Source organism: Williamsia sp. DF01-3 (genome assembly GCF_023051145.1).
In the GTDB taxonomy this organism is placed as follows: Bacteria; Actinomycetota; Actinomycetes; order Mycobacteriales; family Mycobacteriaceae; genus Williamsia.
Genome location: NZ_JALKFS010000005.1, coordinates 2,350,758 through 2,408,428, shown reverse-complemented (window position 1 = coordinate 2,408,428; position 57,671 = coordinate 2,350,758). Strand labels below are relative to the sequence as shown.

At 65.2% G+C, this 57,671-nt stretch carries 47 protein-coding genes, 2 pseudogenes and 1 riboswitch (2 of these 50 cut by a window edge); of the genes and pseudogenes, 24 read left to right on the top strand and 25 right to left on the bottom strand.

The window, feature by feature from the left end:
• The 3 genes from MVA47_RS13565 to MVA47_RS13555 all read left to right on the top strand — a co-directional run.
• A protein-coding gene (locus tag MVA47_RS13565; protein WP_247208325.1) for a type VII secretion target crosses the window boundary here: on the top strand, positions 1 to 6 show its end. It extends 297 nt beyond the left edge of the window; 6 of the gene's 303 nt are visible here — the last part of the coding sequence; the start codon falls outside the window, past its left edge; it ends in the stop codon at positions 4 to 6.
• Positions 6 to 1,073 (top strand): C40 family peptidase, encoded by a 1,068-nt coding sequence (locus MVA47_RS13560; RefSeq protein WP_247208324.1) that lies wholly within the window; start codon positions 6 to 8, stop codon positions 1,071 to 1,073. The genes MVA47_RS13565 and MVA47_RS13560 overlap by 1 nt, the downstream gene beginning before the upstream one ends.
• A gap of 92 nt (positions 1,074 to 1,165) precedes the next feature.
• Positions 1,166 to 2,449 carry a primosomal protein gene (locus MVA47_RS13555; protein WP_247208323.1) on the top strand — a complete coding sequence of 428 codons (1,284 nt, stop codon included), beginning with the start codon at positions 1,166 to 1,168 and terminating at the stop codon, positions 2,447 to 2,449.
• 39 nt (positions 2,450 to 2,488) lie between these two features.
• Here MVA47_RS13555 and MVA47_RS13550 read toward each other — a convergent pair whose 3' ends face one another.
• Genes MVA47_RS13550 through MVA47_RS13540 form a run of 3 tightly spaced genes read right to left on the bottom strand, consistent with a single transcriptional unit; the run spans position 2,489 to position 5,359 of the window.
• Positions 2,489 to 3,604, bottom strand: coding sequence for an adenosine deaminase (locus tag MVA47_RS13550; RefSeq protein ID WP_247208322.1), 1,116 nt, complete (start codon positions 3,602 to 3,604; stop codon positions 2,489 to 2,491).
• The gene (locus MVA47_RS13545) at positions 3,601 to 4,938 is read right to left on the bottom strand and encodes a thymidine phosphorylase (RefSeq protein ID WP_281504731.1); all 1,338 of its coding nucleotides are present in this window, start codon (positions 4,936 to 4,938) and stop codon (positions 3,601 to 3,603) included. The genes MVA47_RS13550 and MVA47_RS13545 overlap by 4 nt, the downstream gene beginning before the upstream one ends.
• The gene (locus MVA47_RS13540; protein WP_247208320.1) at positions 4,901 to 5,359 is read right to left on the bottom strand and encodes a cytidine deaminase; all 459 of its coding nucleotides are present in this window, start codon (positions 5,357 to 5,359) and stop codon (positions 4,901 to 4,903) included. The genes MVA47_RS13545 and MVA47_RS13540 overlap by 38 nt, the downstream gene beginning before the upstream one ends.
• A gap of 223 nt (positions 5,360 to 5,582) precedes the next feature.
• Between MVA47_RS13540 and sdhC the strand changes: the two genes are divergently transcribed.
• The 4 genes from sdhC to MVA47_RS13520 all read left to right on the top strand — a co-directional run bounded on the left by sdhC (position 5,583) and on the right by MVA47_RS13520 (position 9,088).
• Positions 5,583 to 5,987 (top strand): succinate dehydrogenase, cytochrome b556 subunit, encoded by a 405-nt coding sequence (gene sdhC, locus MVA47_RS13535; RefSeq protein ID WP_038254497.1) that lies wholly within the window; start codon positions 5,583 to 5,585, stop codon positions 5,985 to 5,987.
• 12 nt (positions 5,988 to 5,999) lie between these two features.
• Positions 6,000 to 6,455 carry a succinate dehydrogenase hydrophobic membrane anchor subunit gene (locus MVA47_RS13530; protein ID WP_247208319.1) on the top strand — a complete coding sequence of 152 codons (456 nt, stop codon included), beginning with the start codon at positions 6,000 to 6,002 and terminating at the stop codon, positions 6,453 to 6,455.
• An 88-nt stretch (positions 6,456 to 6,543) separates the two neighbouring features.
• On the top strand, positions 6,544 to 8,298 hold the full coding sequence (gene sdhA / locus MVA47_RS13525) for a succinate dehydrogenase flavoprotein subunit (protein ID WP_247208318.1): 1,755 nt from the start codon (positions 6,544 to 6,546) through the stop codon (positions 8,296 to 8,298).
• Positions 8,299 to 8,356: 58 nt separating this feature from the next.
• Positions 8,357 to 9,088 carry a succinate dehydrogenase iron-sulfur subunit gene (locus MVA47_RS13520; RefSeq protein WP_247208317.1) on the top strand — a complete coding sequence of 244 codons (732 nt, stop codon included), beginning with the start codon at positions 8,357 to 8,359 and terminating at the stop codon, positions 9,086 to 9,088.
• A 72-nt stretch (positions 9,089 to 9,160) separates the two neighbouring features.
• On the opposite strand, the gene MVA47_RS13515 is transcribed toward MVA47_RS13520, so the two are convergent.
• Positions 9,161 to 10,078: a CoA ester lyase gene (locus MVA47_RS13515; protein ID WP_062800291.1), complete on the bottom strand. Its 918-nt coding sequence runs from the start codon at positions 10,076 to 10,078 to the stop codon at positions 9,161 to 9,163.
• Positions 10,079 to 10,312: 234 nt separating this feature from the next.
• Here MVA47_RS13515 and MVA47_RS13510 point away from each other — a divergent pair, with 234 nt between their 5' ends.
• Entirely contained in the window at positions 10,313 to 11,821 is a 1,509-nt protein-coding gene (locus MVA47_RS13510; RefSeq protein ID WP_247208316.1) for an APC family permease, read from the top strand.
• 78 nt (positions 11,822 to 11,899) lie between these two features.
• Complete coding sequence (locus tag MVA47_RS13505) at positions 11,900 to 12,766, top strand: universal stress protein (RefSeq protein WP_247208315.1); 867 nt, start codon at positions 11,900 to 11,902, stop codon at positions 12,764 to 12,766.
• Between the two features lie 73 nt (positions 12,767 to 12,839).
• Here MVA47_RS13505 and MVA47_RS13500 read toward each other — a convergent pair whose 3' ends face one another.
• Both MVA47_RS13500 and MVA47_RS13495 read right to left on the bottom strand, forming a co-directional pair.
• A complete protein-coding gene (locus MVA47_RS13500) occupies positions 12,840 to 14,297 on the bottom strand; it encodes an FAD-binding oxidoreductase (RefSeq protein ID WP_247208314.1) in 1,458 nt (485 codons plus the stop codon).
• The gene (locus MVA47_RS13495) at positions 14,264 to 15,754 is read right to left on the bottom strand and encodes a gamma-aminobutyraldehyde dehydrogenase (RefSeq protein ID WP_247208313.1); all 1,491 of its coding nucleotides are present in this window, start codon (positions 15,752 to 15,754) and stop codon (positions 14,264 to 14,266) included. The genes MVA47_RS13500 and MVA47_RS13495 overlap by 34 nt, the downstream gene beginning before the upstream one ends.
• A gap of 189 nt (positions 15,755 to 15,943) precedes the next feature.
• Between MVA47_RS13495 and MVA47_RS13490 the strand changes: the two genes are divergently transcribed.
• The 6 genes from MVA47_RS13490 to MVA47_RS13465 all read left to right on the top strand — a co-directional run bounded on the left by MVA47_RS13490 (position 15,944) and on the right by MVA47_RS13465 (position 25,738).
• Positions 15,944 to 16,408: an Lrp/AsnC family transcriptional regulator gene (locus MVA47_RS13490; protein WP_023962114.1), complete on the top strand. Its 465-nt coding sequence runs from the start codon at positions 15,944 to 15,946 to the stop codon at positions 16,406 to 16,408.
• Positions 16,405 to 17,778 carry an aspartate aminotransferase family protein gene (locus MVA47_RS13485; protein WP_247208312.1) on the top strand — a complete coding sequence of 458 codons (1,374 nt, stop codon included), beginning with the start codon at positions 16,405 to 16,407 and terminating at the stop codon, positions 17,776 to 17,778. The genes MVA47_RS13490 and MVA47_RS13485 overlap by 4 nt, the downstream gene beginning before the upstream one ends.
• Positions 17,779 to 17,906: 128 nt before the next feature.
• Positions 17,907 to 18,914: a TauD/TfdA family dioxygenase gene (locus MVA47_RS13480; protein ID WP_247208311.1), complete on the top strand. Its 1,008-nt coding sequence runs from the start codon at positions 17,907 to 17,909 to the stop codon at positions 18,912 to 18,914.
• Positions 18,915 to 19,031: 117 nt separating this feature from the next.
• On the top strand, positions 19,032 to 21,002 hold the full coding sequence (locus tag MVA47_RS13475) for a cellulose biosynthesis cyclic di-GMP-binding regulatory protein BcsB (RefSeq protein WP_247208310.1): 1,971 nt from the start codon (positions 19,032 to 19,034) through the stop codon (positions 21,000 to 21,002).
• Positions 21,003 to 21,005: 3 nt separating this feature from the next.
• Complete coding sequence (locus tag MVA47_RS13470; RefSeq protein WP_247208309.1) at positions 21,006 to 22,499, top strand: hypothetical protein; 1,494 nt, start codon at positions 21,006 to 21,008, stop codon at positions 22,497 to 22,499.
• Positions 22,496 to 25,738, top strand: coding sequence for a glycosyltransferase (locus MVA47_RS13465; protein ID WP_247208308.1), 3,243 nt, complete (start codon positions 22,496 to 22,498; stop codon positions 25,736 to 25,738). The genes MVA47_RS13470 and MVA47_RS13465 overlap by 4 nt, the downstream gene beginning before the upstream one ends.
• Here MVA47_RS13465 and MVA47_RS13460 read toward each other — a convergent pair.
• A complete protein-coding gene (locus MVA47_RS13460; protein ID WP_247208307.1) occupies positions 25,735 to 26,886 on the bottom strand; it encodes a beta-mannosidase in 1,152 nt (383 codons plus the stop codon). The genes MVA47_RS13465 and MVA47_RS13460 overlap by 4 nt on opposite strands.
• A gap of 127 nt (positions 26,887 to 27,013) precedes the next feature.
• Between MVA47_RS13460 and MVA47_RS13455 the strand changes: the two genes are divergently transcribed.
• Positions 27,014 to 28,351 carry a D-alanyl-D-alanine carboxypeptidase family protein gene (locus tag MVA47_RS13455; RefSeq protein ID WP_247208306.1) on the top strand — a complete coding sequence of 446 codons (1,338 nt, stop codon included), beginning with the start codon at positions 27,014 to 27,016 and terminating at the stop codon, positions 28,349 to 28,351.
• Between the two features lie 46 nt (positions 28,352 to 28,397).
• Positions 28,398 to 29,465 carry an NAD-dependent epimerase/dehydratase family protein gene (locus MVA47_RS13450; protein WP_247208305.1) on the top strand — a complete coding sequence of 356 codons (1,068 nt, stop codon included), beginning with the start codon at positions 28,398 to 28,400 and terminating at the stop codon, positions 29,463 to 29,465.
• A 23-nt stretch (positions 29,466 to 29,488) separates the two neighbouring features.
• On the opposite strand, the gene MVA47_RS13445 is transcribed toward MVA47_RS13450, so the two are convergent.
• The 5 genes from MVA47_RS13445 to MVA47_RS13425 form a co-directional block, all read right to left on the bottom strand.
• Entirely contained in the window at positions 29,489 to 30,298 is an 810-nt protein-coding gene (locus tag MVA47_RS13445; RefSeq protein WP_247208304.1) for an SDR family oxidoreductase, read from the bottom strand.
• A gap of 48 nt (positions 30,299 to 30,346) precedes the next feature.
• Positions 30,347 to 31,390 carry an inner membrane protein YhjD gene (gene yhjD / locus MVA47_RS13440; RefSeq protein ID WP_247208303.1) on the bottom strand — a complete coding sequence of 348 codons (1,044 nt, stop codon included), beginning with the start codon at positions 31,388 to 31,390 and terminating at the stop codon, positions 30,347 to 30,349.
• Positions 31,391 to 31,443: 53 nt separating this feature from the next.
• On the bottom strand, positions 31,444 to 32,493 hold the full coding sequence (gene trpS, locus MVA47_RS13435) for a tryptophan--tRNA ligase (RefSeq protein WP_247208302.1): 1,050 nt from the start codon (positions 32,491 to 32,493) through the stop codon (positions 31,444 to 31,446).
• A gap of 33 nt (positions 32,494 to 32,526) precedes the next feature.
• Positions 32,527 to 33,333, bottom strand: coding sequence for an exodeoxyribonuclease III (locus tag MVA47_RS13430; protein ID WP_247208301.1), 807 nt, complete (start codon positions 33,331 to 33,333; stop codon positions 32,527 to 32,529).
• 64 nt (positions 33,334 to 33,397) lie between these two features.
• Positions 33,398 to 34,666 (bottom strand): MFS transporter, encoded by a 1,269-nt coding sequence (locus tag MVA47_RS13425; protein ID WP_247208300.1) that lies wholly within the window; start codon positions 34,664 to 34,666, stop codon positions 33,398 to 33,400.
• Between the two features lie 289 nt (positions 34,667 to 34,955).
• Positions 34,956 to 35,069, top strand: a riboswitch (SAM riboswitch).
• A gap of 56 nt (positions 35,070 to 35,125) precedes the next feature.
• Between MVA47_RS13425 and MVA47_RS13420 the strand changes: the two genes are divergently transcribed.
• A complete protein-coding gene (locus MVA47_RS13420) occupies positions 35,126 to 36,442 on the top strand; it encodes a bifunctional o-acetylhomoserine/o-acetylserine sulfhydrylase (protein ID WP_247208299.1) in 1,317 nt (438 codons plus the stop codon).
• Positions 36,443 to 36,462: 20 nt separating this feature from the next.
• A complete protein-coding gene (locus MVA47_RS13415) occupies positions 36,463 to 37,605 on the top strand; it encodes a homoserine O-acetyltransferase (protein ID WP_247210758.1) in 1,143 nt (380 codons plus the stop codon).
• A gap of 39 nt (positions 37,606 to 37,644) precedes the next feature.
• Here MVA47_RS13415 and MVA47_RS13410 read toward each other — a convergent pair whose 3' ends face one another.
• From MVA47_RS13410 to MVA47_RS13390, 5 genes are all read right to left on the bottom strand, one after another.
• On the bottom strand, positions 37,645 to 39,114 hold the full coding sequence (locus MVA47_RS13410; protein ID WP_247208298.1) for an Hsp70 family protein: 1,470 nt from the start codon (positions 39,112 to 39,114) through the stop codon (positions 37,645 to 37,647).
• A 179-nt stretch (positions 39,115 to 39,293) separates the two neighbouring features.
• Positions 39,294 to 39,650: a DUF3017 domain-containing protein gene (locus MVA47_RS13405; protein WP_247208297.1), complete on the bottom strand. Its 357-nt coding sequence runs from the start codon at positions 39,648 to 39,650 to the stop codon at positions 39,294 to 39,296.
• A 13-nt stretch (positions 39,651 to 39,663) separates the two neighbouring features.
• Entirely contained in the window at positions 39,664 to 40,536 is an 873-nt protein-coding gene (locus MVA47_RS13400) for a bifunctional methylenetetrahydrofolate dehydrogenase/methenyltetrahydrofolate cyclohydrolase (protein WP_247208296.1), read from the bottom strand.
• A 64-nt stretch (positions 40,537 to 40,600) separates the two neighbouring features.
• Positions 40,601 to 41,704 (bottom strand): SMP-30/gluconolactonase/LRE family protein, encoded by a 1,104-nt coding sequence (locus MVA47_RS13395; protein ID WP_247208295.1) that lies wholly within the window; start codon positions 41,702 to 41,704, stop codon positions 40,601 to 40,603.
• A complete protein-coding gene (locus tag MVA47_RS13390) occupies positions 41,701 to 42,309 on the bottom strand; it encodes a pentapeptide repeat-containing protein (protein WP_247208294.1) in 609 nt (202 codons plus the stop codon). The genes MVA47_RS13395 and MVA47_RS13390 overlap by 4 nt, the downstream gene beginning before the upstream one ends.
• Positions 42,310 to 42,379: 70 nt before the next feature.
• Between MVA47_RS13390 and MVA47_RS13385 the strand changes: the two genes are divergently transcribed.
• Positions 42,380 to 42,844: a tRNA (cytidine(34)-2'-O)-methyltransferase gene (locus tag MVA47_RS13385; protein ID WP_023962068.1), complete on the top strand. Its 465-nt coding sequence runs from the start codon at positions 42,380 to 42,382 to the stop codon at positions 42,842 to 42,844.
• 28 nt (positions 42,845 to 42,872) lie between these two features.
• Here the strand turns inward: MVA47_RS13385 and MVA47_RS13380 are convergent, their stop codons facing one another.
• The 3 genes and pseudogenes from MVA47_RS13380 to MVA47_RS13370 all read right to left on the bottom strand — a co-directional run bounded on the left by MVA47_RS13380 (position 42,873) and on the right by MVA47_RS13370 (position 48,212).
• Positions 42,873 to 43,292, bottom strand: coding sequence for a hypothetical protein (locus tag MVA47_RS13380; RefSeq protein WP_247208293.1), 420 nt, complete (start codon positions 43,290 to 43,292; stop codon positions 42,873 to 42,875).
• 70 nt (positions 43,293 to 43,362) lie between these two features.
• Positions 43,363 to 44,676, bottom strand: a complete 1,314-nt coding sequence (locus tag MVA47_RS13375) for a reverse transcriptase family protein (protein WP_247208292.1) — start codon at positions 44,674 to 44,676, stop codon at positions 43,363 to 43,365.
• Between the two features lie 249 nt (positions 44,677 to 44,925).
• Positions 44,926 to 48,212: pseudogene (locus MVA47_RS13370) on the bottom strand (error-prone DNA polymerase).
• Between the two features lie 276 nt (positions 48,213 to 48,488).
• On the opposite strand from MVA47_RS13370, the gene MVA47_RS13365 reads away from it, so the two are divergent.
• The 3 genes from MVA47_RS13365 to MVA47_RS13355 are packed head-to-tail and all read left to right on the top strand — an operon-like array spanning position 48,489 to position 51,372.
• Entirely contained in the window at positions 48,489 to 49,559 is a 1,071-nt protein-coding gene (locus MVA47_RS13365) for an alanine racemase (RefSeq protein ID WP_308280627.1), read from the top strand.
• Complete coding sequence (locus MVA47_RS13360; protein ID WP_247208291.1) at positions 49,526 to 50,827, top strand: serpin family protein; 1,302 nt, start codon at positions 49,526 to 49,528, stop codon at positions 50,825 to 50,827. Before MVA47_RS13365 ends, MVA47_RS13360 begins: the two co-directional genes overlap by 34 nt.
• On the top strand, positions 50,827 to 51,372 hold the full coding sequence (locus tag MVA47_RS13355) for a DUF1697 domain-containing protein (protein ID WP_247208290.1): 546 nt from the start codon (positions 50,827 to 50,829) through the stop codon (positions 51,370 to 51,372). The genes MVA47_RS13360 and MVA47_RS13355 overlap by 1 nt, the downstream gene beginning before the upstream one ends.
• A gap of 21 nt (positions 51,373 to 51,393) precedes the next feature.
• Here the strand turns inward: MVA47_RS13355 and MVA47_RS13350 are convergent, their stop codons facing one another.
• The 3 genes from MVA47_RS13350 to MVA47_RS13340 form a co-directional block, all read right to left on the bottom strand.
• The gene (locus MVA47_RS13350; RefSeq protein WP_247208289.1) at positions 51,394 to 52,767 is read right to left on the bottom strand and encodes an LLM class flavin-dependent oxidoreductase; all 1,374 of its coding nucleotides are present in this window, start codon (positions 52,765 to 52,767) and stop codon (positions 51,394 to 51,396) included.
• 139 nt (positions 52,768 to 52,906) lie between these two features.
• Positions 52,907 to 54,505, bottom strand: a complete 1,599-nt coding sequence (locus tag MVA47_RS13345; protein WP_247208288.1) for a DNA polymerase Y family protein — start codon at positions 54,503 to 54,505, stop codon at positions 52,907 to 52,909.
• Positions 54,505 to 55,320 (bottom strand): hypothetical protein, encoded by an 816-nt coding sequence (locus MVA47_RS13340; RefSeq protein WP_243404372.1) that lies wholly within the window; start codon positions 55,318 to 55,320, stop codon positions 54,505 to 54,507. The genes MVA47_RS13345 and MVA47_RS13340 overlap by 1 nt, the downstream gene beginning before the upstream one ends.
• A 192-nt stretch (positions 55,321 to 55,512) precedes the next feature.
• Between MVA47_RS13340 and MVA47_RS13335 the strand changes: the two are divergent.
• Positions 55,513 to 56,283, top strand: a pseudogene (locus MVA47_RS13335) (serine/threonine-protein kinase); the annotation flags it as partial.
• 480 nt (positions 56,284 to 56,763) lie between these two features.
• Here MVA47_RS13335 and MVA47_RS13330 read toward each other — a convergent pair.
• Together MVA47_RS13330 and MVA47_RS13325 are read right to left on the bottom strand one after the other, a co-directional pair.
• Positions 56,764 to 57,435 carry a response regulator transcription factor gene (locus MVA47_RS13330; RefSeq protein WP_023962046.1) on the bottom strand — a complete coding sequence of 224 codons (672 nt, stop codon included), beginning with the start codon at positions 57,433 to 57,435 and terminating at the stop codon, positions 56,764 to 56,766.
• Between the two features lie 13 nt (positions 57,436 to 57,448).
• Positions 57,449 to 57,671, bottom strand: the end of a protein-coding gene (locus MVA47_RS13325; protein ID WP_245969066.1) for an ATP-binding protein. 1,016 nt of this gene lie beyond the right edge of the window; the window shows 223 of its 1,239 coding nt (coding positions 1,017-1,239); the start codon falls outside the window, past its right edge; the stop codon is at positions 57,449 to 57,451.

The window sequence follows — 57,671 nt, the reverse complement described above, 5'->3', positions numbered from 1 at the left end:
ATCTGATGATCCCCATCGAGCTCCTGCTCGCCCCGCTGAACGCCCTGATCACGGCGATGGGAACCGGCGTCCTGCCCGCGGGCGCTCCTGCGGCGCAACTTCGTTCCACCGCAGCGGTTCTCGACGACGCCAGGGCCACGCAGCATCGATTGAACAGCGAGCTGGCACCACAGTGGTCCGGTGCCGGCGGCTCCCAGGCTCTCGCCACACTCGACCAGGCGGTCCGGGACACCGCTCACCATTGCGACAACAGCGCCGACATCGCCGAGGTGATCGAGTCGGCAGCCGACAAGGTGCGCCTGGCCTCCGTCGAACTCCAGTCGATCCTCGATTCGTTTGTCACCATCGCCTCGGCCATGGGACCGTCGCTCTTCACCCCCGCCGGTGTGGCTGCGGTCATTCCGGTCGCGATGACACACGTCCAACGCGGCATCGCCGTGCTCGAGAAGACCCAAGCCGCATTGGCCGACGACACTCACCGTCTGATGGCCATCGGCCGTACCCCAGCAGGCTCAGCGATGGTCGGCACCCAATTGGCGCGAGTCGGCGACGAACTCGGAAATCTCACCGACGCAGCGTTCGGGCCGGTGCAGGCTGCTGCCCCAGTCACATCTCCAGACGCGGCCGGAGGAGCTCAGACGCTGCCGGCCGGATTGTCGGCGACCGACCCCGGTGGCACCGGCGTCGCCATCACCTTGCCCGACGGGTCGGTGGCCTACGCACCGAACGAACGAGCCGCAACAGCGGTACGGGCAGCACTGAGCCAGCAGGGCGTGCCCTATGTCTGGGGCGGCACCACGCCCGGGCAGGGTCTGGACTGCAGCGGTTTGACCCAATGGGCCTACCGGGAGGCCGGAGTCGAATTGCCCAGGCTTGCCCAGGAACAGGACACAGCCGGGGTCGCGATCGCACAGTCCGATCTCCAGCCGGGTGATCTCGCCGTGTGGTCGGGACACGTCGCCATGTACGTGGGCAATGGCCAGCTGGTGGAAGCCGGTGACCCGGTCAGCGTGTCCCCGCTGCGTACGACCAACATGGGTCAGACCTTCGAAGGGTTCTATCGACCGCGATGACTCGAGCGACACCACCGGCGATCCGGCACCGTCACGATCCGGCCATGCCCGATGTAGCCGACGTTCAGGATCGGTGACTAGGCTCTGTGGCCATGGCCGGAGACATCGTCCCAATCGAACTCGGAATCACCGAGGGCAACGCGTTCACCCTGTGGGCCCCACGCTGGCGTGAGGGTGACGATGAGTGGGAGGCATTCCTCGGTCTCGACGAGGATCTGTACGGCTTCGCGTCCGTGGCAGAACTGGTGGCCTTCATCCGTTCGGGCGACGACAACGATCTGGTGGAACACCCTGCGTGGAACACCGTTGTCGGACTCAAGGCCGACGAACTCGAACCGGCCGGGGACAAGTCCTTTGACCTGATCGCCGTTCCCGAGCTCGCCTCTGAAGACCCCACACCCGAGGTCATCGCCAAACTCGAGGACGTACTCGAGATCGTTCGGATCATCGGCGAGGTCTGCGAACTGACCCCGATCACCAAGTTCTTCAACGGCAACCCCATCCTCGGTGCCGTCACCACCGGCACCCGCAACTTCCAGGGCCGTGACGGTGAAGAACTGTGGGGGCGCATCGGAACACTCATCGACAAACGCTGGGACGACGTGGTCGATGCCATCGACGAGGTGATCACCAGCCCCGAGGTCGACGCTGACCTGGTGTCGGTGGCCGAGGCAGAGCTCCTCGCCGCCGCCAGTGCCGAAGACGAAGACGAGCCCGACGAAGACATCGAGTTGGTCGACGGAGAACCGGACGACACGGATTCCGATGACGACGACGATGACCTCGACGATGACGATGATGACGACGACGAGATCGACGAGGACGATTTCTGGGCGTCGGTCGGCATCGACCCCATCCAGATCATCACCGCCGACGGCGAGTTCTTCACGCTGCGTTGTTATCTCGACGACGACCCCGTCTTCTTGGGGGCACGCGGCAAGATCTTCGCCTTCCCCTCGCACCGGGCACTGGAGCGGTTCCTCGCCGACGACAACGAACACGACCTCTCCGTGGTCAGCACCTTCGAGGAGATCCAGGTCGCCGCAACCGACGGTTCGCTGGAGATCGAGGTGTACGAGGACAACGTCTACGTGCTGCCGGGCCTCACCGAGGACATCGCGGACGGTCCCCGCCGCATCGACCGTCGCCAGCTGGAGTTGGCAGTCGAGCTGTTCACCGACGCAGCCGATTTCGCCGACGACGATTCCGTCGCAGAAGCGCTGGGTTCGACGACGCCGCTGGGCTGGTTCGTCAACTACGCGCTCAACCCCGACCCGAAGCGCTTGGCCCCGAGCCCGCCCTTCGACAACGAGTCAGAGGCGTGGCGGGCGCTGGAGCACGAGTTCGAGACCCGGCTCGACAAGAAGCGCGGATAAAGCCACCGTCGACGCCGGTAGGAGCGCGGCTGACGGCGTTCAGCCGATGAGGACGGCGTACCCCGGCTTGATGACGTCGTCGATGATGGCAAGTCGTTCGTCGAAGTGGATGAACGCCGACTTCATCGCGTTCACCGTGAACCGTTCGAGGTCGGCCCAGCCGTAGTCGAACTGGTCGACGAGGACTTTGCACTCCCGGCTCATGGTGGTGTCACTCATCAGCCGGTTGTCGGTGTTCACCGTCACGCGGAACCGCAGTCGGGCCAGCACGTTGAACGGATGGGTCACCAGACTCTCGACGGCACCGGTCTGGACGTTGCTGCTCGGACACAACTCAAGCGGAATCCGCTTGTCGCGCACGTAATTCGCCACATCGCCCAGTTGGGCGTCGGGGAATGCACCTGCCGCAAGATCGGTGCCGGGCGGCAGAACGATGTCCTCGATCACCCGGACCCCATGTCCGAGGCGGTCGGCACCGCAGAAGCTGATCGCCTCGTGGATCGACGGTAGTCCGAATGCTTCGCCCGCATGAATGGTGAAGGGCGCGTTGTTCGCCCGCATGTACTCGAACGCATCGAGATGCCTGCTCGGCGGATAGCCGGCCTCGGCGCCCGCAATGTCGAAGCCCGCGACGCCGCGGTGGCGGAATCGCACTGCCAATTCGGCGATCTCCCTCGACCGGGCGGCGTGCCGCATCGCGGTCACCAGTGTGCGCACCTGGATCTTCCGGCCCCGGTCTGCCGCGTGTGCGGTGCCGTCGGCGAATCCTCGCAGCACGGCCTCGACAACCTCGTCGAGGGTCAGGCCGGCTTCCAGATGCTGTTCGGGGGCGAAGCGAACCTCCGCGTACACCACCCCATCGTCGGCGAGGTCTTCGGCGCATTCACGGGCCACCCGCTCGAGAGCCGCGACCGTCTGCATCACCGCGACGGTGTGTGTGAACGTCTCGAGGTACCGCACCAAGGATCCGCTGTCGGCGGCGTCGCGGAACCACGAGGCCAGGCCGGGGACGTCCTCGGCAGGCAGGTCCTTGTACCCCACATCGTGGGCCAACTCCAGCACGGTTCCCGGGCGCAGTCCGCCGTCGAGATGGTCGTGCAGGAGCACCTTCGGCGCGAGGGAGATCGTCGGCAAGTCCAGCGGCGCGGGAGTCATGTGTCGACGGTAACCCGATCGATCACCCGCGACCGGGCTTGCGGCGCTGTCGAACCGATCACGGCGGCCCCTGCCAGTGCCGCCGACCCGGCAGCAAAACGTTGCGGCGTTCCGGTGTACATGGTGAACAGCGGGTCGCCCACGGCCACCCGGTCGCCGGCACTCACATGGAGCTTCACCCCGGCCTCCGCCTGGACTGCTTCGCCCTGCCGTTCCCGGCCCGCACCCAGTCGCCATGCGGCCACGCCGACAGCCATGGCATCGATTGTTTCGACCACCCCGGCGGTCTGCGCGCGGATGACCTCGGACTCGGCGGCCACGGGCAGCGGCGCGCGGGGGTCGCCACCCTGGGCCCGGATCATCGCGTCCCAGACGTCCATCGCCTTGCCGTTCGACAGGTTGTCCGCCGGGTCCACCCCGGTGATCCCCGCGGCGTCGAGCATGGCGGCCGCCAACGCCACGGTGAGTTCGACGACGTCGGGCGGTCCACCACCGGCAAGTACGTCAACGGATTCGGTGACCTCCAGCGCGTTCCCTGCCGTCAGCCCCAAAGGCTCCGACATCGAGGTCAACAGAGCCGAGGTGCGCACACCTGCTTGGTTACCCAGCTCCACCATGATCTCGGCCAGCTCGCGCGCATCGGCCTCGGACTTCATGAAGGCACCGGAGCCGACCTTGACGTCCAGTACCAGCGCGCCGGTTCCCTCCGCGATCTTCTTGCTCATGATCGAACTCGCGATCAGCGGAATCGATTCGACCGTCCCCGTGACGTCGCGCAGCGCATAGAGCTTCTTGTCGGCGGGAGCCAGACTTGCACCCGCGGCGCAGATCACGGCGCCGACGGACTCGAGCTGCGCGACGATCTCGTCGTTCGTCAGGTCCGCCCGCCAGCCGGCGATGGCCTCGAGCTTGTCCAACGTGCCACCGGTGTGCCCCAGTCCGCGGCCGGACAGTTGTGGCACCGCGACGCCGAAGGACGCGACGAGCGGCGCCAGCGGCAACGTGATCTTGTCCCCCACCCCACCTGTCGAGTGCTTGTCGACGGTCCTCAGCTGCTTGCCGTTGCGCCGGAGATGGGTGAAGTCCATCCGTTCTCCGGAGTTCATCATCGCCGCCGTCCACCGGGCGATCTCACGGCGGTTCATGCCGCGCAACAGGATCGCCATCGCGAGCGCCGACATCTGTTCCGCGTGCACCGTGCCGTGGGTGAACGCATCGATGACCCAGTCGATCTGTCCGTCGCTCAACGCGTGACCGTCTCGTTTGGTGGCGATCACCGTGACCGCGTCGTGGATCTCAGACACCACCGATCTCCTTGTTCCCGTCAGCCCCATCGGCCACTCGCCCCTCGACCACTCGGCCGGCCTCGAGATCGGCGGGCCCGAACGAGTCCGGCAGCAGAACGCCCAGCGGCTTGGGCCCATCGCGGTGATCGATCAGCATCGTGGCCCCGCCGTGCTCGAGCAACACTTGGCGGCAGCGTCCACAGGGCATCAGGATCTTGCCCCGGCTGTCGGTGCAACTGAGCGCCACGAGGCGCCCACCACCGGAAACGTGGAGGTTTCCGGCCAGCGTGCACTCGGCGCAGAGCCCTAAACCATATGAGACATTTTCCACATTGCAACCGGTAACAATTCGCCCGTCGTCGACTAGGGCGGCAGCGCCCACCGGGTACCGCGAGTAGGGGGCGTAGGCATTCGTCATCACCCCTAAGGCCTTGTCTCGCAACAGATTCCAATCAATATTGGCCGACATTTGGCAGCCTTTCGCTCGCGGCGGACAGCGCGGGCGTATCCGCGCCTGACATGTGAAGAATGGTAAGGCAACCCTAATTCGAGATGCCTTGGGGCTCTTGTCGACTCGGGGAGGATTCCACCCTCGTTCAGCTTAGGTTTAAGGTTTGTTTTGTGGGTCCACGATCGAGCTGCCGGAACCGCGCTCGACGCGTCCATCAACGATGTTGGAGGCCAATTTCTCGATGAGCATTCCTACAGAGACCGCGCCCGCCCCGGTGCGCAAACGTTCCCTGTATCGGGGTGACCCAGGCATGTGGTCCTGGGTACTGCACCGGATCACCGGTGTCTCGATCTTCTTTTTCCTCTTTGTGCACGTGCTCGATACGGCAGTGATCCGGATCGACCCCGACAAGTACTCCGAGATCATCGAGACGTACAAGAACCCGATCGTCGGCTTGATGGAAATCGGCCTCGTGGCGTGTGTGCTTTACCACGCTCTCAACGGCGTTCGCATCATCCTGATCGACTTCTGGTCGAAGGGTCCCAAGTACCAGCGTCAGATGCTGTGGATCATCTTGGGCTTGTTCGTCATCCTGTTCGGCGCGGCGACGGTCCGGTTGCTGCAGCTCATCGTGGAACACATCTAGGGAGGCCGGACGATGACCACATCACAAACCCCCCGGATAGCCAAGACATACGGCACCGACCACGACCGGCCGGCCAGTCTGGACAACCCGCGCTCACCGCGCCGCCCCAAGGGCGGCAACTTCGAGAAGAACGCATGGCTGTTCATGCGCTTCTCCGGCCTCGCGCTGATCATCCTGACCATCGGCCACATGTTCATCATGCTGGCCTGGGACGACGGTGTTCACCGGATCGACGCCTCGTTCGTCGCGGCGCGCTGGAAAGAACCGTTCTGGCAGGTCTGGGACATCTCGATGCTGTGGCTGGCCCAGCTGCACGGCGGCAACGGTGTCCGCACGGTGATCGCGGACTACTCGCGAAAAGACTCGACACGTTTCTGGCTGAACGTCCTGCTGGCGCTGTCGATGATCCTGGTGTTGCTCACGGGCACGTACGCCCTGCTCACCTTCGACATCACGAGCGTGGGCTGACCCCGATCCGCCTTCCGGCCACGACCGCATGCCTCCGGCGAGCACCCACCGGCCGCATCCGGTGACACTGATGAGAGAGAAGCCATAGATGCAGGAACACCGTTACGACGTGGTGATCGTCGGCGCCGGCGGCGCCGGGATGCGCGCGGCCATCGAAGCCGGTCCACGCACCCGAACAGCTGTGCTGACCAAGCTCTACCCCACCCGTAGCCACACCGGCGCTGCGCAGGGCGGCATGTGCGCCGCTCTGGCCAACGTCGAAGAGGACAACTGGGAGTGGCACACCTTCGACACCGTCAAGGGCGGCGACTACCTCGCCGACCAGGACGCCGTCGAGATCATGGCCAAGGAGGCGATCGACGCCGTCCTCGACCTCGAGAAGATGGGCCTGCCGTTCAACCGGACCCCCGAGGGCAAGATCGACCAGCGTCGATTCGGCGGGCACACCCGCGACCACGGCAAGAGCCCGGTCCGTCGGGCCTGCTACGCGGCCGACCGCACCGGCCACATGATCTTGCAGACGCTGTACCAGAACTGCGTCAAGCACGACGTCGAGTTCTTCAACGAGTTCTACGCGCTCGACATCTGCCTCACCGAGAACGACAAGGGCGAGAAGGTTGCCACCGGTGTGGTCGCCTACGAGCTGGCCACCGGCGAGATCCACGTCTTCCACGCCAAGTCGATCGTCTTCGCGACCGGCGGCTCGGGACGCATGTACAAGACCACGTCCAATGCACACACCCTCACCGGTGACGGCATGGGCATCGTCTTCCGCAAGGGTCTGCCGTTGGAGGACATGGAGTTCCATCAGTTCCACCCGACAGGTCTTGCCGGGCTGGGCATCCTGATCTCCGAGGCCGTACGCGGCGAGGGCGGCATCCTCCGCAACGTGGACGGTGAGCGGTTCATGGAGCGCTACGCCCCCACCATCAAGGACCTCGCTCCCCGCGACATCGTCGCCCGCTCGATGGTTCTCGAGGTTCTCGAAGGCCGCGGCGCCGGACCGAACAAGGACTACGTCTACATCGACGTCACCCACCTCGGTGAGGAGGTCCTCAACGAGAAGCTGCCCGACATCACCGAGTTCGCTCGCACCTACCTCGGCGTCGATCCGGTCACCGAATACGTACCCGTGTTCCCCACCTGCCACTACGTCATGGGCGGCATCCCGACCAAGATCAACGGCGAGGTTCTGGCGAACAACGACGAGGTCGTGCACGGGCTGTACGCCGCCGGCGAGTGTGCGTGCGTCTCGGTCCACGGCGCAAATCGCCTCGGCACCAACTCACTCCTCGACATCAACGTCTTCGGTCGTCGCGCCGGGATCGCAGCGGCCGAGTACGCGCTCAACACGGACTTTCACGAGATGCCCGAGGAGCCGACCAAGATGGTCGACGGATGGCTCGAGACCATCCTCTCCGATCACGGACACGAGCGTGTCGCCGACATCCGTACCGAACTGCAGGCCTCGATGGACGCGAACGCCTCGGTGTTCCGTACCGAGGAGACCCTCAAGCAGGCACTCACCGACATCCACGGATTCAAAGAGCGCTACAACCACATTCGTGTTCACGACAAGGGCAAGCGCTTCAACAGCGACCTGCTCGAGGCGATCGAGCTCGGCTTCCTCCTGGAGATGGCCGAGGTCACCGTCGTCGGCGCGCTGAACCGGAAGGAATCGCGCGGCGGTCACGCCCGCGAGGACTACCCCGATCGCGACGACACCAACTACATGCGGCACACGATGGCCTACAAGAAGGGCGACACCCTTCTCTCCGACATCGAGTTGGACTACAAGCCAGTGGTCCAGACCCGTTACGAGCCGATGGAGCGGAAGTACTGATGACCATAACCACCGATGTCGCCGCCGGCGAAGCTCCCGACGGCCCCCCACTCCCCCGGTGCCCGACGAGGCGACCATGGTGACCCTGAAGATTCGCCGGTTCAATCCGGAAGATCCGGACGCACAGGGTTTCGAAAGTTTCCGCGTGCCTGCTCTGCAGACCGACCGCCTGCTCAACCTGCTGCACTACGTGAAGGGCTACCTCGACGGCACCCTGACGTTCCGTCGCTCCTGCGCTCACGGAGTCTGCGGCTCCGATGCCATGCGGATCAACGGTGTGAACCGGCTGGCCTGCAAGCTGCTGATGAAGGACATGCTCCCCAAGGACAAGTCCAAAGAGATCACCATCACCATCGAACCGATCCGCGGCCTGCCCGTGGAGAAGGATCTCGTGGTCGACATGGAGCCGTTCTTCGACGCGTACCGCGCCGTCAAGCCGTTCCTGATGACCAGCGGCAACGAGCCGACTCGTGAGCGCATCCAGAGCCAGACCGACCGCGCGCGGTTCGACGACACCACGAAGTGCATTCTGTGTGCATGCTGCACCACCAGTTGCCCGGTGTACTGGAGCGAGGGCAGCTACTTCGGTCCCGCAGCCATCGTCAACGCTCACCGCTTCATCTTCGACAGCCGCGACGAAGGTGCCGCAGAACGGCTGGACATCCTCAACGAGGTCGACGGTGTGTGGCGTTGCCGCACCACCTTCAACTGCACCGACGCCTGCCCCCGCGGCATCCAGGTGACCCAGGCGATCCAGGAAGTCAAGCGCGCGTTGATGTTTGCCCGCTGATCTGAGCAAGTTCCCGACACACCCAATGGCCGTCACCTCGAGGTGACGGCCATTGTGCTGTCCGGGGCCGGTTCAGTAGTGGTAGGTGTCGGACGGCGCGGGCATGTGGTCGGGGTCGTCGTATTCTTCGCTGAACTCGATGCCGTAGGCACGCGCGAGATCGAGGATCTTGGTGCCGCGGGCAATGCGTGGCAGGTCGGACCCGTTGCGGATCTCGCCGCCGTCACGTTCGAACTCGGCGAAGAACTCCAGCGCCCAGGCGATCTCCTCGTGCGAGGGTGAGAGACCCTCGTTGACCGCAGCGCACTGGTCGGGCGTCAGGCAGATCTTTCCCGTCATCCCGAACTCGGCGCTCACGGCCGTGGCCTCACTCAGCTTGAGCGCCGACGACCCGACCGTGGGCCCATCGATCGCACTCGGCAGGTGGGCAGCTTTCGCGGCGATGGTGAAGCGCGATCGGGCGTACGCCAGCGTGGCGGGCTGATCACCGAAACCGGTGTCGCGCCGGAAGTCGCCGATACCGAAGGCCAGCCTGAAAGTACCCTTGGCCAAGGCGATCTCGCTGATCCGCTCCAAACCGCGGGCAGTCTCGACCAACGCGACGATCGGCACACCCGGTAGTCGTTTGGCGGTCTCGGTCACGTGGTCGACCGACTCGACCATGGCCAGCATCACGCCTCCGACCGTCACCTTGCTCAGCGCGTCGAGGTCGTCGGCCCACCACTGCGTACCGAAGCCGTTGACACGTACCCAGTCACGATTCCCGTCCCCGAGCCAGCGGACCACGTTCTCACGGGCGGCCACCTTGTCCCTCGGGGCGACAGCGTCCTCGATGTCCAGAACGACGATGTCGGCACGTGACTGGACAGCAGCTTGGAACCTCTCGTACTGCAGACCGTTCACCAGCAGCCAGCTGCGCGCCAGCACCGGGTCGATACGAAAACCGATGTCGTCGGGGTCGATGGCGGTGGCATTCTTCGGAGCGTTCACAACACACAATGGTCCTCTATCGATCCACGTCGGATCAACGGGGGCAAAGGGCGAGCGCGTCGCTGCCCACCATCAAGTCCACAAGACGAGCCAATAGGCGAGCCCGTGGTGGGTTCATCAACTAAATCAGTCGTCGTGTTACTGATCTGGAAACAATTTCGTTGTTGTGACGCGATTTGACTGTCGAAACCGTACGGTAAGCATGTTCGATCCCCTCACCGTCCGGAGATACCCATGGCCATTTCGGAAGCACCCGGTACCGCCGTCTCAGACAAGGGGCTGCGCGCCGGCTCACTGGGATTGGTGGGCAACGTCGTCATCGGCCTGTCAGCCGTGGCACCCGCGTACAGCCTCGCCGCCACTCTCGGTTTTGTTGTCGCAGCAGTGCACGAAAAGGCTCCGGCCATGTTCGTGCTCGCATTCATCCCCATGCTGCTGATCGCGTTCGCCTATCGCGAGCTCGGCCAGGACACCCCCGACTGCGGCACCACGTTCACATGGGGCACCAAGGCGTTCGGGCCCTGGGTCGGCTGGATCGGTGGCTGGGGCCTGGCGGTCTCGGCGATCATCGTGCTCGCCAACGTGGCCGAGGTCGCCGGCGTCTACCTACTTCGGTTCCTCCACCTCGATTCTTGGGCCGAGAACATCTGGATCAAGGTGCTGCTGGGCAGTGCCCTGATCGTGATGATGACGTGGGTCAGCATCCGCGGCATCGTCATCAGCGAGCGGATGCAGAACGTCCTGATCACCGTTCAATTCGGTGTCCTCATCACCGCCAGCGTGATCGCGCTCGTCAAGGTCGGCCTCGACAAGGCCGGCCCACAGGCAATCAATCCCGAGCTCAGCTGGCTGTGGCCGAGTGGCCTGAGTTCGTCGGCGATCGCCGAAGCCGTCATCCTCTGCATCTTCATCTACTGGGGCTGGGACGCCTGCCTGGCCGTCGGCGAGGAAACCAAGGACTCCGCGAAGACACCGGGCCGCGCTGCCGTCCTCACCACGATCATCCTGGTCTGCACCTACGTCCTGGTCGCCTACGCCATCCAATCGTTTGCCGGATTCGGCGACACCGGTATCGGCCTGAACAACGAAGAGAACGCCGATGACGTGCTGACCATCCTCGGTGATCCCGTTGCCGGCGCAGTTCTCTCGGCGCTGTTACTGCTCACCGTGTCGGTCTCCGCGCTGTCGTCCACACAGTCCACCATCCTGCCGACCGCTCGCGGAACGCTCTCCATGGCCGTCTACGGGGCGATCCCCAAACGCTTTGCGACCATCCATCCCCGTTACATGACACCGGCATTCGGCACGGCCGTCATGGGTGGGGCCGCACTTGCGTTCTACCTCGTGCTGTCACTCGTCAGCGCCAACACCCTCGGCGACTCCGTGGCATCCCTGGGCCTGGCGGTGGCGTTCTATTACGGGATCACCGCGTATGCCTGTGTCTGGTATTTCCGCAAGACACTGTTCACATCTGTCCGAAACATGTTCTTCCGCGGCATCTTCCCGCTTCTCGGTGCCCTTGCGATGACGTGGGCCTTCATCAAGAGCGCAATCGACATGTACTCGATTGACTACGGGTACACCTCCGTCGGCGGCGTCGGCGGCGTGTTCGTCATGGGTGTGGGCATGTTGGTGCTCGGCATCCCTCTGATGTTGCTGTGTTTCGCATTCGGGCCGAAGGACTTCTGGAAGGGCAAGACCCTCAATGCCCGCACCGAAGTCAAGGTTCCTGATGTGTACTGAGGTCGGACAGCCGTCCGCACCCCGCAGTGCCCGCCCAACCCTCACCACAACGCCTGTAACGAAAGCCGGTTCACACTCATGAGATTGACAGTGGGTTACCTCTACACCGACACCGGTGATGACGGGGTGAACCTCGCCATCGCCATCGCTCGTGCCACCGGGGCTGCGATCGACCTCGTCTGCGTGGTGCGTGAAACCGAGCCGGATGGTTCACCGGGTCGGACGAGCTACCAAGAGGCGCTGGTTCGGAAAGCACAGCAGTGGCTCGACGAGGTGGTCGAGGACATCCCAGACGGCATCGATGTGAAGACGCACACCCCGGTCGCCGAATCGTTCCCCCAGTGTCTCATCGAGTTCGCTCTCGAGACCAAGGCAGCGATGATCGTGGTGGGCGGCACGAGCGACGGCATCCTGGGCAAACACACCCTCGGAACCATCTCGTCGGCTCTGACCCACGCCTCACCGGTACCGGTCGCCTTGGCGCCCCGCGGATACAGTCGCGCCGACATCCCCACCATCGACACGTTGACGGTGGCTGTGCCCACTGCCGAGTCCAAAGACAATCCGCTCCCATTTGCCCTCGGCCTCGCGCGGGAAGGCGGATTGAATCTCCGTCTCCTGTCGCTGGTCTCCCACGACGGATACGCCGAAACCGACGACGCTTCGTCCGAGGTTCGCACCCGTCACGTCGCCGCGGCAAAGGCCAACCTCAGGCTCGCCGAAGAAAGTTGTGGCGGTGCCGTAGGCATCGAATCGCTTGTCGCCGACGGCGACACGGTCGAGGAAGCGCTCGATGAATTGCGCTGGGGACCGGGAGATGTGGTGGTGATCGGGTCGGGACGGCTTGCTCCCCCACGCCGGGCGTTCCTGGGTTCCATGTCGGCCCGCATCTTGAGGAACACCGATGCGCCGATCATTGTCGTACCCAAGGACTTCACGCCCTGACCAGACCCGATCTTGGTGGGTTCGGGCGAAGCCGACCTGCACAAACGCTCGCCCGAACCCACCAAGATCGGGGTCAGGAGTCGAAGCCGAGGCCCAGCGCGTCCATGGTCTTGAGCCACAGGCCGCGCCGGCCCTGATTGCGGTCGGCACGTGCGAACTCATGGCGGGTGACGGTGATCCCGAACCACCGCAGCGGCTCCGGCGGGAAGGGCAGCGGCTTTGTCTGCACCATCTTCAGCCGGGTTCGCTCGGTGTCCTTCCCGTCGACGAGGTCGAGCGCGGTGCGCGCCCCGAAGTGTGAGGCCCCGACACCGAGCCCGGTGAAACCGAGGACGGACACCACCTTGCCGCCCATGCTCACATCCCAGAAGTTGCTGAACCGCGAGCAGGTGTCGATCACACCTCCCCAGGCGTGGCTGGCCTTGATCCCTTCCAGCTGCGGGAACACCTGCAACAGATGTTCGGCCAGCAGGGCGAATTCCGCCGGGCGCTGGGCATGCCGCGGATCGGTGTCCGAACCGTAGTGGTAGATCGCATCCCAGCCACCGAACAGGATGCGGTTGTCGGCGGTGAGCCGGAAATAGTGGAAACGGTTGCCCGAGTCGGCAAGTCCCTGACGACCCGTCCAGCCGATGGCCGCGAACTGCGCATCGGTGAGCGGCTCGGTCATGATCGCGTAGTCCCACACCGGCACCATCAGATGACCGAGTTTGCGGCGCAGGGGTTTTGATGCTGCCGTCGCCAGTATCACCTTGGCGGCATCAACCGTGCCGTAGCCCGTCTGCAGGTGCACACGATCACCCACCGAACGGAGCTCAGTGACTTCGCTGTGTTCGTACACGCGGACACCGAGGCGTTCGGCTGCCGCGGCCAGACCCCAGGCGAGGCGCGCGGGATCGATCAGGATCACGTCGGGGTCGTAGACCGCCCCGTGAGCCATCGGGCTCAAGATGTGGCGGGCGAGCTCGTCGGCATCGAGGAACCGCAACGGTTGGTCGAGGAGTTGACCCCGGCGCGCAACGTCTTTCAGGTCGTCCACCTGCCACTGAAAATTGGCGATGTCGAGCTCACCGTTGCGCTCTGCGTCGGCGTCGATGCCAAGGCGCCGCATCGCTGTTTCGATCTCATCGAGTGTCTCCACACCCATTCGGAGCAGCTCGGGTAACTCGTCGGCGTAGCGGTCCAGTCCGTTCACCAGGCCGTGGGTCAGACTGGCCGAACAGAACCCGCCGTTGCGTCCAGACGCTCCTTCGGCGATCCGCGCGCCCTCGAGCAGGATGACCGACCGCGCAGGATCTGCCTCGGCCGCCTGCACCGCTGCCCAGAGTCCGGTAAACCCGCCGCCGACGATCACCAGGTCCGCAGCCGTCGATCCGCTCAGTCGCCCCCGGGCAATGGGGCGTTCGGGCCGGTCGAGCCAGAAGGGCGCCGGCGCCGCCTCGGCGACCACGGCCGTTCCGCGGGCGGTGGGCGACAACGCCCAGGAGGCGGATGCCTTTATTGCGGCAGGGTGAAAACTGTTCGGTGCCATGGTTTTTGCGATACTCCTGTGATGTCGCTCATCACGTGTTTGATGGTGAGGTATTCGTCCAGCGAGTAAGTGGACATGTCCTTGCCGAATCCGGACGCACCGACTCCGCCGTGCGGCATCTCGCTGATGATGGGGATGTGATCGTTGATCCACACGCATCCGGCGCGGATCTCACGCGAAGCACGCTGAGCGCGGTACAGATCACGGGTCCATGCCGATGCGGCCAACCCGTACACGGTGTCGTTGGCGCGGCGAAGTGCATCGTCATCGTCGTCGAAGGCACTGACCGTCAGTACGGGGCCGAAGACCTCGTCTCGGTACACCTCGGCATCCTCGGGTACGTCGGCGAGCAGGGTCGGCGGATAGAAGGCGCCTGGGCCCTCTGGAACGGTGCCGCCGGTGACCACCCTGATGCCACCGTCGCGGGCGCGATCCACCATCGCCGACACCTTGTCGCGATGGGCAGCCGAGATGAGTGGGCCCATATCGGTCGCCGAATCGGTGGGATCACCCATCCTCACGGCGGACATCAACTCGGCCACACCGGCCACGAAGTCGTCGTACAGGGGTCGAGCCACAATGGCTCGCGTGGCGGCGGTGCAGTCCTGGCCGGAGTTGATCAACGCCCCAGCGACCGCTCCATGGACGGCCGCCTCGAGGTCGGCATCATCGAACACCACCAGTGGGGCCTTGCCCCCCAACTCCAACTGCACCCGGGTGCCGTGAACTGCGGCCTGCGCCATCACCTGACGGCCGACCCCGGTCGATCCGGTGAAGGTGACCACGTCCACGCCGGCATGGCCGGCGATGGCGGCACCCACCTCCGCGCCGGTACCGGTCAACACGTTGAACACCCCGTCTGGCAGTCCGGCCTCCGAGGCCAGGCGGGCCAACGTCAACGTGGTCAGCGGCGTGAGTTCGGCGGGCTTGAGGACCACGGTGCATCCGGCGGCCAACGCAGGCATGACCTTCCAGACCGCCATCTGCAACGGATAGTTCCACGGCGTGATGGACCCGACCACACCGACGGGTTCGCGCCGGATGGATGAGGTGTGCTCACCGGAGTACTCCGCCGTCGCCTTCCCTTCCAGGTTGCGGGCCAGACCCGCAAAGAAGGTGGTGTTGTCGACACATCCGGGCACGTCGAACTCGGTGGCGAGCCGGATGGGCTTTCCGGTGTGACTGACTTCTTCGGCCGCGAGGGCGTCGCCGGCCGCCGACATGGCGGATGCGAGCTCGGCCAGCACCGCACCACGGTGCGCCGGTGTCGCCGATGCCCAGTCCCGCAGCGCATCTCGCGCGACGTCCACCGCGGTGTCCACGTCCTGCGCCGAGGCGAGGGACGTAGAGGCGACAGCCTTGCCGGTGGCCGGATCGATGACGTCGTGCGTGGGCCCTGCGCCGACGAGCTCGGCACCACCCACCCAACCGGCGGCAAACGACGATGTCTTGGTCATGAAGGTCCTCGCACATGCGTGGTCGATTGGTCAGCGGTGCCTGCCACCTTACTGACCGATTGCGGAATCCGCGACCGTATTGCCTTTTGAACAACCAATTCGCCCGTTGTTGTTGCAGTCCGCTACGAAATCCGTAACCATGGCAATGCGAAGATCGAACCAGGATGCGCATCGAGAAGAATCGGGACCATGACCGATCAGCAACCGATAGCCCTAGACGACATCTCCAAGCAGATCATCGAGGAGCTGCAGGCCGATGGCCGACGTTCCTATGCCTCGGTGGGCAAGGCGGTGGGATTGTCGGAGGCTGCGGTGCGCAACCGGGTTCAGCGACTCAGCGATGCCGGGGTATTGCAGATCGTGGCGGTCACCGATCCCATGCAGGTGGGGTTCGCCCGCCAGGCGATGATCGGGATCCGTTGTACCGGAGACACTGCCGAGTTGGCTGATGCACTGGCAACCATCGAGGAGATCGATTACGTCGTGCTCACGGCCGGCTCCTTCGACATCGTCATCGAAGTGGTGTGCGAGGACGACGAGCATCTGCTGGACGTGCTGAACAAGAAGGTCCGATCGCAGCCTGGTGTGACCGGGACCGAAACCCTGGTCTACCTGAAATTGGTTAAACAACAATACAATTGGGGTACGCGATGACCGCTCTCGACACCGAGACAGCAAACCTGGGCACCCGCTCGGCACGCCACCTGTGGGGACACTTCTCCCGGCACGGCGACCAGACCATCCCTCCCGTGATCACCCGCGGCGAAGGGGCACGGATCTTCGATGATCGCGGGCAAAGCTACCTCGACGGCCTCTCGGGCCTGTTCGTGGTGCAGGCCGGGCACGGACGCGACGAACTCGCCGACGCCGCCGCCAAGCAGGCAAAGGAACTGGCCTTCTTCCCCTTGTGGTCGTACGCCACGCCACCAGCGATCGAACTGGCCGAGCGCCTCGCGGGATACGCCCCCGGCGACCTGAACCGGGTGTTCTTCACCACCGGCGGCGGCGAGGCCGTCGAGAGTGCATGGAAGCTTGCCAAGCAGTACTTCAAGCTCAAGGGCAAACCCGGAAAGCACAAGGTGATCTCGCGGGCGATCGCCTACCACGGCACACCGCAGGGAGCGCTGGCGATCACCGGCATCCCGGCACTCAAAGAGGCCTTCGAGCCTTTGACACCCGGTGCGTTCCGCGTGCCCAACACCAACATCTACCGCGCGACCGAGCACGGCGACGACCCGAAGGCGTTCGGCAGGTGGGCGGCCGACCGGATCGCCGAAGCCATCGAGTTCGAGGGCCCCGACACCGTCGCGGCGGTGTTCCTGGAGCCGGTACAGAACGCCGGCGGCTGTTTTCCGCCCCCACCCGGCTATTTCCAGCGGGTCCGCGAGATCTGCGACGAGTACGACGTTCTGCTGGTGTCGGATGAGGTGATCTGCGCCTTCGGGCGGATCGGTTCCATGTTCGCCTGCAACGACTTCGACTACATCCCCGACATGATCACCTGCGCCAAAGGGATGACGTCGGGCTACTCCCCGATCGGCGCGATGATCGCCTCGGATCGATTGTTCGAACCCTTCAACGACAACTCGACCTCGTTCGCTCACGGATACACCTTTGGCGGACATCCTGTTTCGGCCGCCGTTGCGTTGGCGAACCTCGACATCTTCGAGCGCGAAGGCCTCAACGACAGGGTGAGGGACCTCGCGCCGGCGTTCCGCTCGACCCTGGAACGGCTGAACGATCTGCCCATCGTCGGGGATGTACGTGGCGAGGGCTACTTCTACGGGATCGAATTGGTCAAGGACAAGACGACCAAGGAGACCTTCACCCCCGATGAGTCCGAACGCGTCCTACGCGGCTTCCTCTCCACGGCACTGTTCGACGCGGGCCTCTACTGCCGCGCCGACGATCGCGGCGACCCAGTTGTCCAACTCGCGCCACCGCTGATCTGCGGACAGGGCGAATTCGACGAGATCGAGCAGATCCTGCGTTCGGTTCTGACCGAGGCGTACAGCAAGATCTGACCTGCGCCGAGGCCTGGTCCGGTGACCCCTCCCGGACCAGGCTTCGGCGGCGGTCGCCGAGCCCCGACTTTCACTCAGCCTGAGCCGAACCCTGTCCCGCTGCGGCATGCTCGGACAGACTCGACGACATGACTGCCATCGCCGAATCGCGTTCCACCACCGTCAGTTCCATCGCGGTCCCGCGCACTGCCCTGTCGGTGACCAAACTCGGCGAGCACCTCGGCGCACGGGTGGACGGCGTGCGTTTGTCGGCAGACCTCGATGCGGCCACCGTCGAGGCCGTCCGTTCGGTGATCGCCACTCACAAGGCCGTGATCTTCACCGGCCAGCACCACCTCGACGACGACGCGCAGTACGCATTCGCATCCGTCCTGGGCAGCCCCACCAAGGCGCACCCCACGGTGCTGTCCCGCGGTGAGGACCTCCTGCCGCTCGAAGGGGCCGCGAACTCCTGGCACACCGATGTGACATTTGTCGACCGAATCCCGAAGATCTCGGTCCTGCGTTCCATCCAGCGACCGAGCTACGGCGGCGCGACGATGTGGGCATCGACCGTCGCCGCCTACGCTGCACTCCCCATTCCGTTGCGCGCGCTTGCCGACCGGTTGCGGGCTGTGCACTCGAACGACTACGACTACGCCGAACACCTCACGGTCGGCGACAGTTCCGATCCCGAGTACCGAGCAGAGTTCGGGAAGACCATCTACCGAACAGAGCACCCCGTGGTCCGCGTTCATCCCGAGACCGGGGAGCGCGCACTCACTCTCGGCCACTTCGTCCAGTCATTCACCGGGTTCAAAACCTCGGAAACAGCAGACCTACTCAGACTCTTTCAGGCCAGAATCGAACGGCCCGACAATACATTCCGGTGGAATTGGAATGAAGGCGATGTTGCCATCTGGGACAATCGGTCCACCCAGCATTACGGCGTCGCAGACTTCGGTGATCAATACCGTCGGGTCAACCGGGTCACCCTGGCCGGAGACATCCCGGTGGGAGTGCACCGCGATCGGTCGACGATCATCACAGGTGACGCCTCCGATTACTCGGTTGTCGAAACGCCGCGGCCACTGATCGGCTGGGAACCGGCCAGCAACGCAAGTATTCGCGGGTACGCGGATCTTCCGGCAAATTAATCCTGGCGCGCCGAAAAGCAACGGTCTTCGCACGTCACCTGGGCGTATCCAGGCACGGTAAAAGAAAAAGCGCGTTCATCCGGAGCCAGATAGTGATTGATGCTTAGTATTGCCGTGATGACAACGGCACACTCTCGATTACTTCGCCTGTTCGCCGCGATCACTACGGCGATATTCACAGCAGCCCCAGCCATTCTTGTTGCGCCGCACGCCGGCGCGGCACCAGGCGACGGCGGCATTGTGTCGGCGGCCCCCACCCTGAGCCTCGATTCACTGGGCGCAGGAGAGAATCTCGCCTTTCCCGGCCAGCAAGCTTCGACAACGGTGACAATTCCCGTACCCGAAGGGCTGACGCCGACCGACATCCGAGCCACGGTTCAGTTGCCGCCGAATGCGCAGAGCGCCACCCTGACCGTCGTCCAAGACGGCGAGATACTGTCGTCCGTCGATGTGCCGTCAGCCGACCGGACGCCGGTCACGATCGGATTGCGCGGCGCCGAGGTCATCGACAACGCGGTCATCGTCACCATTCGCAGTTTTGTTGTGCCACCGGCGGGTTTCTGCGTGTTCGATGAGACCGACCAACTCACGCTTCTCACGCCGTCCGTGGTCTTTGCCGGAACCGAGGTTGCGCCCACCGTCGTCGCCGACTTCCTGCCGCCGATTCTCCAGCGACTGACGATCGCGATCCCGGCAACACCGACGCAGGCCGAATCCAATTCGGCCGTCGCGCTGGCATCGGCCGTGGTCGGATATTACGGTGAGCAACCTGTCGACGTTGTGATGCAGACACTTCCGGAAGGCCAGCCCACGCCGCCCACGCCATCCACGGCGCTCGAGAGGCACGTATCCGTCATCGAGCGCCCCGACAGCGCGGTGACGCTCCTCGGGACCGTGGGAGTGCCGGCGCTGCTGATCAGCGGACCGGCCACAGACCTGACTAATCAGACGCGGCTGCTGACCAGCGACATGTCGCGACTGGCCGTCAGTTCGAAAGCAGTGGCAGGACCGTTGCGCGTCAGCCCGCAACTCCCGCCCGACGCGACCACGCTGCGAGAGCTCGGCGAGCCGGGCGCCAGCGCGACCGCCCTCACCGATCCCAAGGTGTCGATCGGCCTCGATCAGACACGCCTCGGCCGGCCGACCGGCGACATCAAGGTCAACCTCAAGGGGTCGTACACGCCGCTTCCGCCGAACTACGGCGGTCAGGTGGTGGTCTCGGTCGGTGATGAGGTCATCACCCGGTGGGCCGCCGAACCCAGCGGAACCATCGACGAGATGGTCACCATTCCCAACCGGCTACTCCAGCGTTTCACCGACCTCAACGTGGCCGTGGACGCCGCCGGTGACACCGGGGCATGTGGTGAGGCCAGTCCCATCACGCTCGACGTCAGTGGCGACAGCCCGGTTCAGAGCACTCCGGCCACACCGCCGGTGCCGCCTGGATTCCAGTCGGTGCCGCAGGCGTTGATGCCCGAACTCCAAATCGGTCTGACAGTCGGGTCTTTCGCCGACACCGCCCGTGCCGTGTCCATCATCGAGGGTGTTCAGCGACTCAGCGCGGTACCGCTGGGAACAAATGTGGTACCGCTCGAGACCGCGACAACCTCGAAGCTCCCGGCCATCCTGATCTCCGCCGACAACTGGGACGATCCCACCATCGACCTGCCGGTCAGCAAGTCCGGCAACAACCCCATCGATTTCGCCGGGGTCGACGGAAACGGCGACGAGACGACCCTCACCCTCGACCCGGCGGTGAACTTCGGGTCCTTGCAAACCGTGGTCGACGGTGGGCGGACGGTCATGGTGGCCACCTCCACGGGTGCGCCTGGACAGCTCGATGCGTTGCTGGGATGGCTGGGCGCAGACCGGGATCGCTGGGTCCGACTCAATGGCAATGCCCTTGTGGCAGTTCCGGATCGCGACCCCGTGGCGCTCACCGTCGACATCGGCTCCACGTCGGACACCTCCGACTCCGAAGACAACCGCTCACTGATCCGGTGGATCGGGGCGGGTGTTCTCGTGGCCATCGCGATAGCTGTCGCCATCATCGTGATCCGCAGTCGTCGGCGCGAACCGGGAAGCTGATCCGTGGCGGCGTCGTCCGGATCGATCTTCTCGCGGTGGCACCCCGCGTCGCGAATCGCGCTGCGATGGGCCATCATCCTCGCCGCGACGTTCATCGCCTTCTACTCGACGTGGCTCAACATCTCGGAAGAGGCGTACTCGGGTAGTTTGATCGGCTACGTCTTCTCGGTCCCGTGGCTGGCGTTGCTGGCGGCACAAGGCGTGGCTCGGCGACGCACGGGCGAGTTGCCGATCCACGACCGGCAGACGGACGTGATCGTCGGTTTCATGGGCCTGGTACTGGCATTGCTCATCAAAGGCGTTCTGCTGCGCCGATACTCGGACGACTTCAGCCTTCTCCATCTCGATCTGCTCGCGATGTGGATCTTCCTCATCAGCGCCAGCATCATGCTGTTCGGTCTTCGGCCTGTCACCCGGTTCGCGTGGGTCTGGCTCCTGCTGCTCTTGATGTTCCCGCTGCCCTATCGGATCATGGTGATCACACTTGGGGGCGGCCGTCAGATCGCGGGGCTGGTCGCTCTCGGACTCGCTGCGTTCGCGACCGCCATCGCCGTCGGACGCACCTGGCGGCGCGCGGTGACCGGCGCGGCGTTGACGTTTGCGGTCGGTGGCGCAATCCTGCTGGTACTCATCGAGTTCTACCCCAATGCGCCGATGATGGTATATCAGCAGACCCCCACCCTGACCGCGACGGTGGTGGTCAGCCTCGGTCTCTACTTCTACTCGCGGCGAGGAGAGCAGAAACGCCCGCTCGAGCGGTCGATCAATCCGTTGACCGCAGGCGAGGTGTGGCGATCGGTGCCGGTGGTCGCGGTCATCGCAATCCTTCTGGCCTTCATCACCCTTCCCGTTCCCAACCTCCCGCCGGTACGCCAGGTGGACGGCCTCGCGTTCCGTACACCGCTCATCTCCCCTCCGCAGTGGCAGACGACGAGCACAGTCGAATACCGTTGGGTCAAAAGGTTCTTCGGCACCAACTCGGTCCTCATCCGGCAACGAATGCTCGCGGAAGAGGGGAACTTCGAGTGGGACAAGCTGTCCCGCCCGCGGGAGGTGGTGGTCGACAGCGTCACCAGCCGGCGACCGATCTCGTTCGCCATCTACCCCGACAACGTCCTCTACGACATGTCGCAGACCCGCTCCAGTGCAGGACGTGACGTCAACCTCGGTAACGGGATTATCGGGCGGATGTACGCGGTGGTCGACGACAAGCTGCTCGTCACCTGGACCAAACTCACGTGGACCTGGGAAAACGGCGGCGCCGCACAGCGCGTGACCGTGTTGACCGTCGACAACCACGAGGCGAACGCACCGTTCCCCGAGCCGGCCAACGCACTGATCAGCAACCTCAACACGGTCTTCACCGTGCTGCTCCGCGGCAATTCCGTGGTGACCAACAACGACCCCGTGTTCAAGGACGAGGGGCTGCTCACCGAGTTCGGTAGAGACCTGGTCGAGGCGCAGCTCGCGCCGCTCAAGAAACAGGTACCCGCATGACGGGACCACCGGAGCACCCCACGGGGCCCTCGGTTCCCGGTGAACTGAGCGAGGAGTTCAAGGCCGCGGCGTTGCACGATGCCATCGAGGGGCTCCGTGAGGCCGATCCGCTCAGATCGGCGTCGATCGCAGTTCTGGGATGGCAGAAGAACTTCCTGATCGGGCTCCTCGTGGTGGTTGTCGGGTTCGCCATCTGGCAACCCATTCCGACAGCAACTGCCCTGATCGGTGTCTGCACCCTCGGTTACGTCTGGTCGATGATCGACAGGCTGTTGCTGTTCCGGCGAGGGCTGGCATCGGGCCCGATCAACATCAGCGACGAACGGGCCCGGGCCATCCCCGACGCCGACCTCCCGCTGTACACCATCCTGGTACCCGCCTACAACGAACCAGAGGTGGTTGCCGATCTCATCGGCGCGATGGCCGCACTCGAGTACCCGTCGGAGAAGTTGCAGGTCCTGTTGTTGCTCGAGGCCGATGACGACGTCACGATCTCGGCGGCCGAGGGGTGTCAGGACGTCGAGATGATCACCATCGTGCTGGTCCCGGCGGCCGACCCCCGAACCAAACCGAAAGCCTGCAATTACGGTCTGCACCTGGCAACCGGTGAGATCGTCACCATCTATGACGCCGAGGACCTGCCCGATCCCCTTCAGCTCCGGCGCGTGGTGGCAGCCTTTGCCTCAGAGGACGATTCGGTGGCGTGCGTCCAGGCCAAACTCGCGTTCCACAACGGCAGGCAGAACATGCTCACCGGGTGGTTCACCGCCGAGTACGGACTGTGGTTCGGATACCTGTTGCCGGGCCTGATGCGCAGCAAAGCCCCGATCCCGTTGGGCGGCACGTCCAATCATCTCCGACGCTCGGTACTCCGCGAGATCGGTGCGTGGGATCCGTTCAACGTCACCGAAGACGCCGACCTCGGTGTCCGCATCGCCGAGACCGGCTACCGCACCGCCGTGATCGATTCGGTGACTCTGGAAGAGGCCAACAGCGACCCCATCAACTGGGTCCGCCAGCGATCACGGTGGTACAAGGGCTATCTGCAGACCTGGCTGGTGCATGTCCGGCGCCCGGTGGGCCTGTGGCGGGCGATCGGCACCGTGAGTTTCATCCGGTTCACCCTGCTGTTGGCCGGTACACCCGTCATCGCATGCCTCAATCTCGTCTTCTGGTTGATCACCGTCTCGTGGTTTCTCGGCCAGCCCGCGGTCATCGGGGAAGTCTTCCCCTGGTACATCTATTTCCCCGCGCTGGTGTCGCTGATCTTCGGCAACGGCGCCACCATCTACATGAACCTGATCGCGCTGCGCGAAGACGATCGTCCCGATCTGCTGTTGCCTGCCCTCACCGTGCCGCTCTACTGGGTGATGATGAGTGTGGCCTCGGCAAAAGGGTGTTACCAGCTGATTCGCAATCCCTCGTACTGGGAGAAGACCTTCCACGGTTTGTCCGCGAAGCCGGACAGCGACTCCGGTGTCGGACAATCAGATACGGCGGCAGCCGCATCGACGAACGGACCGAGCCAGGTTCCCCCGACGCGGCGGGCGGCAATGTCTGATCGCGGACTCGGCCGGACCATCTACTTCGTGAGTCTCGCCGTCTACGTGGTGGTCGGCTACGTACTGTGCGTGCGTGAAGGATTCATCATCGGCGACTCGCTGTCCCGGGTGTCTGCGGCACAAACCGTTCTGTTCAGTCGCGATCCGCACGTCGCGGCCATCGGTTTCGTCTTCACGCCTCTGACCTCGCTGATCCAGTTGCCGGCAGTGGCATTCAGCCCACTGTGGGCACCGTTGACCGAACGAGCCTTCTCCGGGGTGCTCATGTCGGCGGCCTTCATGTCCGGTGCCGCGGTACAGATCTTCGCAACTGCCGCGGACCGTGGACTGCCGCGGTCGTTCGCCTTGATCGTCACGGCACTGTTCGCGTTCAACCCGATGATCGTCTTCTACGGATCAAACGGTATGAGCGAGGCGCCGTTTGTGTTCTTCGTGTGCTGGGCGGTGCGCCGGCTGATCGCCTGGACCACAGACGACGACGTACACCACCTCGCGGCTGCCGGCATCTCGCTGGGGCTGGGCTACCTCACCCGCTATGACGCCGTCGCCGCCATCGCCTGTGCCTCGCTGCTCGTCGCAGCGACCACGGCCATCCGCGCCTCGCCGCGGCTGCGATGGCGACGAGCCCTGCTGGACGGTGGATTGGTCGCCGCACCGGGCTTTTTCGCCTTCATCGGCTGGGCTGCGAGCAGCTGGCTCATCACGGGCCAGGCGTTTGCACAGTTCAGTTCCCAGTACGGCAACTCGGCGATTCTCCAGCAGTCCGACGGCGGTGGAACAGATTTCGTGCCCGGTGTCGAGTTCGCAGTGGTCTCCACTGTGCTCCTGGCACCGACGCTGATCCCGCTGGCCCTCGCTGCCGGAGTCGCCGGATGGTGGCGTGGCGACTGGGCTCCGCTGCTGGTGCCGATCGTGGTGTTCGGTAGCGTTCTGGGCTTCCAGGGGTACAGCTATGCCAGTGGATCGACCTTTGGCTTCCTGCGGTTCTACATCGTCGCGATCCCGTTGGCCGCCACGCTCGCCATCCTGCTGGTCCCTGCGCGCGCGTGCACGATCACAAAACGGCGGGGCAAATACGCACCGGAACCACCGGAGGCCCGTCGTTCGCCCGCTCGCCACCGGGTGGGTACTGCCCGCACCTGGCCTGGACTCGCAGTGGCCGTCGTCTTGGTGGCGATCACCGTGCCCGCCTCGGCGTACGGCATGAGCAAACCCAAATATGCCCCGCAGGAGTACGCGCTGGGTGCGGTACTCGACCCGGACCCGGACAACGTCAGCGAACGCAAGGCAACCGAACACCGCATTGCGTCGACGTTTTCCACCGAACGAGAGCTGGCGAAGTATCTCGACAGCCTCGACCTGCCCGAGGGCTCGGTGCTGACCGACACCGTCTACGGATTCGCTGTTGTCGCCGCATCTCGAAAGCCCAAGACCTTTGTGGTCCCCTCTGATCTGGATTTCACCGCCTACCTGAACGACCCCAGCAGAAATCAGGTCCGATACCTGTTGTCGGTGCCCAACACCGGTCGCGGCGAGTCCGACGCGGTGAACCTGCGGTATCCGACGTTGTACGAAACCGGCGCCGACATCGCGACTCTGGAGCTCGAAGTACCCAATGACGGTGAGGATCAGCCCGATTGGCGGGTCTACCGGGTTGAGGAAGCTCCAACGCTCTAGGGACTCAACGCCCGGATGACGGCAAAGATGGGATCCCCGGGGCCGATGTCGAGCGTGCACTCGCCGAGCCGGGGGTCGGGCACAAACGCCCAGAACAGTGCACCGGCAGTGCCCGCTGCCCGTTGGGCGGTGATCTTGCGCGTCAAGTCGTCCGCGCGGCCCTGCAACGGCCCACACGACCCCGCCATCTGGCCCATCTCGGCAACCACCAGCGGTTTGCCGACCAGACCGGCCTGTTGGATCCGTCGCTGCAGTCCGTCGGTCGCCGTACCCGGCAGCGGCTCACCCCGCGGCCCGTAGTCGTGATAGTCGAGCACGTCGATCCCCGGCGATGCAGCGACATACTGGTACTCGTCGCCGCGCGAACCACACTGACCGCCGCCTGCGAGCCCCGCCCAGATCGGAGTGTCCGGGTCGAGTGCACGCAGCCGGGCACCGGCGACATCGAAGAACTTCCGGAGCACGTCTGCCGAACGAGGCGGACAGATCCGGTTCTGCCACGAACACCGACTGTCGTTGCAATTGCTCGGCTCGGCCTCCCCGACCAATTCCCACCCGGCGAGCGCGCGAGAGCTTCCCCACCGGGCCACCGCCGCATCCAGCCAGGACGCATATGTCATCAGCGAATCGTCGGTCGCGGGATCATCCCAGCGGTCGGCGAACCACGAGTGATCCTTGAATTCGAAGTCCTCACAGGCACCCTCACCCGCCGAGAGCACCGCGACGAGCATCTGGTCGTGGTCGGCAGCCTCCTGGAAGATCTCGTCCAGGCGTCCGAAGTCGATCTCACCGGTGTCCTTGTCCCTGGCGAACGACGAGAAGAGATTGAACCGGGTGACCGCGTTCGGGGGCAGCGCGGCGAAATACTTGTTCAGGTCGACCTGAGCGCCACAACCTTCGTTGAGTTGCCAATCGGTACCCAGTTGATAGGCCGCGAAACCGATGGGCCACCACGGTTTTCCGTCCAGGGTCAATCCCCTGGCAGACGTGGCGACACGGGGAGTGTCCGTCGTTGGATAGTCACGGTCTGACGATCCACATCCGGCGGTACCGAGGACCACGGCGAGAGCTGAGGCCAGAACCGCCAACACGAACCTGCGGGGCAGCCGACGTCGCCTCTCGGGAACGTTGATCTCAGCGCGGCTCATCTCCGAATCCTAGTCAAATAAACGACAATTCGGCGAACATTGCCACTGACAAACTCTGGTTCGGCGAACATCGTTCGCCCGTCGGCAGGTGAGGCGCAAGGGTCTGGTGCCCGGTACGCTGCAGGCGATGATACGACCGATGGTGCGAGCCGCAGCTATGGCGACGGTGGTGCTGCTGGCACCCGGCTCCATCGGCCTGGGAGCGGCGACGGCCGCGCCGATCCAGGGCACACCGACCGCAGGTGCTCCGGCACCCGAGACCATCACCGACACCTGCCCGTACAAGACGCTGCCGATTCCTCCTGTCGACGAATCCGAGGTGGTTCCGCCGGGCTCATCCTCACCTGCACCTCTGCCCGTGCCCAGCCCACCGGTCGGTGGTGAAGCACTCGGCGGATGTGGCGTGGTCACAGCCCCTGGTGCGGCTCCCCCACCCGCCGGACTCACCGCCGCAGGTTGGCTGATCGCCGATCTGACCGCAGACAAGGTACTGGCGGCCAAAGACCCTCACGGTCGGTACCGTCCCGCGAGCACCATCAAGGTCCTGCTGATCCTGGTGGTTCTGGACGAGTTGGATCTCGACGACACGGTCACCGGGACGCAGGAGGACGACGAGGTCGAGGGCGATGCTGCCGGTGTCGGGCCGGGTGGTGTCTACACCGTGCGTGAACTCGTGGCAGGTCTGATGATGGTGTCCGGCAACGACTGCGCCAACGCCCTGGCCCGCGCACTCGGCGGCCCGCAGGAAACAGTCGACAAGATGAACGCCAAAGCCCGCGAGCTGGGTGCCCTGGACACACGCGCGGCGTCGGCCTCCGGTCTGGACGGTCCCGGGATGAGCAGCTCCCCGTACGACGAGGCGCTCATCTTCGCCGAGGCCCTGGAGAACGACGACTTCGTGGAGATCTCGCAGCAGACGCAGATGAGGTTTCCCGGCTACCCAGGGATGCCGACGCCCACCCCCACCGACCAGAGTGTCGACGGCGCGGTCACCGAGACCACCACACAGTCGACTCCTGCCGGGGATCCCGGCATCGACCTCTACAACATGAACCAGCTGCTGTACGACTATCCCGGCACCGTGGCAGGCAAGACGGGCTATACCGACGATGCCCGAAAGACCTTCGTGGGCGCGGCGGAGCGGGACGGACGCACCATTCTTGTTGTCCAGATGTACGGCCTCAACGACTCCTACGGCTCGTTCTGGCGACAGGCCGAGGCGATGCTCGATTACGGGTTCGCCCAGTCATCGGATCTGTTCGTCGGCTCGCTCACCGACGATCCCGCATCACCGAGTTCGGTGGAGTACTCCGGTGGCACCGACGAAGACGACGCGGCCAGGTCCCCATCCGTGCAGGATTCGGGCCGGTCGTCATGGACCGCTCGGATCACCATCGGGCTTGTCGGAGCACTGGTTGTCATCGGGCTGGTCTACGCCGGGACACGGGTGAACAGGCGGCGCTGACATCTCGGCCCGGTTGCGATCAGAACGCGCGGGGTAATGCTGCGGCATGCGTATCGCCATCACCGGAGCCAGCGGCAACCTGGGCACGGCACTCCTGTCCGAGCTTGCCGAGTCCGGACATGACCTGATCGGGATCGCGCGACGGATTCCCCAGTCGGTACCGCCATACGACAGCGCCCGATGGATTGCGATAGACGTCGGTGGCCGGGATGCGGTCCGACAACTGACGGCGGCGTTCGAAGGCGTCGATGTGGTCGTCCATCTGGCGTGGCAATTCCAGCCGTCGCATCGCGTGGGCCAATTGCGTGCAACCGGAGTGCAAGGCACCGGCAATGTGCTCGCCGCCTCCGCGGCCGTCGGCATCGGCCACCTGGTGCACATGTCATCGGGCGCGGTGTACAGCGGTGTCGACGATCATCGCGCTGTCGATGAATCGTGGTCACGATCCGGCGTCAAAGAGTCGGTTTACAGCATCGGCAAGGTCGACGCGGAACGGTCGATCGACGAGTGGGAGCAGACACATCCGAACACCCCGCCCGTTGCCAGACTTCGACCCGGCTTCATCGGCCAAGGAGGAATCGGCGCGGAACTGCTCCGGTACGCCCTCCCAGGCTACTTCCCCGCAGGCCTGCTCAAGATGATCCCGATAGTGCCCTTGGATCGCTCGTTGACCATCCCCGCGGTTCATGCGCGCGACGTTGCCGTCGCGATCGGAACCATCATCGATCGACGCGCTCACGGCGCCTTCAACCTCGCCGCCGATCCGCCGGTGACCGCGGCCGACATCGCCACGGCGCTGGGCGCCCGTCTGGTTCACGTTCCGAAGCCGGTGGTCGCCGGCGCTGTTGCCCTGTCGTGGCGGCTGCACGTGCAACCGGTGGACCGGGGCTGGATCGAGTTGGCCTACCAGGTACCCCTTCTCGATTGCACCCGCGCACGGCACGAACTCGACTGGGCTCCCAGGTTCAGCGGAACAGAGACCATCGCACAAGCAGTGGATGCCGTGCTCGAATCCGAGGACGGGGCGAGCCCCCCGCTGCGACGCCGCAACCTCATCGGCGAAGTGGGCAGGGTACTCAGCGGCCGTGGCGTGGCCACCCGCGACAAGGCCTGAGCGACAAGCTCATCCGGCCCGCGTCAGCGTCCCGACCCCGGCCGGGCCAAGAACTTGTGCGCTGCTGCTTTCGCCGCATCCGGCGTCACAGCGTCGACCGCTGCCATTGCCTTCGACATGATGGAGCTGGCCACCACTTTGCGCTTCCCGCCCATCATCGCGTCATAACCTTGGCGCGCCACCTCGCCGGCGTCGTCCTTCTTCGCCTGCCCCATCTTCGTGTCGTCCATCCGCGCCCGATGGAAGAAATTGGTGCCCGTGGGACCCGGCATCAGTGAAGTGATGGTGACCGCGCTGTCACTCAACTCCCCTTGCAGCGCTTCGACAAACGACTGCACAAAGGACTTCGACGCGTTGTACACCGCCTGATACGGCCCCGGCATCGTCGAAGCGATCGACGAGGTGACGAGGAGCTTGCCTTCATTGCGCCGCACCATGTCCTCGAGGACGAGTTTGGTCAGATGCACCGTCGATTTCACGTTGAGGTCGATGACCGACATGGTGTCGGGCAGCGGGGTGTCGAGGAAGGCGCCGCCCTGCCCGACACCTGCGTTGAGCGCCGCTGCGGCCAAGGGGCGTTCGTCTGCCGCGACAGCTGCGTAGACCTGCGCCACGCCGTCCTCGGTCCGTAGATCGGCGGTGACCGACCGAACATGAGCACCGGTCTCACCGAGACGCTCGGCGGCCGTGTCGATCTTCTCGCTGTCGGAAGCGACGATGAGGTCGTAGCCATCTGCAGCGAAGAGTGCGGCGAGCTCGTAACCGATTCCGCTCGAGGCGCCGGTCACGAGGGCAAGTGGTTTACCGGTTGGTGTGCTGGGCGAATTCGTCATGACGTGTGCGTACCCGATACCGCACGGTGTCAATCGGTGCTGACACCGTCAGCGTCTGCGTCCCCGCAATGCCGAGATGCCCAGCGCGGCGACGACTCCCGCCCCGATGGCAGCCGCGGCGCCCCGCGGGGACAAGCCATCGCGGACGTCGACCCGCGGACTGATGACCACCGGATCGGGGACCCGCGTCGTTTCGAATTTGCGATTGATCGGATCAGTGGCCGCCCACGCCGTGGCGAACAAGATGATCCGTGTGGTGATGAAGGCAAAGACCATGATCCCGAGGATCGGCCCGAAGGTCGCCCCCGCCGGACCCGTCAGGACCGATTTCAGGTAGAACGAGGCAACGAACTTGAAGATCTCGAAGACCACGGCTGTCAGCAGGCCGGCCTTGGCCGCGTTCCGGAGCGGCAATGCCACCCTGGGCAACTTCGCGATGACCCAGGTGAACAGCAACCACGACGTCAATATCGACAACACGTACGACACGGCCCGGATGCCCACCGACACCCCGGGCAGGTCGTCGGCACTCAACCACTCGAGGATCTTCAGTGTGAGTCCGCTGCTGGACAATGCCGAAAGGGAGAACGTCAGGACGATCGCGAGGAACAGTCCCGCAAGCGCACCGAGGTCGGCCAGCTTGGTCTTCACCACCCCTGCGGACTCCGGCTCGGGTCCCCACTGGACGGTCAGTGCGTTGCGCAGGTTGGCCATCCACCCCAGTCCTGCGTACAGCGCGACCACCAGCCCGACGACTCCGATCGTGGTACGTGACTCGATCGCCTGGTCCATCAGATCGGTCAGCTGCTGACTCATGCTGCCGTCGACGGACTCGGCGATCTCGTCCTTCGCCTTGTCCAGGAGGTCGGGGTTGCCCGCGAACACGAAGCCCGCGGTGGCGAACCCGATCATCAGCAGCGGAAACAAGGCGAAGACACTGAAATAGGTTGCGCCCGCAGCGAAGAAGTCCCCCTTGCTGTTCTGGTAACGCGTGCCCGCGGCCACCAGGTGATCAAGCCAGGGCCGCTGCGCGCGCTGCCTGTCCAGGAAGGACGGCTTTTCGGGCGCTTTGTCTGTCTCTGGAGTGGACATCGAATCCCCGTTCCGTTCGTCCGTCGAGCCCTTGGCCTCTGGCGAGCGTCTGGTCAGTCGGGTGCCACCGGAGCGGCGAATCCGACCTTGTCATACACCTTCTGCAAGGTGCGCGAGGCGACGTCACGGGCACGATCGGCCCCGGCGGCCAGCACCCGGTCGATCTCGGCGCGGTCGGCCATCAGTTCATCGAATCGCGCGCGCAGCGGAATCACGAACTCGCTCAACGCCTCTGCCGTATCCACCTTGAGCTGGCCATAACCCTGGTCGGCGTACCCGGCGACGAGATCGTCGATGGACTTGCCGGTCAGTGCCGACTGGATGGTCAGCAGGTTGCTCACCCCTGGTTTGTTCTCCCGGTCGAAGACGATGTCGCGACCGTTGTCCGTCACCGCGGAGCGCAGCTTCTTGGCCGAGCGTTTGGGATCGTCGAGAAGGTTGATCAGGCCCGAATCGGATTCGGCGGATTTGCTCATCTTGGCCGTCGGATTCTGCAGGTCGTAGATCTTGGCCGTCTCGGCCACGATGTAGGCCTCCGGCACCACAAACGTCTTGCCGAAGCGGGAGTTGAACCGTTGCGCCAGGTTTCGCGTCAGTTCGAGGTGCTGGCGCTGATCCTCGCCGACGGGGACCTGGTCCACCCCGAACGTGAGGATGTCGGCGGCCATCAAGATCGGGTAGGTGAACAGACCCACGCTCGCGTGGTCCACACCCTGCTTCGCCGACTTGTCCTTGAACTGAGTCATCCGGCTGGCCTCGCCGAATCCGGTGATGCACGACAGGACCCAGGTCACCTGTGCGATCTGCGGCACGTGGGACTGCAGATAGATGGTCGCGCGATCCGGATCGACGCCCAGGGCGAGCAGTTGGGCAACACTGCGGCGCGACCGGTCACGCAGCGCTTTGGGGTCGTGTGCTGCGGTGATGGCGTGCATGTCCGGGATGAAGTAGAAGGCTTCCTCGAACTCGTCCTGGAGGGCGACCCACTGCTGAACCGCACCCAGGTAATTGCCCAGATGGAACGAATCGCTGGTCGGCTGGATACCCGACAGCACGCGTCTGCGTCGCTCTGTTGCCGCGGTCTCGGTAGTCGCTTCAGTCACCTGCGTGATTCTTCCATTCTGCGGCGGGTGGATTCACGAGTACTCCACCGTGACGGGGGCGTGGTCGGACCAGCGGAGGTCATAGGCGTCGGCCCGGTGCACGTACGACTTGGTGGCGCGTTGCCCCAGTCGCTTGTTCGCGAGCTGGTAGTCGATCCGCCAGCCCGCGTCGTTGTCGAAGGCCTTGCCGCGCCAACTCCACCACGAGTACGGGCCAGACACCTCACCCGCCAGTTCGCGGGCGACGTCGACCCAGCCGGCTTCGAGCAGTCCGGCGACCCACTGCCGCTCCTCGGGCAGGAAGCCAGGGTTCTTGACGTTTCCCTTCGCATTCTTCAGGTCGAGTTCGGTAGGTGCGATGTTCCAGTCGCCGCCGATGACCACGTCGCGGCGTTTGCGCGACAACGCCGCGAGATGGGCAGCGAACTCATCGAGGAACCGGAACTTCTCCTCGCGCTTCGGGCCGTCCGAAGCACCCTTGGGCAGGTACAGACTGGCCACGGTCAGATCACCGAAGTCGGCCTCGACGTACCGGCCGGTGCTGTCGAACTCGTTGCTGCCGAAACCTTTACGAACGCGGTCCGGAGCCGAGCGCGACAAGATTGCCACACCCGAGTGTCCCTTGACCGTCGACTCGTTCAGAGCGAGATGCCACCCGTCGGCGAGGGCGGGGGCGAGTGCTTCGACCACCTGCTCTTCGGTGGCCCGGGTTTCCTGCAGCAGCACGTGGTGGGTGTCGGTGTCGCGCAGCCACGGCAACAGTCCCAGGTTGCGCTCGGAGCGTTGCTTCACCGCCGCCCGGATGCCGTTTGCGTTGATCGTGGTCACGATTGTCGTCACGTCCGACGACCCTACGTGCGGGCCACGACATCACCGGCGGCGGTCCGCGAACTCCTCGCGCGGGTCAACGTGCGTCGACCGTGACCAGTTCGTCCGTCTGCGGAAGGGCCGGAGCCTTGGCCCGGACGCGCCGGGCATACGCGAGGGCAAGAGCCAGGACCAGCAGACCCGCCACTGCCAACCCGGCGCCGAGCAGAGACGGCGCACGGTACCCGTACCCGGCCGCGATCACCAGACCGCCGAGCCAGGCCCCTCCGGCGTTGGCGATGTTGAGTGCGGAGTGGTTCAGCGCAGCGGCGAGCGTCTGCGCGTCCTCGGCGACATCCATCAGACGGATCTGCAACGCCGGTGTCAGCGCGGTCCCGCTGACACCGATCAGGAATGTGAGCACCAGGGCGGCCCACGGGTTGCTGGCGAGCAACGCGAACAAGATGAGTACCACCGTGATCGCCACCAGCCCGATGAAGATGGCCCGGACCACACCGCGATCGGCAAGTGCACCGCCGGCGATGTTGCCGGTGACCATGCCGAGGCCGAACAGCATCAGTGCGATGGGGATGAACGACTCGGACACTCCGGAAACGCTGGTCAGCGTGGTGCTGATGTAGGTGTAGAACGCGAACATCCCGCCGAATCCGACGATGCCGATGAACAGCGTGAACCACACCTGAGGCCGGGTGAGAGCGCCCAGTTCGGTGATGGGGTTGGTGATCTTCATGCCGGACAACGTGGGCAGGAACACCGACAGGGCACCGATCGTCAGCAGCCCGATCACCACCACCACGACAAATGCGGCGCGCCATCCCAGAGCGCTGCCGAGCCAGGTGGCGGCAGGGACGCCGATCACGTTGGCGACGCTGAGGCCCAGCATCACCTGCCCCACCGCCTTGGCCCGTGCATCCGGGCCGGCGAGGTGTGCGGCGACCAGAGCCGCGACCCCGAAGTAGGCGCCGTGGGGAAGGCCTGCGACAAAGCGGGCCACCATGAGCATGCCGTAACTCTGGGCGAGCACTGTGGCGGCGTTGCCGATGGTGAAGGCCACCATCAAGGCGATCAGCAGTGTGCGCCGGGACATCCGGGCGGTCAGCGCAGCGATCAGCGGTGCACCCACGACGACACCGAGGGCGTAGGCGGAGATGACGTGTCCTGCTGTGGGTTCGGTGGTCCCGAGGGAGTCCGCGATCGACGGGAGCAGTCCCATCGCCACGAACTCGGTGGTGCCGATCCCGAAAGCGCCCAGGGCAAGAGCCAGGACTGCGTTGCGACGACTTCCCCGCCATTCCCGCCATCCCTGCGGGTTCGCAGTGGAAACAGGGGTACTGACGGCAGACATGGTTCATCCTCTCGAGGGTGCTTGGGGTGAGGCGGCGACGCTGCCGGGCAACCCAGGAATCAACTGCGTGGCCACCGCGATGATTCCCTGCGGTGGGGTGAACTCGCCCACAGCCGGGCGATGGACGTCGGCCGTTGCCGAGCGCGGCCTTGACGCCTCTTCACGAAGATGTCGACTCCCGCCGCATCACCGCGGGCAAGCAGGCAAAAAGTGCTGTTACGCAAGGTCAGAATCAGTCTGCGCAGGATGCTTTTTTGGCCGGGTGACGCGTGTTATATCCTTATCGCCAGGTCATGAGTATCAGCGACAAGCCCCGGCTCGCTGATCGGCAACCCTCCAACCGCGGTGGGGTGCTCCGGGTGATGACCAGGCCAGCGGTTTTTCGCCGCGGCAAGCGCGGGTCCGAAGGTCGGACCCAACAGTTGGATGCACCACCGACCATGAAGGAAGAAGTTCGCCATGTCTGACACTGACGTCAATCCCGCCGACAACTGGAGCTTCGAGACCAAGCAGGTCCATGTTGGTCAGAGCCCCGATTCGCAGACCTCGGCCCGGGCGTTGCCGATCTACCAAACCACCTCGTACACCTTCCGTGACACCGAGCACGCAGCGAACCTCTTCGGACTCGTCGAACCCGGCAACATCTACACGCGCATCATGAACCCGACGCAGGATGCCGTCGAGCAGCGCATCGCGGCACTCGAGGGTGGCGTCGCCGCTCTCCTGGTCGCGTCCGGTCAGGCCGCCGAGACCTACGCCATCCTCAACATCGTCGAAAACGGCGGGCACGTCGTGTCGAGCCCGCGGCTCTACGGCGGTACCTACAATCTCTTTCACTACACACTGCCCAAGCTGGGCATCGAGGTGGGCTTCGTCGAGGATCCCGAGGATCTCGACAGTTGGCGCGCGGCGATCAAGCCGAACACCCGCGCATTCTTCGGTGAGACCATCTCCAACCCCAACAATGAGATTCTTGATCTACCGGGAATCAGCTCGGTCGCGCACGAGGCGGGCCTGCCCCTCATCGTCGACAACACCGTCGCGACCCCGTACCTGATCAATCCCCTCGCCCACGGCGCCGACATCGTTGTCCACTCGGCCACCAAGTACCTCGGCGGCCACGGCACAGCGATCGGCGGCGTGATCGTCGACGGCGGTACCTTCGACTGGCGTGGACAGCGCGACGGCAAGGACCTGTTCCCGGGCTTCACCACCCCGGACCCCAGCTACCACGGTGCCGTGTTCGCAGACCTCGGCGCACCGGCCTACGCGCTCAAGGCCCGGGTCCAGTGGCTGCGCGACACCGGCGCCGCGATCTCGCCGTTCAACGCCTTCCTCATCGCGCAGGGTCTGGAGACGTTGAGCCTGCGGATGGAGCGGCACGTGTCCAACGCTCAGGCCGTCGCCGAGTATCTCTCCGAGCACGCCCAGGTCGAGTTGGTCGCGTACGCCGGCCTCGAATCGTCGCCTTGGTACAAGCGGGGTCAGGAACTCGCCCCGCGCGGCCAGGGCGCCATCATCGGCTTCGAGATCGCCGGTGGCGTCGATGCCGGTAAACGGTTCGTCGAGGGACTCACCCTGCACAGCCATGTCGCCAACATCGGCGACGTTCGCTCGCTGGTGATCCACCCCGCCTCCACCACCCACTCGCAGCTGCTGCCGGAAGAGCAGCTCGCCGCGGGTGTCGCCCCAGGGCTGGTCCGGTTGGCCGTAGGCATCGAGAACATCGCCGACATCATCGCCGACCTCGACGCAGGCTTCGCCGCAGCCAAGTGACGACGAGCCCCAAGCCGACATTGAGCACCGACCCGCACACGCCCCCGCGAATCCACCCGGATTGGGAGTCGCTGCCTGACGGGAAGCTGACCAGTGTGTCGGTGGGGCCCATCGAGCTCGACAACGGCGAACGCATCGAGAACGTCACACTCGCCTTCCAGCGGTGGGGCACACTCTCGAAAGCGCGCGACAACGTGGTGCTGGCACTACACGCGCTCACCGGTGACTCCCATGTCACCGGCCCGGCCGGACCCGGTCAGCCCTCCCCTGGTTGGTGGGATGGGCTGATCGGTCCGGGCGCCGCCGTCGACACGAACGAATGGTGCGTGGTGTCGGCCAACGTCCTCGGCGGTTGTCGGGGGTCCACCGGCCCGGCATCACTCGATTCCGAAGGGCGCGTGTGGGGTTCACGCTTCCCGCAGATCACCGTGCTCGATCAGGTCCGGGCCGAGGTCGCATTGATGGACGCCCTCGAGATCGACACCGTCGCAGCGGTCCTCGGTGGATCCATGGGCGGCGCGCGGTCGCTCGAGTGGGTGATCGGCTACCCCGAACGAGTGCGCAGTGCACTCATCTTGGCTGTGGGCGCCCGGGCCTCAGCCGACCAGATCGGCACCCAGACCACCCAGATCGCCGCCATCCAAGCCGATCCCGACTGGCAGGGCGGCGACTATCACGGCACGGGCCGCAGGCCGACCGCGGGATTGGGAGTTGCGCGGCGCATTGCGCACATGTACTACCGCCACGAACTCGAGTTGGACGAGCGCTTCGCGAATTCGCCGCAAGGACAAGAGAATCCACTCGAAGGTGGCCGTTACGCCGTCCAGAGCTACCTCGAACACCAGGCCGACAAGTTGGTCCAGCGGTTCGATCCCGGCAGCTACGTGGTGCTCTCGCAGGTCCTCAACCACCACGACGTCGGCCGCGGTCGCGGCGGCGTCGAGGCAGCGCTGCGCAGCTGTGCGGTGCCGGTGATCATCGGCGGTATCGACTCCGACCGTCTGTACCCGATCCGTCAGCAGGTCGAGTTGGCCGAGCTGATGCCGGGATGCGTCGACGGCTTGCACGTTGTGCATTCGGCCAATGGCCACGACGGATTCTTGACCGAATTCGATTCGGTCTCAGAGCTTCTGAAGAAAACCGTCGATCTGGCGCGGCGCTGACTCAGCCCTACACCTTCCTGCCGGACTCCCGTCAGGTGATCAGCGCGCTTGAGGCGTAGGCGCGATGGCGTCTGGGATCGTCGTCGGGGCGATCGGAGTCATGGCGGGCGGTGTCATGGCGGGCGGGGGCTCGATGGCCGTGCTGCCCGGAGGCGGTGTGGTCGGATTACTTGTCGGCGGAACCAGTGTGGGGGTCCACGGGAGCGACGGCAACGGGAACGGCCACAGCGACGGGCTCAACGTGGACGTCGACGGCCGGGACGGCCCGGTACCCGCCGGCAATTCGGTTGTGGCCCAACCCGGGTCCGAGTTTCCGGCGCCACCGGCGCCACCTCCACCGGCGACCGGTGGTGCCGGATCGACAGTGGTGGTGATCGTCACCGGCTGAGGTTGCGCGGGTGGACGGTCCGGTGTGCTCACGCGCGGACCGGAGACATCGACGGTGGTCGTGGGCGCCACCGTGGTGGTCGTGGTGGACGACGTGGGTGGCTGCGACGCCGGAGTACTCGGATTGCCCGCCAACGACGAACCCACCGCGTACACGGTCATCAGTGCGCCGGCAAGCAAGGCCCCGAACACGGCAAGCGGCGCAGCCGAGAGCCAGTCGCGACTGCGCCGGCCACCGATGAACGCGAGATCGGCACCGCCACGTCCCCGCGCCGCGATCTTCGCGGCGCCGGTGGCCGCCACCGACTCCGGCCCCTTGGGCAGAACTGCCTCGAGACCGGCGGCGTCGACGATCAGGTCACGGAAGATCGGGATGTTCGCAATGCCGCCGACGAGCACTACTGCTTCTGCCCCAGAGGCATGCGGCCCGTTCACGTAATCGCCGACCACGCGTGCGGCGTGCTCGGCCATCGGAGCGGTCAGCCGTTCGAGCGAGGTGCGGGTGACGGTCACCGGGTCGGCGCGATTGCCGACCATCAGCGCCGTCGAATCCTTGCTGGACAGTTCCTCTTTGGCGGTACGGCAGGCGCTCAGCACCGTGGACTTGCGCCGTCCGCGTAAGCGGCCAGAACCCATGACGTCATCGGCGATAAGCGAATCCAGCGCGATACCGGCAACCGATTCGCTGCGTTGGTAGTCGGTGATGCGACGACTCGACGGCTCGAGGCAGTACATGCCCATCCCGGTGTCGCCGAGGTCGACGACCACCACCTGTTTGAAGCGACTGATCTCGCCCGTACTGATCAGCTGGTGCGCCACGGCCTCGGTCTCCGCGACCAACTGGATCTGACGTTTGGCGCCGGTCCCCTTGGACGCGATTTCCCGGGCATGCTCATCGGTTCGGTAGGCGACGCCGATGGTGGCGACGCGGTCGCCGCGCTCTCGCGCCTGGGTGAGCATCAGATCGATGCCGGAATTGATCCGTCCTGCCCGGGTCAGTCCATCGGTGGGGTCGACGTCGATCACCCGGCCCAGAGCATCGACACGACCACTCTCGTCGGTCGTCAGCAGAACGCAGTGGACCATTCCACTGCCTGCGGACAGGCCCAGCGAGGTGTTCATTGCTCTCTTCCGAACTGTTGATGTGTCGCCTGCCTGCGCGGATGCGGTTCTTCCACATCGTGCGACAAGCTCTCCTGGCGTGCCCCCCAGCACTTTCGTGGCCGGCTCCTGGCCGACGATCTACAACGACCGTCGCGGCTCAGGTCAACCGACTGGTGCAGTAACAGACACAATTGTAATCAATCTGTGCCCAAAGGGTCGATCGAGGTAGCCAACCACAGTATTGCGACGCCGGCCAAGGACATGGCCACGACGTCGGCGAATCGTCCGCGCACCTCGAGGAGACCGACCCTTGAACTGGGCAGAATCGCACGTAAGAGGGCTGCGAGTAGGGCAGCGGACCCGAAGACAAAGGCTCCACGACGCCAGCGGTCGAACACCAGGAACACCGCTGCGATCACGACGAGTGCGACGACGGCCATGAATGGGATCTGCACGAGAACCCACCGCAGCCTGCGCACCTGGTGCAGCCGCCGGGCACGGTTCCGTGCGGCACGATCGGCCCCACCTCGGGTGTCGGACGATCTGGGCGTCATCTGCTGTCGGCGATCAACGCTGTGCAAGCGCGGACTCTGCGCGTTCCACGACGTTGGCCATCAGGAACGCCCTCGTGAGTGGACCGACACCGCCCGGATTGGGAGATACGTGGCCTGCCACGTCCCAGACATCTGCCGCGACATCTCCCACCAGACCGGCATCGGTGCGGCTCACGCCCACGTCGATCACGGCAGCGCCCGGCTTCACCATGTCGGCGGTGATCAGCCCGGCCACGCCTGCGGCGGCTATCACGATGTCGCCGCGCCGGACCTCGGCAGCCAGATCCCGGGTGCCGGTGTGACAGAGGGTCACCGTGGCGTTGTCGCTACGCCGCGTCAGCAACAGCCCGATGGGGCGGCCGACGGTGACTCCGCGGCCGACCACCACCACGTGGGCACCGGCGATCTGGATGTCGTAGCGCCGCAACAGATGCAGGATGCCCCGCGGGGTGCACGGCAGTGGCGCGTCGGACGAGGTTCCGGAACCGTCGAGGACCAGCCGGCCGAGGTTGATCGGGTGCAGACCGTCCGCGTCCTTGTCCGGGTCGATCCGCTCGAGGGCGGCGTTCTCGTCGAGGTGCTTCGGCAGCGGCAGCTGCACGATGTATCCGGTGCAGGCCGGGTCTGCATTCAGGTCGTCGATGGCCTCGTTGAGCTGTTCGGTGGTGATGTCGGCCGGCAGGTCCTTGCGGATGGAGGCGATCCCGAGTTTGGCGCAGTCGTTGTGTTTGCCGCGGACGTAGGCCTGCGAGCCCGGGTCGTCGCCGACGAGGACCGTGCCGAGTCCGGGGGTGACCCCCGCGGCCCGCAGTTTGTCCACGCGGGCCTTGAGGTCGGTGAAGACCTCGTCGCGGGTGGCTTTTCCATCCAGTACGGCTGCGCTCACGGTGCCATTGTTCCAGGCGCCGGTGATACCTGGTGCCAGGGGCACGCGCGGGGTCGATGAGCGGTCATTCGAGATCGAACCACGCCACCGCGGGTGCCTCGATCCCGCCGACCCAGACGCGCCCGTTGTGTTCGACCACACCCGTGCTCTGACCGAACCCGGGGACGGGGACCCGGTACTCCGCGACGACCCGGACGGTGGCCAGATGGATCTTGAGCAGACGCATCGGTGCCACCGGCTTCGGCAACAGACGATCCGGCAGCCGCCAGAGAAGTTTGCGCAGACCGGGTCTGCCGGCCAGGGCGTCGAGTGTGCCGTTGCGGTTGGCCACGAGGGCGAGCCACATGTGCTCTCCATCCGGTGCCCGCGAACTGTTGTCGGGAAAGGCGGGCAGCCCGTCGAGAACCACCGAATCGGTCCGCGTCTCCAGATCAAAGGACCGTAACCGGTAGGCGCCGGTCTCGGCGATCAGCAGCCGACCCTGGTGCAGGACCAGCCCGTTGGCGAACTGGAGACCGGTCAGGACCACGTCGGCAGTACCCGACCAGGGTGAGGTCGATGAATCGTGAGAGCCCGGATCACCGGGATCGTTCAGCACCACGCGCAGCAGTCTGCCCGCGCCCGAGTGTTCGAAGATGTCGGCCATGTACATCTCATACGGATGGCGGGTGGTCGACTGGGTCACGTAGAGCTCGAGTGGACGTGGATCGGGGCCGTCGGTGGCGGCGGTGACCACCACGTTGGAACAGAACGTCAGCCGTTCGCCATCGACCTGGTCGACGACGGTGTCGATGCGTCCGGACCGGACGTCCATGTGCAACAGGCCGCGCTCGCTGTCGCAGATGAACAGGTGGTCGCCGAGCAGCTCCATACCCAGGGGGCGCCCACCGGTGTTCGCCACCACCTGCCGCGAGTGGTCGACCGGGTCGATGCGGATGATGTTGCCGCCGATGGCACCGGTGTAGATCCGTCCCTCGCGGTCCACGACGACGTCCTCGGGTGAATCGTCGTCCAGGGTGATCACCGTGACTTCAGGGGTGAGCGGAGCCGGCCAGCCCGCGGTGTTCACCGGAGGTGGCGTCCAGGCCACCGGGTGGATGACCGGCTTCTTCAGCGCACTGTTGTGCTCGTTGCCAGGCCTCCGGGCCTCACCAGGTGTGTGGGTCACAAGTCTCCTCCCCCGATCCGCAGACCGTGTGCCACCGCGAACTCCATGGCCTGGTCGGGATCGACCGAGGCGTCGGTCACCGACGCCTGCAGCCAGAGCATCGGATCGCATCGCGCACCGCGCAGGTTCGCTTGTCCGAGTTTGACACCCACAGCCCGGATCCCGGTGAGATCTGAGCCGGAGAGATCCGCCCCGATCAAGATGGACTCGGTCAGGTTCGCCTCCCGGAGGCGGCATCCCCGGAGCACCACGCCCGACATGTCCAGACCGCCGATCGACATCAGCGACATGTCGCAGTCGATCATCGTCAGGGGCCGGACCCGCGAGTGGGTGATGACCGAGCCGACCAGACTGCAGTCGGCCATCTCGACCTTGTTGAGATGGGTGCGCTCGAAGTGACAGTTCCGGAAGGCACTCGACCGATGCCGGGAGCGGGCGAGACTCGCGCCGGTGAAGTCGCAATCGGTGAATGTTGTGCCCTCCGTGGAGAGCTCGCTGAGGTCACATTCGACAAAACTGCATCCGACGAACTGTCGGCCGATCCATTCCTCGCCGGAATGGTCGGCAAAATCGAACCGTTCGTCCACGGTGGCCTCATCGCTCATGAGTGCATGTCTACACCGCCACGGCGACACCGCCGAAGAGTCCTCCATGGCGGTGAGTCAAGCTTGACGAGTGTTCCGACTGCTGTTCCACGAGCCCTGCATACCCCCCAACACCGGTAACGCGATCCGGTTGGCGGCCAACACCGGGTGTCAGTTACACCTGGTGGAACCGCTGGGATTCGACCTGTCCGAACCCAAGGTGAAGCGTGCCGGGCTCGACTACCACGACATGGCGTCGGTGACCGTGCACGAGGACCTGTTCGCTGCCTGGGGTGCGCTTGCCCCACAACGGGTTTTCGCCTTCACCGCCCATGCCGACACGTTCTACACCGACATCCACTATCAACCCGGCGACGTTCTGTTGTTCGGTCCAGAGCCCACCGGGCTGTCGGAGGAGGTGATGTCCGACCCGCACGTGACCGAACGTGTCCGCATCCCCATGCTGGCCGGCCGACGTTCCCTCAACCTCGCGAACGCGGCGAGCATCGTTGTGTACGAGGCATGGCGACAGCACGGTTTCGCCGGGGCGGTTTAGCGATCGGGGCGGTCGGGCTGGTCCGACGTCAGTCGATCGGCAGGCCACGCATCACGAAACGGCGGAGCATTCCCGCTGTCGGCTGATCCAGTCGGAGTTCGGCGTTGTCCGACTCATGAGGTGCGGTCACCCGTAAGACCAGTTCGCCGCCGGGCAGGATGTCGGCGGAATAGATGTGGTCGCCGCGTTCCCATCCGAGGTGCAAACCACCGTCGACGGTTGCGCTCGGCGCCGACTCGTTCCAGTAAGAACTGGGCAGACCATCGCGGTAGATCTCGTAGAACTCTTTGGCTTGCGGGCTCGGGGCCAGCGAGTCAGCACCCTGCCACCCGTCTTCGAGCGCCCAGACAATCGCGATCTGAGTGTCCAGCGAGTTCTCGCTGTCGGTGGTCTCGGCAGCGCCCGGTGTCTGGCGGTCGAGATTGTTCGAATAGTTGCTGCGCGTCATCTACCGAGGCTAGTCGCTGCGGGCCGGTAAAGACAGGCCGCCGAACGTGCCCACCCCTGCCGGCCATGGGCTAGCGATCCCAATCAACCCGTTCGGCCATGGCCAGCAACGTGTTTCGCCGGGCTGGGCTGGTGGCTGCGATCCAGGCGATCCTGCCGTACACATGCTCGCGGAAACGCGGATGGCCGTCTCGGTTCTGGGCGTGCGCCCCCGTGCGAATGGCGTTGTGCAGCAATGCCCTGAGGTTGTCGTAGTCGACCCGGCCGACCCTGGGCCTGTCGTTGACCACCAGCCCCGCGAGTTGCTGCCGCTGGTGCGAGTACATGATCTTCGTCTTGTCCGGGTGAACGGTGAAGCCTTCGTCGGCGATGATGCGCAGCACCGTCCAGAGCACCTTCCCGGCGTCCATGACGTCGCCCGAGATGGCCAGATCGTCGCCGTAACGGCTGTAGTGAAGGTTGTTGTGCCGGGCATAAGCCCAGATCCGGCGGTCCATGGTGCGCATGACCAGGTTGGCCAGGGCCGGCGAGGTCGGGGCACCCTGCGGGAGATGTCGCCCCCGCAGTAGTGACGCGTGGGCGAAGTCGAGACCTCGAAGGACATCGGGAGGTGTTGCGGTGGTGCATATCTCGGACAAGAGCCGGGCTGTCCTCCGGTAGCCGACGGCTGCGAAAACTGCGCGCACCCGCGCCGAGGTGATGGTCGGGAAGCAGTTCCTCAGATCGACCCGCAACACCACGTTGCGGTCGGAGTGGGGCCAGCCGAAACTCGCGGTGGACCGGCCCGCGACAAATCCCTGCGCCGCGCGATGCGGTGGGATGCGATCGAGCATCTCTCGGAGTATCCGGCGCTGGATCTCGCGTAGATGGGGTTTTGGCGCCTCGATCACCCTGACGCCGTCACGTTTGGGGATCGTGACATACCGATAATGGACGAGCGCAGTCTTTTTCGAGCGTAGCCAGTGACCTCGATCGGCGAACCACTCCAGTTCGCCCACCGTGAGGCCGAGCCAGCGCGCCACATCGGTGGCGTCGGCCAGCGGTGTGAGACCGAACGTCATCTCGGGCGTCGGCGGTTCATTGAAGACCTGGCTGCGGTTCTCGATGACCATCGACCAGAGTGCCCTGCGGACGGCCTCCGGCTCGGGCCTTTCGGGGAACCTCTCGAGCAGCAGGCCGAGCAGGGCCGTGGCCGTGGCAGGCGCCGTCGTGGCCGCCAGCATGTCGCCCAGCGCATGGACCGACCACCGCGGATCCACCTCGAGCCGGTTGATGAGCAGGTCGAGCGACCGTGCCGGGATCCGGATCCCAGGGCCGAGGCCACCCAGATCGTCAGGATGTGCGGAGTCGGTGGAGTCGCCTTGATCGGTCGAGTCGGTGGTCATGAGGCAGATGCGCGGCGGCGGGGCGACCAGAACTCTCGTCTGCGGCGCCGGGTAGCACGCGGAGCGTGCCTGCCGGCGTCGGACGCTGATACCAACTGTGAGATGCACCCAGGGGTTGCCCCTGAGACGGGTTCGGTGAACCCACTCTCGCCCCGCCCACCGCGCATCCCGTCATGCTAGTGCCGGCCGGTACTCGCAGCGATCCATCAAACGGCCCACCGATCCCGCCGAGTGGGTCACGAGGCCAGGTCAGGCCCAGTCACGAGATCGGGATCCGACACGGAGGTCCATGCGCTGCAGGCGGTCGGCAACCACCGTCACCGCCCCCTCGGCATTTTGCACCCGCCCCCGGATCAGCAGGGCGGGCGCCGTCTGAGCCAGTTTGCGGTATTTCGCCCAAAGACCCACCGAGCACACCACATTGACCATCCCGGTCTCGTCTTCCAGGTTCACGAACGTCACCCCCGCCGCCGTGGCGGGTCGTTGCCGGTGGGTCACCGCGCCGCCGACCAGCACGCGGGAACCGTCGGGCACCGACAACAGGTCCGCCGCCGCGACCACTCCCAGCGCGTCGAGCTGGGGGCGGATGAACTCGGTGGGATAGCTGCCCGGGCTGACCCCCGTCGCCCACACGTCCGACGCCGCCATTTCCACCTCACTCATCCCCGGAAGCGCCGGCGCAGCACTGTTCTCATGCAGCGGTAGCCGGTCGGACTTCTCCTGGGCTGCCGAACCGGCATCCCACAACGCCTGCCGCCGGCTGATGCCGAAACAGTCGAATGCCCCGGCCGTGGCCAAGGCCTCGAGCTGGTTGGTGCTCACATCCGTGCGCCGGGACAGGTCCGCTGCGCCCGTGAACGGACCACCGGTCAAGCGCTGCTCGACGATCTGCTCGGCCAACTCGGTACCGATCGACCGCACCGACGCCAGCCCGAGTCGCACGTCGAGTCCATCGTTCTCCAGATCGGCGTCCACCTGCGAGAGGTTGATGTCAGGACCATGTACGGCGACGCCGTGGCGCCGGGCGTCGGCAACCAGCGTCTGTGGTGAATAGAAGCCCATGGGCTGCGCTTTGATCAACGCCGCGCAGAAGGCCGCCGGGTGGTGCAGCTTGAGCCAGGACGAATAGAACACCAGGGACGCAAAACTCTGCGAGTGACTCTCCGGGAAACCGAAATTGGCGAACGCTGCCATCTTCTCGAAGATGCGGTCAGCCATCTCCCCGGTGATGCCGTGCAGATCCTCCATCCCCTGATAGAACCGGCCGCGTAGCCGGTTCATCTTCTCCGGCGATCGCTTCGACCCCATCGCACGGCGCAACTGGTCGGCCTCCGCGGCACTGAACCCGGCCACATCCACCGCAACCTGCATCAACTGTTCCTGGAACAACGGCACTCCCAGTGTCCGCGCGAGTGCCGCCTCCATCGAAGGGTGTTCACAGGTCGGCTCTTCCAACCCGTTGCGACGCCGGATATACGGGTGCACCGACCCACCTTGAATGGGCCCGGGGCGGATGAGCGCCACCTCCACCACCAGGTCGTAGAACTTGCGCGGCTTGAGCCGTGGCAGCGTTGCCATCTGCGCCCGCGATTCCACTTGGAACACCCCGACGGTGTCTGCTTTGCACAACATGTCGTACACGGCTTTCTCGGTCAGATCGATCTTCGCCAGGTCCACATGGATGCCGCGGTGCTGCTCGAGGAAGTCGATGGCGTAGTGGATGGCTGAGAGCATTCCCAGACCCAGCATGTCGAACTTCACCAGACCGATGGCAGCGCAGTCGTCTTTGTCCCATTGCAGCACACTGCGATTGGGCATCCTGGCCCATTCGGTCGGACAGACGTCGGCGATCGGCCGGTCGCAGATCACCATGCCGCCGGAATGGATTCCCAGATGTCTCGGCATGCCGTTGATCTGATTGGCGAGGTCGACCACATCGTCGGGGATGTCGTGTTCGTTGGCCTTCGCCGCATCGTATCGATGCACCTGTTTGCTCCAGGCATCCTGCTGCCCCACCGAATACCCCAGTGCGCGAGCCATATCCCGCACCGACGACTTGCCCCGATAGGTGATCACATTGGCGACCTGAGCGGCGTTCTGCCTCCCGTACCGCCGATACACGTACTGGATGGCCTCTTCTCGCAGATCCGACTCGATGTCGATGTCGATGTCGGGTGGGCCATCGCGGGCAGGTGACAGGAATCGTTCGAACAGCAGATCGTTGCCGACCGGGTCGATCGCGGTGATCCCCAGTGCGTAACACACCGCCGAGTTGGCTGCACTGCCGCGGCCCTGGCACAGGATGTTGTTGTCGCGGCAATACCTGACGATGTCCTCGACCACCAGGAAATAACCCGGGAACCCGAGGGTGTCGATCACATCGAGTTCATGCTCGATCTGCTCATACGCCTTGGGATGGCTCTGCGGCGTGCCGTACCGCTCGGTGGCCCCGCGTGCGGTCAGTTCTCGCAGCCACGAACTCTCCGTGTGCCCTTCGGGTACGTCGAACGGCGGCAACTGCGGTGCGATCAGGTGCAATCCGAAGGCGAGCTCGCCGGCCAGCATCGCGGCGTTGTCGATGGCATCGGGGTGAGCACTGAGGAGCCGCGCCATCTCGTCTCCGCTGCGAAGGTGGGCGCCCCCGAGGGGCGCGAGCCAGCCATCCATCTCATCCAGACTGCGGCGAGCACGCACCGCGGCCATCGCCATCGCCAGCCGCCTGCGATGTGGCGCCGAGAAATGGGCACCCGTGGTCGCCACCGTCATCACCCGATTGCGCCGGGCCAGCCCGGCGAGCACCGCGTTGCGTTCGTCGTCATCGGCCATTCCCTGCGCGGTCAGCTCCACGGCCACGTTGTCGCGGCCGAACAGGTCGATCAACTCACCGAGCGCAGCATCGGCGGCATCCGGCCCGCTCGACGACAATGCCTGGCGCACAGTGCCTTTTCGGCATCCGGTGAGTATCAGCCAGTGCCCGTCCGCGGCCCCTGCCAACGTCTCGACGTCAAAACGCAGCAGTCCCTTCTCGCCTGCTGCCATGTGTCCGGCGGCGATCTGCCGGGACAGCCTGCGGTAGCCCTCCTGGCCCCGGGCCAGGACCAGCAGATGTGAACCGTCCGGATCGGCCACACCGGTGCGAGGGGCATCACGCAGCAGCGAGGTTCGGAGCCGAAGACGGTGGGCAGCTTCCATTCCAGGGCTGCCTCGGCGAAACGCACCACACCGTAGAACCCGTTGTGGTCGGTGATCGCCAAGGCTTCGAGGCCCAGCCGATGCGCTTCCTCTGCCATCTCCTCGGGACTGCTGGCTCCGTCGAGAAAACTGTAGGAACTGTGGGCGTGCAGTTCGGCGTACCGGACCTGCGACGTGCCTCGTCGTAACTCGCCGGCCTCGTAGGGCGTGCGTTTACGCGACCACGCCGGACTGTCGCCACCGTCGCCGGCAAAGGTCTCGCCGGATCGGCCGCCGACATGCGGCCGCCCGGAAAGAACCCGTTCCAGCTCCGACCAGGTCGGAGGGCCGTTGTGCCAACCCACACCTCACCGTATCGAACATGTTTTCGATGAACAAGCCCGGCGGTTGCCGGCTCTCAGCGCTCACCACGGACCGGCCCGGACAGCCGATTATGTCGGCACGGGTCACCCGACTCTGGCATTGTTGACCCACATGATGCACCGCGATGTCGGTGGCCCGAGCGGCCGGAGACAACACCCCTCGCCACACTCGACAGCAGCCGGCCGCACCCTCACACACCTCAACGGCACGGCGCGGTGACCCACACCGACAGTGTCGACTCAGGCCCCGACAACAGGGTGCTCACTGCCACCGCAGCCCTGGACACCCCGTTTCTCGCCGTCGACGACGCCGTTCTCGACGCCAACCTCGCACGAATGTCCGAGTTCGCCGCCGGATCGGGTCTTGCGCTGCGCCCGCACGCCAAGACCCACAAGAGCACCGAACTCGCCCACCGTCAGATCGCGCATGGAGCGGTCGGGCTGACCGTCGCCACCATCGGCGAAGCCGAGGTGTTCGCGGCGGCGGGCATCACCGATCTGTTCATCGCCTATCCGCTCTGGGTCACCGAGAGCAAGGCGCAACGACTTCGCCGGGTCATGGATCAGGCCGAGGTGCTCCTGACCGTGGATTCGGCGGCAGGCGCCGGGCAGTTGGCACAGCACTTGCCCGGAGCGCGTGTGCTCGTCGAGATCGACAGCGGCCATCACCGGACCGGGGTGCATCCCCAGCGCGCCGGCGATGTGGGGCACCGTGCGGTGGCGGCAGGCCTGAAAGTGCTCGGCGCGTTCACTTTTCCCGGACACAGCTACCAACCCGGCCGTCCCGCCGGGGTGGCGAGGCAAGAGTCCGGCGCCCTTGCCATGGCAGCCCAGTCGCTGCGCAACGGTGGTATCGATCCGGTCATCCGCAGTGGTGGTTCGACACCCTCGGCGAGCGAGGCGGATCCTTCGGTGCTCACCGAGATCCGGCCGGGGGTGTACGTGTTCGGTGATGCCCAGCAGGTGGAGTTGGGAATCTGCACGTTTGCGCAGGTGGCGCTCACCGCGGTCACCACGGTCGTCCACCGCGAAGCAGGCAAAGTGGTGCTCGATTGTGGCAGCAAGGTTCTGGGGGCGGACCAGCCCGCGTGGGCCAGCGGCGGTGGCCGTCTGCCGACCTATCCCGACGCACGTGTCATCGCACTGTCCGAACACCACGCCACCGTCGACTTCGCCAATTCGCAGTCGCGGCCGGAGGTGGGAGACCGGGTCCAGGTGGCGCCCAATCACGTCTGTGCCGCAGTCAATCTCGCGAACGAGCTGATGGTGGTCGACCTCGCGGGTGAGGTGACGCCGTGGCCAGTACGCGCGCGCGGAGCCAACTCGTGAAGCGCCTGTCGAGCGTGGTCCTGGTCTTGGGATTGGTCCTCACCGCGTGCGCACAGGGGTCAGACCCTGTCTCGACGGCACGACTCACCAAGGCCTCCGGGGTTCGCTTCGACGACATCGGGATAGACGAGGTCCGCGGCGACGTCTCGGTGATGGTTCGCCAGACCACAGGACTTGGAGCGAACCTGATCCGCGACACCGAGAGCTCCGACAACAAGGTCGTGTCGCCTTGGGGCGCAATGGTTGCCCTCCAGATGCTGCGGGTCGGCGCGCGGGGCAACACGGCGGCACAACTCGAGTCGGCGATCGGGGCACCCGGGCGAGACGTCCATGCCGCGCTCATCGGACAACTCGACAGGTTCGACAGTGATCCCGGCGCCGTCGATGCGGACAATCCACCCACCCCACCGGTGTTTCATCAGGCGACCGGACTCTTCATCGATGAATCCGTGTCTGTGGAATCGGGCTACCTCGACATACTCGGAGAGAGTTTCGACACCGGGGTCTATCCGACCGATTTCTCCGCAGCGGACACCGAAAAGGCAATCACGGATTGGCTGGCCGTGAACACCGGAGGTGAGATCTCCGAAACCCCCACCGACTTCAGCCCGGAGACGGTCATCAGCCTGCTCTCGACGGTCTATCTCGCAGCTGCATGGCAACAACCGTTTCCTGCAACTGCAACCTCACCGGCCGAGTTCACCGATTCAAACGGCAAGGTCAGCGACGTCAACATGATGAAGCAGACGGTGTCCGCAGGCTTTCTGCGCGGTGCCGGATGGACCGGCCTGCAGTTGCCGTACTCGGACGGATTCGCGCTGCAGGTGTTCCTGCCCTCTGAAGGGAACAACGTGAACGGGTTCCTCGACCCTCAGCGACTGACGACGGCCGGTACGGACCTTCGTAGTGTCCCCCAGTCACCCGTGTCTGTTGGTCTACCGCGGTGGGATGTCACCACTAATCTGGATTTGAAAGTGGCACTTGAAAAACTGGGCGTCCGTGATCTGTTCACCGACGCGGCCGATCTCACCGGCATCAGCCCAGGACTGCTCGTCACCGCCGCGGCTCAGGACAGCACCGTCACCGTGGGCGAGAAGGGCACCGTTGCTGCCTCGGCAACACAGATCGACGCCGGGGTGACTGCGATGCCACCTGCGGGGCAAATTCCCGTGTTCGTCGCAGACCGGCCATTTGTGTACCAGATCATCGATACCGCAACGGGTTTGCCCCTGTTCCTCGGAACCATCATCCAGCCGGGACGGGTGTGATGGCCGCCCGGACGCCACGTCGATACGCCGCTCTGCTGCGCGGAATCAACGTCGGCGGAATCCGTATCAAGATGGCTGACCTCAAGACCTGCATCGAAGAACTCGGGTTCACAGACGTCAAGACCGTCCTCGCAAGCGGCAACGTACTCTTGAGTTCCCCGAGCACCGACATCGGCCGGATCACGGCCGCGCTGGAGAAAGGCCTCGGTGAGCGATTCGGCTATGCCGCACGGGTTGTCGTCATCCCCACCGACCGGCTCACTGCGATCATCGACGCCTACCCATTCCCCGAACGAGACGACTGGCACGCATATGTCGTCTTCTACTCCGACCCCGCTCAGGTCGACCTCGTCGCCGCGATCGCGGACGAACTCGATCCGCAGCAGGAACAGATCGAAGCTGGCGAATCGGTGCTGTACTGGCAGGTACGAAAAGGCGACACCCTTGACAGCGTGATCGGTAAACGCACCGGATCGAAGAAGAAGTCGGATTCCGGCTGGTTCCTCACCAACCGGAACCTCAACACCTTACGTAAGCTGCAGTGAATTGCCGTGCGCTGCAGGGTGTCAGCCTGCAGCGGGTACCAGCGACCGCTCGCGGATGTCTGCGGGCAGGTCTTCGTCCGGATGCCCGAGCCCCAGGTTTTCGCGCAACGTGCTGCCCTGGTATTCCGTACGGAACAGACCGCGACGCTGGAGCTCGGGGACCACATAGTCGACGAAGTCGTTGAACGTTCCCGGTGTCTGGGCCGTGGAGACGATGTAGCCATCGGCTTCTCCTCCGTTGAACCCGGCCTCGATCTGATCGGCCACATCCGAAGCGGTACCCACGAATTGCGGCAGCAGCACTCCCTGCGCGTAGAGCTTGCCGATGTCGCGGAGCGTCAGGCTGTCCCGTTCACTCAGACGCCTCGCCACATCGAACAGTCCCTGCGTTCCGGAGACGGAGATGTCTTCCAGTGGGGCGTCGAGGTCGTACTGCGAGAAGTCGTGGTCGGTGTGCACCGACAGTGTGATCAGGCCCGAGATCGGATCTGCGAGTTCGTTGTGGAACGCCTGCTTCTCCCGGGCGATCGATTCGGTCTCACCGATGAACGGGATGAACGAGGGCAGGATCTTGACATGGTCGGGATTGCGGCCCACGTCGACCACACGCGACTTGACGTCGTCGTAGTAGGCCCGGCGCCCTTCCGGTGTCGGGTCGATCTCGAAGATGGCTTCGGCCCAGCGGGCCGCAAAATCCCTTCCTGTGGAGGATGATCCGGCCTGGATGAGCACCGGCCGATGCTGGGGTGATCTCGGCTGGTTCAGCGGGCCCCGGGTGCGGTAGTACCGGCCGTCGTGGTCAACCGGACGAACCTTGTCCGCATCGGCCCACACCCCGCTCGCCTTGTCCGCGACAACGGCGTCCTCGTCCCACGCCGACCACAACTCCACTGCGGTCTGCACGAACTCCTCGGCTCGCAGATACCGCTCGTCGTGTGCCACGTGCTGGTCGAAACCGAAGTTGAGCGCTTCGGCCTGGGTCAGGGATGTGACGATGTTCCATGCCACCCGACCGCGGGATATGTGGTCGAGGGAGCCGAATACCCGGGCGAGTTCGTACGGGTGGAAGTAGGTGGTGGACTTGGTGATCGCGATGCCCAGATGGCTGGTGACCGCAGCGATGCTGGCGGCGACAACGGACGGATCGAGTGTCGCGGCGGCCTGGGTGCCACGACGCAGCGGTTCGGACTGATCGGCACCGAAACGCAAGGGGGCGGCCAGCAGATCCGCGAAGAACGCGAAGTCGAACTTGCCGCGCTCGAGAATGCGGCCGACACGGTGATAGTGCTCGGGCGAGAAGAATTCCGTCGTGGAGCCCGGATGCCTCCATGCGGCATGGGAATGGGTGACGGGCGAGGCGATCAGGAATCCGCCCAGGTGCAGTTGACGACTCATCGGTATCAGGTCCTTCGGGTGTCGAGAGGGCGCCGGAAGGCGCTCGCTGCCATCGAAGTCGGGAACGACGGACTGTCCAAGTGTTCTCGTCACCCTGGGTGAAACAAGACCGCACATCCGCCGCGCGGCGTACCGTGCGTCATTCGTACACACCTTCGACGGTCCACTGCCCATCTTGATAGTGCAGCAATAGTGCTCGTGAATCCTCCAGCAGCACTTGCGCTCTGGCGTATGTCCCGACATGCACATCGACACCACCGCCACCATCACCCGGCCCTGCGGCCCACCACCGTTCGTCGGTGGCCCACGGCCCCGCCCACCAGCTCAACGACCAACTGCGCCGACCCCAGGTCAGACTGGCCGGATCGGCACTGAAACTGCCTCGGGCAGTGACCTGCACCGGGGAGTCCTCGGCGTCGAGAAGGGTCACCGGTGCCATCGGCAGCACCGAGGGCGACGGTCCCGGCAATTGCCCCGGCCAGGGGGCATCCGGGTCGGCCTGTGCCACCAATTCGTCCCCGAGGGGTACCAGGGTGATCTGCTGCCCGGGCCCACGGCCACCACTGCGTACCGGAACCTGCACGCGTTCGCCTCCCAGCAACCCCTGCACCCGCACCAGTGCCCGGCGCACCCGCTCGGCCACTTCTCCGTCTCCTCCGGCCAATCCCCCACCCGTGAGCCCGAGTTGCATTGCACCCGAGCCGATCACCTCCACCGGATCGAGACGCAACATCACCACCGGCCCATCAGGGCGGTCGGCGGCGCTGCGGCCGGAAAGCCACCCCTCCAATTGCCAGCGGATCCGGTCAGCTGTCGCATCGGGGGTCAGCGGCTGCGCGCAGCGCCAGGTGCGGGAGTACTCACGACCGCTCTCGGTGGTGGCCTGCACGGTGAGCCGCGTGCAGGCCACCGACGCCGCGGCCAGCACATCGTGCAGCTGGGCGGACAGTCGCCTGCCGATGAAGGCGGCGGCATCGACGCGGTCCACCGGTGGGTCGCAGCGATGTTCGACGACCAGGTCCGGTGGTGGCGCCTGCCCCGACGGCGGGCGTTGCGGCAATGCCCGAGCGGTGCGGTGCGCGAAAATCGCGTCCGCCCCGAAGCGGGTGGCGACATCGGTGGACGACAGTTCGGCAAAGGCGCCGATGGTTCGAAGCCCCATCCGCCACAGCAGATCGACCAGGGCAGGTCGATCGTCGGCACACATGCTGGGCTCCACCGCCAATTGCGAGATACGCAGGGGCGCAAGGAACTCGGCACCCTCGCCGGGAGGTACCACCTTGCCGTGCCGAGCAGCGATGATCGCCGTGAAGAGTTCGTCGGCGATACCCACCTGGGATTCGATGCCACAGGCAGACACCACGTCGGTGAGTTTCTCCGCCGCCGCCTCTTCACCACCGAAATAACGCGCAACCCCACGGGCGGGCAGCACGAGAAGTCCCGGTCGCAACACCTCGACCATCGGGATCAGTTCGGCGACGGCGGCGGCCACCGGTTCGAACAACCGGGCATCACGTCCCTCGTCCGCATCTGTCACGGTCAGCTGGGGGCACCGCGCCTGGGCATCGCGTTTGCGCATCTCCCGGCGTACTCCCACCGCACGTGCCGCGGCAGAACAGGCGATCACGCGGCCGGACCGCAGTACCGCAACCGGACGATCCGGCGACAGATCCATCTCTGCCGCCGCGGCGACGGCCGGCCAATCCGGACACCAGACCCCGAACACCCGATCACTCATCACAACGCCACCGGCAGCGAAGGAGCATCGTACGAATTGCTCTGGGAGTCGACCACATCGACGAGCTGCACCCGGTCGCCGCAATGCATCACGTCCAGCCGGGTATCGGCTCCGGCGAATCCGCGTCCGTGTGAACGGACCGCGAGTGAGACACCTCCGAGTCGGCCGTAACCACGCCGCACAGCGGAAGGCTGGTGGGCGGTGGGCTGATGCCGGTACGCACAGACCCGCGACTGCAACTTCACATGCGCTCCCGACCACGTGCCATCGGTGACCACCAGCACCGCGCCCTTGCTACGAGCGCGGGCCATCACCACCCGGCTGCGCGAGGGTGGCACCGAGATACCACCGAGGCCCACCACCACCAGGTCGAGTCCATCGAGCAGCACCGCGGCGATCTCCACCGGATCTGGCCCGGGGTCGGGTATCACCGCGATCCGGGACAGGTCGGCCCCCATCTCGACCGCCGCGAGCAGACACAGCTGCGGCTGCCCGATGACAGCCACATGACCGCCATCGGCACTGACCTGTGCGATCAGCGACAACAGCAGCGACCGTGCACCCTCCAGGGCCAACACCTGACCACGGATCAGCCCGGCACCGGGGAGCACCCGTTCGAGAGCCGGCGGGACAGCCAGCCTCTCGCGGTCGGTGTACTTCTCCTGCTCATTGACAACCGCCGACATCTGCCTTTGTGGCACAACGGATTCGGGCTTTGATCGAGTGGTGGCAGCAGCGAGGGTCTGCCGCAACATCGCCAGCTTCTGCGCCTTGTCCGGAGCTGTCTCCATGGTCTGCATCGCACCCCTGTCCATACTCCCCACCAAGGGGGAAGTGGCGCAGGGAAGTTGCAACCACCGGTCTGACTCGAACACATTTTCGATTCTTTTCGAATGTAGGTCAGCACTCCGACAAGCGTCAATACGCTTCGGCGCGTCGTCCGGGCGAGTCGTCCTCGCCCGGCACACCACCCACTCCAGTCTCAGGAGTCCACTAAGGTCAGACCAATGAGCGCCTCTTCCTACCGCGTTCCCGGCCCCGATTATCTGGTTGCTGGGCGGTACCGTCTGCGCTCGAAGATCGGTGGCGGTGGCATGGGCGCCGTCTGGCTGGCACACGACACCCTCCTCGACCGGCAGGTCGCCATCAAGCAGGTGTTGTCGGTGGCCGGCATGACCGAGGACTCCGCGGCCGAGATGCGACAGCGAGCCATGCGCGAGGGCCGGATCGCGGCCCGGCTGAGTCATCGCAACGCCATCGCCATGCACGATGTGGCACTCGACGCCGGTGAGCCCTGGTTGGTGATGGAGTACCTGCCCTCGCGCAGCATCGCCGAGATCCTCCATCAAACCGGCACCATGCCCGTCAAGCAGGTGGCCCAGATCGGCGCCCAGGTGGCCGACGCCATGGCCGAGGCCCACAACGCAGGCATCATGCACCGCGACATCAAGCCGGGCAACATCCTCATCGCAGAAGGACGCAACGCCGGGCTGGTGAAGCTGACCGACTTCGGGATCTCGCGGTCCAAGGACGATGTGCAGCTCACCCAGACCGGTGTGATCACCGGTACCCCGGCGTACTTCGCACCCGAGGTCGCCCGCGGCGAAGATCCGACGGAGGCCTCCGACGTCTACTCGCTCGGCTCCACCCTCTACACCTGTGTGGAAGGTCAGCCGCCGTTCGGGCTCGACGAGAACTCCCTGGTGCTGCTGCACAAGGTCGCCCGCGGCGAGATCATCCGGCCCCAGCGGGCCGGAGCCCTCGAGGGTGCTCTGCTCGCCATGCTCGAGCCGAGTCCGGCCCGCCGGCCGACGATGGCCGGGATCCGCGATCGGCTTGCCCAGATCGCCGCGGGCGATGCCGGCAACACCGCACAGATCCTCACCAGTCCGCTGGATCGACGAATCGCGCCCCTCCCCCTCGGCCACCCACCCGGCGCATCCCGACCACCACCGAGTCAGGCCTCCCGGCTGCTCCCGGACCAAACACTGTCGGGCGGGCCCACCCGACCTCGGGTGTCGGCGAGTCCTGGCAGGTCACCCAGCATTCACGGCCGGCGTTCTCCGGATTCGACCATCAACCCGAGAAGACCGATCCGCCCCGTCACGCAGCTCTCGCCGCCGCGGTGTTCCTGGCATTCGTGGTGCTCGCTGCCATCGCGGTCACCCTCATCGCACTGCTCCGCTAGACCACGCGTCGCCTCGAGCCCTACGCACCGGTTCGGATCAGTGCGCCGCACACACGGCCGCGCGTGGGCACTAGCTGATGTGCCGGTTGGCGGCCCATCTGGTGAGTGCGTTGCGATTGGACTGCTGGGTCTTGCGCAAGACATTGGACGCGTGGGTCTCCACAGTCTTGATGGAGATCACGAGGTCTTCGGCGATCTCCCGATACGTGAACCCCCGGGCCAGCAGCCGCAGGACCTCCATCTCGCGTGGAGTCAGCGAATCGAGTTCGGGATCCAGATGTGGTTCCGGCACGGGCGATTTCCCGGTGAACGAATCGAGCACGAATCCGGCCAGTCGCGGACTGAACACGGCGTCCCCATCTGCGACCCGACGCACGGAATCGGCCAACTCCGAGCCGCCGATCGTCTTGGTGACATAGCCGCGGGCACCCGCGCGAATGGTGGCGATGACGTCTTCGGCGGCGTCGGACACACTCAGCGCCAGGAAGACGGGTGACTTCTGCGGTGCGGCGTCGGCGACACCTCGCAGCACCGCGATCCCTCCACCGGCAGGCATGTGCACATCGAGCAACACCACGTCCGGTGACGACTGGAGGATGCCCGCGATCGCATCGGCGACCGCGCCTGCCTCGCCGACCACGGCCATGTCGGTCTCCGAGGCCAACTCCGCTCGTACGCCAGAGCGGAAGACACCGTGGTCGTCCACAAGAAACACCCGGTATGGCTCACTTCGGCCGGTCATCGCCCCAACTCTCTCAATTCACCGCGTCCGATTCGGAACCGGCGTCCTCACCGAGGTCCGTGACCAACGGCGTCTCGCCGCCACGCGGCATCGACATCCGGACATCGACCCCTCGACCGGCGGTCGACTTGATCTCAACGCTACCGCCGTGCCGCTGTACCCGCGCCTTGATCGACCCCGACACCCCGCGGCGATCTTCTGGCACCTGGTCGGGGTCGAAGCCGACGCCACGGTCG

Bases quoted from the DNA above. Each gene is read 5' to 3' on its own strand.
- MVA47_RS13510 (WP_247208316.1), top strand. From the start codon at position 10,313: ATGGCCATTTCGGAAGCACCCGGTACCGCCGTCTCAGACAAGGGGCTG.
- sdhC (WP_038254497.1), top strand. From the start codon at position 5,583: ATGAGCATTCCTACAGAGACCGCGCCCGCCCCGGTGCGCAAACGTTCC.
- MVA47_RS13405 (WP_247208297.1), bottom strand. From the start codon at position 39,650: ATGACGCCCAGATCGTCCGACACCCGAGGTGGGGCCGATCGTGCCGCA.
- MVA47_RS13480 (WP_247208311.1), top strand. From the start codon at position 17,907: ATGACTGCCATCGCCGAATCGCGTTCCACCACCGTCAGTTCCATCGCG.
- MVA47_RS13445 (WP_247208304.1), bottom strand. From the start codon at position 30,298: ATGACGAATTCGCCCAGCACACCAACCGGTAAACCACTTGCCCTCGTG.
- MVA47_RS13375 (WP_247208292.1), bottom strand. From the start codon at position 44,676: ATGACCACCGACTCGACCGATCAAGGCGACTCCACCGACTCCGCACAT.
- MVA47_RS13485 (WP_247208312.1), top strand. From the start codon at position 16,405: ATGACCGCTCTCGACACCGAGACAGCAAACCTGGGCACCCGCTCGGCA.
- sdhA (WP_247208318.1), top strand. From the start codon at position 6,544: ATGCAGGAACACCGTTACGACGTGGTGATCGTCGGCGCCGGCGGCGCC.
- MVA47_RS13355 (WP_247208290.1), top strand. From the start codon at position 50,827: ATGGCCGCCCGGACGCCACGTCGATACGCCGCTCTGCTGCGCGGAATC.
- MVA47_RS13450 (WP_247208305.1), top strand. From the start codon at position 28,398: ATGCGTATCGCCATCACCGGAGCCAGCGGCAACCTGGGCACGGCACTC.
- MVA47_RS13505 (WP_247208315.1), top strand. From the start codon at position 11,900: ATGAGATTGACAGTGGGTTACCTCTACACCGACACCGGTGATGACGGG.
- MVA47_RS13330 (WP_023962046.1), bottom strand. From the start codon at position 57,435: ATGACCGGCCGAAGTGAGCCATACCGGGTGTTTCTTGTGGACGACCAC.
- MVA47_RS13420 (WP_247208299.1), top strand. From the start codon at position 35,126: ATGTCTGACACTGACGTCAATCCCGCCGACAACTGGAGCTTCGAGACC.
- MVA47_RS13530 (WP_247208319.1), top strand. From the start codon at position 6,000: ATGACCACATCACAAACCCCCCGGATAGCCAAGACATACGGCACCGAC.
- MVA47_RS13465 (WP_247208308.1), top strand. From the start codon at position 22,496: ATGACGGGACCACCGGAGCACCCCACGGGGCCCTCGGTTCCCGGTGAA.
- MVA47_RS13390 (WP_247208294.1), bottom strand. From the start codon at position 42,309: ATGAGCGATGAGGCCACCGTGGACGAACGGTTCGATTTTGCCGACCAT.
- MVA47_RS13340 (WP_243404372.1), bottom strand. From the start codon at position 55,320: ATGGACAGGGGTGCGATGCAGACCATGGAGACAGCTCCGGACAAGGCG.
- MVA47_RS13555 (WP_247208323.1), top strand. From the start codon at position 1,166: ATGGCCGGAGACATCGTCCCAATCGAACTCGGAATCACCGAGGGCAAC.
- MVA47_RS13560 (WP_247208324.1), top strand. From the start codon at position 6: ATGATCCCCATCGAGCTCCTGCTCGCCCCGCTGAACGCCCTGATCACG.
- MVA47_RS13550 (WP_247208322.1), bottom strand. From the start codon at position 3,604: ATGACTCCCGCGCCGCTGGACTTGCCGACGATCTCCCTCGCGCCGAAG.
- MVA47_RS13490 (WP_023962114.1), top strand. From the start codon at position 15,944: ATGACCGATCAGCAACCGATAGCCCTAGACGACATCTCCAAGCAGATC.
- MVA47_RS13410 (WP_247208298.1), bottom strand. From the start codon at position 39,114: ATGAACACCTCGCTGGGCCTGTCCGCAGGCAGTGGAATGGTCCACTGC.
- MVA47_RS13495 (WP_247208313.1), bottom strand. From the start codon at position 15,754: ATGACCAAGACATCGTCGTTTGCCGCCGGTTGGGTGGGTGGTGCCGAG.
- MVA47_RS13455 (WP_247208306.1), top strand. From the start codon at position 27,014: ATGATACGACCGATGGTGCGAGCCGCAGCTATGGCGACGGTGGTGCTG.
- MVA47_RS13545 (WP_281504731.1), bottom strand. From the start codon at position 4,938: ATGGGGCTGACGGGAACAAGGAGATCGGTGGTGTCTGAGATCCACGAC.
- yhjD (WP_247208303.1), bottom strand. From the start codon at position 31,390: ATGTCCACTCCAGAGACAGACAAAGCGCCCGAAAAGCCGTCCTTCCTG.
- MVA47_RS13425 (WP_247208300.1), bottom strand. From the start codon at position 34,666: ATGTCTGCCGTCAGTACCCCTGTTTCCACTGCGAACCCGCAGGGATGG.
- MVA47_RS13345 (WP_247208288.1), bottom strand. From the start codon at position 54,505: ATGAGTGATCGGGTGTTCGGGGTCTGGTGTCCGGATTGGCCGGCCGTC.
- MVA47_RS13540 (WP_247208320.1), bottom strand. From the start codon at position 5,359: ATGTCGGCCAATATTGATTGGAATCTGTTGCGAGACAAGGCCTTAGGG.
- MVA47_RS13460 (WP_247208307.1), bottom strand. From the start codon at position 26,886: ATGAGCCGCGCTGAGATCAACGTTCCCGAGAGGCGACGTCGGCTGCCC.
- MVA47_RS13475 (WP_247208310.1), top strand. From the start codon at position 19,032: ATGACAACGGCACACTCTCGATTACTTCGCCTGTTCGCCGCGATCACT.
- MVA47_RS13500 (WP_247208314.1), bottom strand. From the start codon at position 14,297: ATGGCACCGAACAGTTTTCACCCTGCCGCAATAAAGGCATCCGCCTCC.
- MVA47_RS13350 (WP_247208289.1), bottom strand. From the start codon at position 52,767: ATGAGTCGTCAACTGCACCTGGGCGGATTCCTGATCGCCTCGCCCGTC.
- MVA47_RS13380 (WP_247208293.1), bottom strand. From the start codon at position 43,292: ATGACGCGCAGCAACTATTCGAACAATCTCGACCGCCAGACACCGGGC.